We start from the raw sequence: 54178 nt of genomic DNA on the forward strand, positions 1-54178 counted from the left end.
TCCTTCAAGATCCCATTCTGTTTTTGCTTCCTCGAAGTCATTGGAAAGACTGTGTTGCAAAATATTAGAAATAACTAAAGGTCTTGGATCTGATTTAGGTTCACTTTGATTCATGACTATCCCTCATTTCAATTGAGTATATAGTATATTATACTCAAAATTTCCATTGTTTGAAATATTAAGAGGGGTGAAACACTCCTTATTTTTGAATCATGATTACCTTTAATCAAACTGACATTTCAACTAGATTTATGACTGTCTTTATATTCACTAACTGACATTTCTTTTAACTTTAATATATTGTATTTGTCCAATAAACCAAGCAATTCTCTCGGTTCTAAATGATCAATTGAACCAATATCAACCTTATCGATAATTAATCTCTCGTCAATTCCTCTATTAACCCACGTAACTTCTTTCATATTATCACACTCCTTCAAATAGATATTTTATTCAGCTTTTTTATTCACAAAGTAGAGAAATAATTCTTCAATTTCTAGAATGTTCTCTTCAATATTACCTTCATTGTTATTAATAAAAGCTAAAGCCTCTGTATAAGGTTCTCCATCAAACGGGGGAGACACTGCTGTTAAATTGTCAATTGGTACTCCATAAGCTCGTATAGCTTCATCAACCTCCCTTGATAACCTGTGAGCTTTCGCTTGTGCTTTTGCATATTGCCGCAGCTTCTGTTTAATTTCATATGGCATTGCTTTCATATTTAAATTTCACCTACTTTATAAGTTTGCGTTCAATTTTTACTTTCTAGCATATGATCCCATCTATACTCATAAGGAAAACCAATAAAAGAACTTTCAAACTTCTTTACTCCTGCCTCTTTTAGTTTTTCTTTTGTCCACACAGGCTTATTATTTAAGAAATGTCCTAATGTACTGAATCCATCATTATCGCCCATGTAAAACATTTGATTTAAGTACTGAGAGTTTTTTACATCTTTAACTAAGATTGCAGTTTCAATTTGAAATACTCTTCCTACACCACTAGAAATGTCATCTTCTTCTAATGGATAGCCAGTTAAGTTAGCGAAAACCACAACTTCTTCATTTTCATACATCTCAAAATAGTAATCGAAATTATTATCATTGAATTTATTCTCTATGATTAACTGGTCAATGTCATTAATTTTCATCTCACTAAGCTTTTCTATATATTCAACTTCAATCTCTGGCAGTTTCATATGAGTTTACTCTCTCCTTTTCGCATTAGAGCTTTCCTCTATAGTGTCTATTCTAAATTCGTATTCATTCACACGTTTATAATACATAAATCTGTTGTAGTCATCTCCCCAGTAATATCTACCTAAGACTTTTCCATTTTCCCAAACTTCTACATAGTAATCATCTATACTATGATTGTCATCATGTATAGAGGCTATTGCTTTTTCGAGATCAGTTCCTGCATAGATTGTTCTAGTTGGCTCATGCATATCCACTTCAAAAATTCCCAAATACACCTTCGTCATTTTATATCCTTCTCCTTAAAACTCTGATATTATCTGGCTAAAATCGATAGAGCGTTTAACTCATTTCCAATCCATTCATATTGAAATTTACTAAACAGTTGAATAGTTAACTCATAACCCTCTTCGACTTCTACAGCATCACTTATAACACCGATAGTTTTTGTTTCAAAGGTATTAGAAAGGTCTACTCTGTCTAATACAGGTTTATTTAGATAGGAAGATAGTTCACCATCTTTTGGAACTATCGTTTTAAACTTGACAAAGCTCATATTCTCCCCTCCCTCCTTTTCTTTAAAAGTGAAATTTTATTAAATATACTGCACCACCGCTATCTGCCTTGATTCCTTGAGGCACTACTGCTTCACTCTTTACTTTAGTCTTACTAATGCTAAATTCTACAATTGCTGTTTACATTTCTTCATCTCTCTGAAGTGAGCCTCATCTGAATTTATCATACTTACCCTCTTTCCATTTTTCTTTTGAAACCTGTAGTACGATTAACCATCCATTGCGAAATCTACATTTTTCATATACTTGGATATATTCCTCTGACTCAGAAATGAATCTTTCCATCAAAGTGCTCCTCCTCTCACTGTAAAATCATACTTTTAAATAGTTATTTCTTTCTTTTGCTTACTACTTCACTAACCCCTAATACGCCCTCTTTATCGCAAAAGATATTTGTAAAAGAAGCTTCAGTTACAGCTTCAAAAAGGTCGCTATCTATTAGCTTATTGGCGTAGTCAGCATTTTCAGATGAAATAGCCATTCCAATCCTATCATCTGTTTTACTTAATGACAGATATACTTTAAATACATAGTTCAACTTTTCTAAAGGATGCATCTCCCTCAATGTATCTGAGCTAACTGTATTAAAGCCTTTACTTTTGAAATACGGATCTGACAATAGAATCACCCTCCAAATTTAAAAATGGGAAATCAGATTTTATTCTTCATTACCTTCATAAAATTCATATTTTACCAAAAGTTATTCACTAAGAAACCTTTCAAAGTCTTCCATCATAGTATGTAAATATGAATGTCCACCGTCCCATCCAACGCTATTCAATTCCTCTTCAAGAGCACGAAGGTTTTCTAGAAATGCCTCCGCTTCGGCTTTTTGACCATCTAAGAATCCCTTATCATACTGTTTTAACTTTGCCATTGTTCCCCTCCTTCGCTTTAGTGTCGAATTGTGTATTAAAGTTCTTCAAATTCCCTCTCCTTATCAGCAAGAAATTCTTTGTGATGCTGTAAAATAACGTCCCTCACTTCATCTTTTTTCTCTCCAATTAAATACATTTTTTGCGGCTTTGTTGCTGAGGATAAGGTGATTTCATCAGATTTAAATAACTCTTCCCAGTTTTTTATATTTAATCGTTCGGTTCTGATTATCGACTCCAGAACTTTAGCCCTTTGTAACGTTTCCATGTCCATTTTCTCTCACCTTCCTTCACAAAATCACTCTGAAATACACCAGTTCGATTTTTACTTTGCTGTTATACATAATTATACCATTTCAGCCATTCGCTCAGTTAGCCCTTTATTCAAATTAACGCCCTCTAAATTCATCTTTTTTGTATATGTAAATCCTTCTTCTAAGTCTGCTTCTACGCATTCTTTATATTTCAATCCTCTATAGCTTTCATCATTAAACGGTATCTTATATAAATAACCCTCTACAAAATCATAAGCTCGTTCCTCAGTTTTAAATGACTCTACTGGCATGGATGAGAACTCCATATAGACATCATAATATCCATGTGCCTCTACAACCTTAGTATTATTAATATTAGCAATTTGCTCTCCTTTCATTATTATCACCTCTCCGAATAAGTCTTTTCTTCTTTCTTGAATTAGCCACTTTTACGAAGTGGTCAATTTCATTTTGATCATTTGCTTCAATAGCATTATTATATAATTCAATTTGTTTATCTGTTAAATATTCGACCACTTCTTCACTCATATTTATCACCTAATTATTTTATATTTGTTTATTCATCCGCACACTCGAAATGATTTTCTTGCTTCAGCTACTTCCATCATACGCATTAAGACATCTACAAAATCACTATCTGACCTTGAATGATCTTCATAAGCCATAGCAAGTTCTAACTGCTCTTTTGGTGTCAAATAAAACATTAATCCGTTAAACTTTTCATAAGTTTCAATATATTCATTATACGCATCGATTTCAATTTTCATCTCATCAACACTCATCTTCTCTCCCCCTTGCAATTTATTTCCTTAAGTTAATAATAACATGGTTTCCACATCCTAACAATAAAAATCTTAACATAATTTAATTTATTTTATTTACAAAATTCCAGTTCGAATTTTCGTTCGCTGTTATACGGTTTCGCGCTGTCTAATATCATTCAAAATTTCGTCTTTAGATCTTCTTACTCCAATTTCATTTATAACTTGAATTCCCAGAGAAGTAAAAACTTCTTCGAGAATAGGGAAGTCAACTTCATCATACGAAAACTTTCCATCGGTCGATGCATTTTGAATGTTGCTTAATAAACGTTTCAATAAATCATCCTTACTAATTCGACCGTCAACCATCCAAGCACTATAGAAGATATTACCAATAAATTTTCTTAATTTTATTTCTTCCATAAGCTTCAAATCGATCATTTTTTGATAAATATCAACTACCATACTCAGGATATTATATTTATCAATATGATTTACTGGAATGTCATATAATTCAGAAGCAAAATACTTTAAGTCTTGATCATAGTTAATTCGTCCGAAGTGTCCTTTGGTGTATAATATAAGCTGCTTTTCAAAATGATTAAGTTCTGTTTTCATGTTACACCACCCTTTAACTATATTTATTTTTAATTTCTACCATAACTAACATTGCATAGGTGAAATAGGATTTATCACCGAACATTTTATACAGCGTCATATAATCATTATATTTATCAAGAAGATCATCAATGCAGTGATTGTTAGATAGTTCAAGTTTAATTATCATATCAGCATTCACCAGCCTCATAATTTTATTAATTTGCTCCTGAGAAAAAGCTTCTGGTTTATTATAGTTATTCATTTTTAAGCTCCTATCTGCCTTCTTAAAATCAGCATTTTATTAAGTTTCATAGTCTCCACCTAAAATTTCATCTTTGGTGAATATAGGCAAAATCCATAGCAACCAATATGTAGTACTTTTTCTTTTCTGTTTTCCATAATATCCAACCTTTTTAAAATAATATTTTTCAGTCTTTCTTATCATGTTATCAACTCCTTTAAAGTTTTTTAATGCCAATAAATTCATCTGGATAAATATATTCACTTAAATATCTTTCTTTATCCCATACATCCAATCTGTCATAACCCAGCCCTTCATTCTCTACTTCTCTAACTTCCACTATGTCACCGTTAGACCATAGCATCTCTCCCTGTCTAATTGCATTCACATTAATAATTTTTATTTTTTCTCCTTTTTTGAAATTAGTAATTAACATTTTTGTCATCCCCATTATTAAATTTAATTGAAATTACATTTTTATTTAAAGCTGTTCAATAAGTTAACTTTTCTTTCCGCTTCTTCACTGCTCGCATAGCTATAAGGAGAATGACCACTTTCAGTATGATAGATATGATAGGCTCCGGTTTCATCTTCAAACTCATAATACCATTCTCCAATTTTCAATTGCTCTTCTGTTAATTTCATTAGATCTCCTCCTCTAAAATCCCTATTTTATGTAGCTGCTGTTATTCAATCTCACTTACTGATTCAGTCCAAAAACAAGACCCTGTATTGTTGAAATAAATGTCAACCTTTTCATTCTTAAAGAATTGTATTAGTAAATCATAAAAATCTGTCGTTGGGTTAATAATCTGGTCTTCCATATTCAAATATCTATCTTTAACCAACTTAATATCTACACTACTATGATTGGGGATCAGTCTTATACTACTTCCTGACTGTTCCATTAAATTGTTAAATTCATTAATCATTTCTTTTGAAATAACGCTCATCATTATTCCCTCCTGTTTTATCCAATCATTTTGATTATACTATGTCTTGAATATGTTCACATCGATAATTTCAGCAATAGTATGTAGCTGCTGTTATACACTTAATGATCGAACTATTCATTAACCTTTTTAAACCTTCCATTAATGTACATTTCTTCTCTTACATATCTTCTTGCTGATTGATACGAGGGAAACCAAAGGGCGTTTGTTGTTGAATCACTCCAATGGTTAGTGCAGATTGTAAAAAAGTCTTTTCTTACTTCTGTTATCGTGACAGTTTCTCTATCAGTTTCAATTCTCCATTTATTCAATTTTTACACCCTTTCTTAATGAACATAATCACTCTTATGTTCAATTACTATAAAATGATTCTTTTAATTAAATTGCTCAGACTTCTTTTTAACTGTTAAAATAAACTCTCCTGCAACTCCTTGCTCGTAAAAATAATTTTCAAAATCATCTAAGGTGTCAATTAATGTCATAATCATATGTTGTTCAGGCAACATTTCTATTTCAAATTTTACATGTCCTTCATCATTCATTTCAATATAATATACACTTCCCGAAGCTTTATAATGCATCATGGTATATTCTACTTCAGGAAAACGTTGCTCGATAATGTCTTTTGTTCTAAAATCAAAAGTATGAATACAAGCAACCATTGCTTGCTCTAAAATGTCATTAAAAGTGACTTTTTCTTTATCTATTTCCAAGAATCCTATTACATCTGCAACTTGTTCATAAACCCCATCACTTAGATTATAGATGTAGTTTTCCTCAAAATTATTTCTAGCATATTTTTGAATCATTTCTTCACGGCTCATTAGTTTATTCATTAATACCCCTCCTGATTTTAGATGCTATTCACCCGAAAACCAATCGTCTTCATCAACTATTTTAAAAACTCTGTCTACATCTGTTATTTCTAATGCCGTGATTATTGTATTGAGCGTATCTATCTTGATTGTCGTTCTTTTCATGTTCACAAGCTCACTAATCTTGGGCTGCGTAATGCCTGTTAACTGACTTAGTTGAGCTTGTGTCATGTTTTTCTCATAAAGTATTTCTTTGAGGCGCAATTTAACTTTTAAGTTCAATAATTGTCACTCCCCTTCGAAATATCTCTTAGCTGCTTCGAAAAAGAATTTTTCTGGCAGGGCATATAAAGGAAAGTCAAATCCTTGTAAATTATATTGCTCATGAATTTTTCTAGTTAAGCCGTCGTTTAAAATTCCGGTCTTTTTCCATTCCACTAATTCGTCGTAAGCCGCTTTTAGTTGCTTGTCTGTTAATGCTGCAATAAACTCCTCTAAATGTTTCATTATTATAATTCCTCCTTAAATTCCAGCGATTAAAAGACTTCGCTGTTATATGATTAATCATTAAGGTAGTCTGTATCCAATTCAGCATAGCAAGGGTTGACATCTTCTATATTTTTTCCTTCCGGTACTTTCCAGCATATAAAAGCCGGATGTCCGTCGATTGTTTCTGCTTTTGCTACATGTGTGAAACCTCTTGGACTGCTTATTTTGATTGGCTTATCAGTCATTATATATTCATCTTCTGCAATTGTATAAACTTCCATATTAAATCCCTCCCCTTTTGAGTTATATTATACCATTGTTGGAATAGAGGGCAATTGAAGAAAACATATTTTAGTTTTTTCTCAATGACCTACTTTTATATCGAAAAATTTTAGAAAGTCATCCGTTACAAAAATATCATCCTTTGTGATCTCTGCCTGTATGTCCTTGTTATAACCTTCGGCTGCACTGTAAATAGCGTAAATTTTTGCTTTATCGTATGTGCGCCCATTTAGTTTTACAATTCTTAGAATAGCCCCATGACAAATCACCAGTCGGTTGAATTCGTCATTACCTTGTATGGATATATCATTTATTTTACCTCCCTCAAAAATTATTGTTGCCGTAGCCCCTGAATTTTTATGAGTTAATACTATTATTTTCATTTCTAATTCCTCCTTTCTATTATAAACGTAATCTCATGATCGTTTGACAGATCACCTTGTAATACCTCGATTAAGTATTGCGGATTACGAATAAACTTTTTAATGAGTGTAACGCTTGTGTATATCATGATGTTTCTATAAATTTTATCGTGGTCACTTACAACATCGTTAGAGTTGAATGCCCCGCTAAGATCAAAGTAGACATATGCTTCTCTATCTCCTTCTGTGAACGATTCATCACCGTTATTAGATATATCCACCTTTATTTTTGTTTGGTAGAATAATCCGTGTTTTAATTTTTGGATAATCGTCACGCCCTCTAATAAAGCTTTTTCCAGTTGATCGCTTGTCATCTCAACTGTTTTGTAATCAATTGTCTTTTTTAGTGACGGGCGCTGCAATCTATCCCATTCTTTTATTAGAGTCTCTTCCAGTTTCCTTTCTTTTTCGGGAGGAGACTCTTTATTATTTTTTGAGTTTATTTCCATTTCTACATAGTCGAAAATTATATCGACGTGTACATATCCCGCCCAATATGGATCGTAACCTGGATCAATCGACTCTACTGTCCTAGATTTAAAAAACAGGATCGCTTGCTCGTCACTTTTTAGATTATGACATAGAGACGAAGGGATTACTGTGTAGTGCATGTTGGTATTTTTGTCAAGTACTGTGTAATCGGTCAAAATATCTTTCAGATGATAGTCTGATCGAGAAAAATCCTTACCTGTTACCTTTAACATATCTTTGTGTAATTGTTCCATATCATCCTACCTCCATTTATTTTATTTTTATTAATTTCGTTTTTAATCTTTCCAGCAATCCTTCGATCAAGCTGTTATACACTATAACTAGTCGAAGGATTAAGCAAAAATTAAATATCTAACTCTTTAACTTTGATCGGATTACTTGCGACAACTAACCGCTCACTAAGAGCTACGTCTGTTAAGTCGCCATCTTTTTTATAATCAAAATCTTTAATTGTAACAGCCGTATACATATCGCACTCAGTAATCAAGTGTGGAGGCAGTGTGCCGACAACGTGCTTGCCTTTAATATCCTCTGCTGTTACATTCTCAAAAACGGGCGCTAACCACCAGTCTTTTTTAAGAATATCAATCGTGCCTTTATGACGGCTTGCGATCACTGTTTTATCTGGATTGGAATACTTAATAAGATCAAGCTTATCTACAACCTCAATTTGATATTTGCGTACTGGTAAATCAGCATCAAAAATCTCTTGAGATGTGTTAAATATTGTGCCTCTCGGCAGTTGCAGTGCATAAAACTCTGTTACTCCTTGCTCTGCTAAAATAGCAGGTGATAGCGACGATAAAACAACCTCTTCTGTTCCTTGACTGAAATCAGATAATCCCTTAATAGCTTCAAATCCACTTGCTACAACCTTTTTTTCTGATAATAATTGTTTAATAGTTTTCATTTTAAATTCTCCTTTTTTTATATTTTTAATTTTATTTTTCCAGTGATTCTCTTAGCTGCCTGTTAATCAACTAAGAGAATCTGACAAGTATGAATTAGATATTCTCTACTCTGATTGGATTATCCCAATCACAAGCTTCTGACTCGTCTGAAGTATCAAAATTAATTGTTTCCCAGTAGATCATATATTCCTTATCATTTTCATCGACAGCATGAGCTTTATACTCACTACCATCATCTGAAACATATGCATCTTGCAATGTGCGATACTCTTTACCCTCAAATTCTACAATGGTTGAATTTCCGCTATTTAATTCTTCAAACTTTTTCATAATGACTTCCTCCTTTTGTTTTTGTTTCCTTATCTTTAACTTAATTTTATACTAAAAGTAGTATAAAGTCAATAAATTATTATAATTATTTTTATTTTATTTATAGGAAATGTGTTTTAATAATGCCTGTTCCAGCCATGTAAAATAATCCTGCTAAAACAATACCTGTCAATATAATAATAGACCAATCAGTTTTATCTTTATTTTTAATTTGTTTATGTAGCACAATTATCAACCCCATATCATTATTTTAGTTTTATATTGTGAATGAAAAACCTTCCCTCTTACGTTCAGATAAAATAGTCATTAATACCGAATCTTTCTTTATAACCCACTACGTTCAGATAATAAAGTCACCTATTTACTTTTTAAAGATCGGAAAGTAACTATGAGATGCGAACCCGCAACGTCCAACCTCTAAAACATATCCATTGTTATTTTCCGTTACACAGATCTCCTTATAAGATGAGACATATTCCATTTTCTCTTGTACTTGCTTAGATATAAAATACAATCCTTTTGAATTCAAATAATTACAAGCGTCCTCTGCTCTTTCAAAATAAAGTTCTCTCCCCCAGTCTTTTTTAAATACGCCAACATTCATACCGTTAATTATTTCTCTCATTTTTTACCTCCTGTTATTTAATGATTTAATTATCGCTCATTAAATCAGATATATCAATAGTATCCTCTAAATTCATCAACCTGTCAGACATAGCACCCTCTAAATCGTGTTCATTAATCCCAGCTTTGAGTAGTCTTTTTTTTGATTACCTTTTGTTTTTCGAGGGATAATTGAGATATAAAGATTGTTTTGTTATACTCCATCTATTATAACTCCTTATATAATTAACTTTAAAAGATTGAATTTATCCGAATACAGTATTTATTATTTCCCCAGTTTTTACATTTAGGAATTTTTCGTTTTTATAATAATCTAAGTAAAACATTTTAATAAAACTTATACCTGTTTCCAAAAGCCCGAAATCATACACCAGATTATCCACTTCAATTTTAATCTGATGATTATCTAAGTTGTAATTTATAAGCTTAATGTCTGAAGCCTCTACAAGTTTTTTAATAAACATTTTTATTCCTCCTTCCAACTTAAAATATTACTTTTATCCTAATTAGTTTTTAGGTGTATTTCTCCATTGTCACTAACCTTCAAAGTTGTAATTCCAACATACTCTAAAACTTCTACCTCTAACACTTGAAACATTTCTCCATTTGGATTACAAAATTTATCATTTACAATTCTCTCAAAATGTCTAATACTTCCGTTTTTCATTTCAACTTTAAACCTAACCTTATGTCCCTCAAATTCTTTTTGTCTGTTAACAAATTCATCTATGCTCATTTTCATTTCAATTCCTCCAATTTTTTTCATAAAAGGTTTATTTTATTATAGCTTCCTATGCTTCTTGTTCTGTCCGAAAAACTGTAAATTCATTCCTAGTCTACTTTTATCTTTCTTCTTTTTTAAAAAATCTTTTGCAAGCTCAATTTGAGAAGGCTTTAACGCTTTAATAATTGGACTTTATTCATCTTTGATCGTCCGGCAATTCCTTTTTCCTTCGCTAGTTCATAAAGCTCTTTCATTGTCATATTAGATAGTTTTTTGTTATTCATTTTTATTTCCTCCCTGTTTATCTTTAATTTTATTTTATATCATTACTAGTATAATGTCAATATATAATTTAATTAATTTTATTAAAATGCCAGTGATAATTTAAAGATGCTGTTATAGAAATGTTAATTACGAACCAATCTAACAAAATTGATCAATTGCTCCTGTGAATAGTTTTCTCGTTTAAATCTTGGTAAATTAATTTCGTTCAAATCAAATTCTTTCAAGCCTAATTCTTTTAGGCGTCTAAAATAACTTTTCAGGCTAATCCATTTTAAAGCTGTTATACTTGTTTCCCATTCGCTAAAACGAACGAGTGAACCGTCTACAATATTATAATTATATTTAAAAATATTTCCCGTGTTCGTATTAACTTCTACGACTTCATAGGAACATGAGCCATTGTTGTATTTTCTGAATGCCTTGATATTTTTCATATTAAAAACCTCCAGTATTATTTATACTTTGCTGTTATAAGCTTATTTGTTCGGCTTCAATATTTAATTCATTCACCCATCTATTATGTGCTTCTATTCCTGCTCCTACGTTACGGCAGCACTGAGGGCGCAAAGGACATTGCCCGCAATTATTTTTATAGTTCTGTTTGCAAATATCCTTTACTTTTTGTTTTAATTCTTCATACATGCTTAAAACCTCCACCAGTTCGATTTTTAATCTGCTGTTATATAGATCACGCTGGTTGCATTTCCTTCTTTACTTGCAAGGCAACAAACTTTTTTGCGTCTTCTAATTTTTCAGTTGTTTTTGTGGAATGGATTTCATATCCATTTTTAAATACTCTAAAGCATCCCCACAACTTACAAATCCAATAATTACCATGAATATACACACGCCTATCATCTTTAATTCCCATGTATTCAATTTCTTTTCTCTTTGTTTGGAATTCAATATCAATTTCAGTATTTTTAATTTCTTGCTTTAACTTACTATCCTTCTCATTAATAATTCTGTATTCAGTTTTATTAATTTTATTTTCGATCTCTTCTGTTAAATGGACTAAATCGCCCATTAACTTATGCTGTCTATCATCTGCTTTTCTATCTTTATGTCTATTCCTTCCGGCTGCCCCAGTGACAAACCATGAAGGATTGTTTGCCTTGAAGCTTAGATATTTGACATAAGCATCATAATATTTCTTTTTAAAACGTTGTAAGTCACGTTTTAAATAATAGATTGTTGCTTTATTACTTGTTGTAGAAATAACCTCTTTAACTTGATTAGTATAGCGTGAAAACGTTTCTTGAATTTCTTTCGTATGGTCGCGCTTCTGTTTACGGAATACCCATGCACTGTCATGCTCTCTATCTTGTAGCTGTTGATCAATTGTATATGTTTCAATATCATCAATTTCAATGTCAGGAAAGTTTAGGCTTGTTCCGCTTTCGCTGTTATGCGCTTCTGGTTGAGTATTATTACAAAGCGTTTGCACAAACTCCAAACGTTCCTCACTTTGTTTTGCATACCATATCTTTCTAGCTCGTGACCATCTAAAACCATGCGCTTTTAGTTGTGCTCTGATTTCTTCGCTTGGCTTATCCGAAAATGAAACTTCAATGCCGTTTTTCTCTTCATTCAAATAGTATGTTGCAGCATTGGTCTGCTCTTTTACTTCTTCGCTGTTATTGGTGGTTTCTTCATCAATTAAAGGATCAAAATTACCTTCTCTACTATTTTTATTATTTTTATATTGATTATTATCCGGTGTCGGTTCAAAACCTTCTTTGACAGCGATATAACGAGCGTAGTCATAGCCTTGCGGATCAATTAACAATGTTTCGTTTGTTTCAGTGTTAATCACTTCTAATACTACTCTATATGATTCATTTGCCCAACGTGTCTGATCTTCTTCTGACAATTCCCACATATTTTCAATGTCTTCGTTGACTTCAAATGTGCTATTTGTCCCACCCTTGAATTCTGTATTTAATGTTTGCATGTCTAAATTTGATAAAAATAAATCGAATGATTCTTTATCAACTGAAATAGATTCTTCTACAACATATCTGTCATATGTTGCTAATTCCTTGGATATAACTTCTTTCATGCTACACGGTTTGGAAGCAAACCATGCAAACGCAATTCTTTTCCCTTCTTTTGTATATAATTCTTTTTGTCTCGGCTCATCTACGGTTTCTCTTGCTCGTTCCATTTCAATATTGTAACGCTCTTTCATGCTTAACTGATCTTTGATTGATGTAGTATCAAAAAGTATCATAGCAGTTCTATCGCTTTGTCCATATTGTTGAATGGAACGCAGTTCAACATCTTTTACTAGTCTAACATTACCGTATGTCTTAAAACCATTTAAGAGCATTTCTTTAAGCGCCAACCCTGTAACATAGGGAATGTTACTAGCAATAAAAATTCTGTTATCAATTAACTCCTTACGCTTAAAATCGCCATGACTTCCTATTGCAAAAATATCGGTATTATTAAACTCTGCTAGTTCTGCTTTGATTACTCTGTTATCGTTTAGTAATTCGCAGCCTGTGAGATAACTATAATATTCAATCCAATGCGAATGATATTCGTCATAGTAATAAAATTCAACTTTATAAAGGGATAATAAATCAATGTTTTTATATGTAGCAGATTGAAGGAAGGAATCTCTTTTTTGTTTTCGCTCAGCTTCTTTTGCATTAAAAGCCGCCTCATGTTCTTTTTGTAAAAACAGACTAACAGCTTCAATAATTTCAGTTTTATGTTTTCTTGCTCCCTTTCCTTTTACTGAACTGTCGCTACCTTCAAAATAAGAAATAACCGCTTGAATCCCTTCACCACTTACTAAATATTGTCCATACTCTTTTTTCACTGTTAGCATTGTTTATCATCCTTTCGAAAGCTGTTTATTAACTATCTTTATCTTATACTACATTTGATATAATGTCAATAATATAATTTAATTTGTTTTGTTTTTAAAATGTTGATTTTATGACAAGGAGAGTCAGCTATTCAGCTGATTCTCCTACCCTTCCATGTTACATACATTACCGTTTCCATCTTCCCACATTTCATTAATTGGACAACTTCCATTGTCCAAGTCTTTGATAATTTGCTCCATATCTTCGATTGTCGCTGGTGTGATTAATCCCAAAAAGTTTTCTTTCTTGTCGTAAACTTCAAAAGCGTGTAGACTATGGTCAAATTCCACTTCATTTACAATTACTAATGCCGTTTCCCAGGTTTTCATAATATAACCTCCTAATAGTTATTTATTAACTACCTTAATTTTATATCAGAAGTGGTATATTGTCAATACAATAATTTAATTCAATTTATAAAAACAGTTGTTTTTTTAAATTAATATTAGGGTTTCACTCTCTAACGTTAGAGAGTGAAACCAAGAAACAACTTTTCATACTTCCTTCTTTCGTATGTATCTTTGATTTCTTTGTTTACTCCGTTGATTGTTTCCCACATTCTGCTTTCTGTATCAATCCATAAAACATAATCTTCGTTGTTTTTATAAGAACTAACTAATGTGATAACTACATTTAAATTATATACCGGCATTTTGATTCCTCCTAATAGTTATTTATTAACTATCTTAAGTTTATATCAAATGTAGTATAATGTCAATATATTTATTTAATTTATTTTATTTGCTGTTTAAAAAGCGTATTTTATTAAGATGAAGAGAAGGAGAAACCAGCTTATTAGGCTGGTTAATTATCTAAGTAAATTGTTAATCTTTCTTTTAAATATGCCTTGTTTAAATCTAACCGTCTTGATAATTTCTGAATTCCTTCATCATTGAAAGTAAATCCATAGCCGTTAACATTTACGTATTCCTGCCATAATTTTCGACCTTCATGCCATAATTTTCTTTGTTCCATTGTCATATGTAGCAACCTCCAAATATTTTTTATTTGTTTTCTTACTTATTATATTACATGTTCATCTAACGAAATTCAAGTATTAATTTAATTTATTTTGTTTTAAAATCACTGTTTTATCTTATTATTCTTGACAGAATTCTATATCATTTACATCTACAAAACACTCCCCTCCATCAAAGCGAACCAAAACTAAATCTTTTTCCCCTAAATAGTTTACCTCTGTAATATAACCAATAATAGATGGATCACCTTTTCGTATTACTTTATCATGTAATTTAAATTTCATTATTTATCACTCCATTTTTTATTATTTAAATAGTGAAATAATCCCAACATATTCTAAAATCTCAACTTCCAGTACATTGAAATTTTCTCCATTTGGATTACAGAATTTATCATTTACAACTCTTTCAAAATGTTTAATACTTCCATTTTTCATTTCTACCTTAAATCTAATCTTACGTCCTTCAAATTCATCTTGTCGGCTGATAAATTCATCTATACTCATTATCATTGTAAATCACTCCTATTATTAATGATAAAACGATTGTTTTATATTAGTTGAAATTCATTATCTTTTAAGTACACTTTGCCATAATAATTTGCATCTAATTGAACTAAATAATATTCTTGATTATTATGTTTTTCTACTGCTTTGATTCGACCGTGACAACCTTCTAATAAATCACAAAATGAATTTTTTAATACTTTAATATTTTTATTTAACATAATTAACCACTCCATATTTTTAATTTTGTTTATTACATAAAACTAATGATTTATTTAACTATTTCCACTTCGTAACCTCTATTTTCTACATAATCAATTTTCTTATCAATAGTCCATTTACCTGAATAGTAATCTTCATAATCTTTTTTGTAATACTCTTCGAAATCTGGGTCTTGTTTATCATCCAACAAATGAATTTCACATAAGCTATCTAAAGTGTGATCTGTCCATTTATTCAATTGCATATCAAAAATTCTTATCATTTTACATTCCTCCGATTAATATTTTTAATTTCCTTACATTCAATAAAAAGTTATTCAGTTAATACAGCGAAAATGTTAAAATGCTGACTACTTTCATGCTTTATACTTACTAAAATTTTATCTTCTGCTTCCTGTAAGATTTCAACTATGCATTTTTCTTCGTGATCTGTGTCAAAGGCTGAAAAATACAGGTTTCCATTTTCAGTTTTTAGAAAGATAACATTTTCAAAAGCGTATGAATTAAGGTAATTTATAATATCTTCGTTAGTGTAAGTATATGACATTTCTCACATCTCCCATTTCATAAGTTAAATTTTATAATTAAATTATTTTTATTTAAACTATCTAAAATATCGCTTAAATACTGTTTATCAAAACTGCTATATTTTGACTGCTTTACAGTAAGCTGTTCGTTTTGTGTGAGTGTGCTATGTGTTAATGATTCATTTAGGTTGATCCATCCGTTCACGACAATTAGCTGATCAGATTCCATGATACGGTTGCTATAATATGTGCGTTTACGTTTAGGCTTATGGATGATTTTTAAAGTGTTTTCATATTGTGCATATGATTCAATAGCTGATGATTTTAAAGTGGTCTGAATAGCCACAGGGAAGCCGAAATCAGATAGTTTTATAATCGTTACCTTTTCCCCTTCGTGAGCGCTTAAAGCCTCTTGAACGGGTTGCAGCGGCGTTTCATTGATTACAGTATAGCCGTAACGTTTGCAAGCTGTCGCCAAGTGTAGAAGATTGGCGACTCCAATTGCTTCAATGAGTTTATTATTTAATTCAATTTTTTTGCTGGACATTTCGGAATGGAAGAGCTTAATTGCTGCTTCTTGCTGATCGTTGCTAAGTTGTGGGAATGGAATACAGCCTAGAGTGAAAATTGATTCAGCGAAAAGATCAGATAGTAAATCAATTTGCTCGTATTGTGAAAGCTGGCTGAACGTTTGTGTTTTAATCATTTTTATTAGCTCCTTTTAATTTAATTGAATTTATTACGTGCTGAATTTTTTAAGTGCGATAACCTTACCTTCTTTGATTGATACGAAAGCGAAAGGTATCCTCTTTAATAACAAAAACCTAAATATTTTAATTGATTATTTTCTTTTAGTTTATCTAAGTAGGTAATTTTCATTTTTTATACCCCTCTCCATTAACTTATCTTACTTATAATATTATATCGAAAGTAGTATAAAGTCAATAAAAAGATTAAAAATAATTTAATTTATTTTATATATGTATAGCCGTTTCTTACGGCTATTTATTGCTTTTACTCACTGTCTTTGTGAAGTTGAAAAGTGTTAAAGCTGCTGCAATGATTATGAGAATGTCAACTATATAAACAAAGGCTGTTGTTGCGTCATAGGATAAGCGGAACAAAAGATATAGGGCAGCGAAGATAAGGAAGCCATAATCTAAATATTTACGCATAGTTTGCATTTATTATTAGAATGTGATATATAATGAAGTGTAAAGGTTGGTAAGGATAAGGGAATCTTACTGACTTCCCCTACCCTTTTACTGCTAAGAGTTATCATTCATTCGTTTTCCTCTTGTTCGGCGTGTGCGACGCTTACGTTCAGGAATTATGCGAATGGTGATGACTCTTTTTTGTGGTTTTGGCTTTTTGTATCGCTTAGTAAGTATGTGTAGTTTGTCTATGATGTTAAGTACCGATAGTAGCAAGCCTATCCACAATACTAGCTCAACCTTTACAACTTCCGTCATATTCACATTCTTATTCACCTCCTTTTATTTGATAAATTAATTATATCATATGCAGTATATATTTGTATATGTTTATTTTTATTTTGTTTAATTATTTTTATGCGATGTCCCCTTTTATTTTTATAGCCAAATAACCTTTGTTGTTTATATATTGGCTTTTTGCTCCTTTATTAAAAGTGAATATTAGATTGCCTTCGCTGTCTGTTTCTACATTGTGAGACATAGCACCGACTTTGATTATATAGTGATTGTCGGCAATTTTATGAGTATACATATCATTATTAATTGATAAGTCAATTTTATTATATTTGTTTGTATTGGCTAACATTGTGACTGCTTTATTTTTTGCATATTCAAGTGTATCAGCTTCGGAAAGGTTTTCTCTTCCTGAAATACGAAAGCCAGCACGATATAAGGCTTTTACTTCTTTTTTATTGTGCGTTTTAATGTAGGTTTTTTTATTGGATATAGATGAAACGATAGAATGCGTTAGTTCGTGAGTGGTTAAGTCTAAATAGTTTGCCCATGTAATAGAATACATTTTTAAATGTTCATTGTAAATGTAGGTTATGTCATGGGTAAATGCGCTGGGATTTTTAGAGTAGATTAATTTTATTAGTTCCTCTCGTTCCAGTTGTGTGTATCTTCTTAGATGGAGGCTTCTTGCTATTGATTGCAATTCGGTAAGCATTTTCGAGTTTAATTGGGATAAAGTATATTGTAACAATTTATTACCTCCTATTTATAATACGTTTATAATATTATATTCACTTTATATTATATAGTAAGATTAAAAGAAGGTAAAGAATTATTTTAATTTTAATTTTATTGAATTTATTTATGAAGTTTCTTGGACAACCTCCCAGCCTGCTAACTGGGAACGCTCTGCGCTTAATGCGGTTTATAGTCGCACAGACGACTTATTTATTACAATTGCAATCTTTAACGTGTGAAACAAGACTATAGGCTTCTTTGCATTTTTCGCATTCTTTGTAATAGCGGCTTAAATGTTCCATTTCATGTGATGATAAGCCTTGTTTAACCCATTCTGCGCGTAGTTTTTTCATACTCATATCTGACAACTCCTTATCATAAATTTTATTTATTTTATTAATTCAATATTCATACTGACTAACAATTGTTCAATATCTGACATAATATCAGATGAAATATTGACAGTAGTATTATATTCAAACTCGTAATTTTCTACTGCTGAATTAACTAGTTCTTTTATTTCTTTGATGGTGTATGAAGGTTGATTTTCATTAAGTAAAGCTGTTTCGATTAAGTTTAGGGTAAATTCCTTAAATGTGATTGACATTGTATGCAACCTCTTTTCTAAAAATAGTATGTTGTTGTTACTTATAATATTATACTATAAGTAGTATATTGTCAATATATAATTTAATTTATTTTGTTTATTTGAGAAAAAAATTTGAACACATTTCCCATAATAAGTAATAGTCTATATAAGAAGATATGTTCAAATTTTTAATTTAATTATATTTGTTAAAATCATTAGGTAGCTGTTTTGCTTTACTGTCAATAAGTATATTATTTAATTTTCTAGTATTATTTATATAATCTTCCTTCATTCTCATTTTCATTTTATCGCTATTAGTATTGGCTTTTTTATGCCTTGATAAACTGTTTTCATTAATTCTATTCTTTATACCCTTATTAACTGTTTGAAATGAATACTCTTTCTCCTTTGAATCTAATTTGAAGCTATTTAATTCTTTCCACTTATTGGTAATATATTTATTATTTGCAACTATTTCATAAGACTTAAAGTAACGATAGATATTGAATTTATCAAATAAAATTGAATTAACCTCTCTGTAAAATTGATCTTGTATTCCTCTAATAAAAATATCTCTTTCACTATTGCAATTATATTTTAAGGCTACTTCCTTTTCAATTAGTTTGATATTCTCCCTTTCTTCTTCTGTTGCCTTTCTTATATATGTATTTGTTTTTACGTTAGACCCTTTGAAGGTTTGCGTTTCTTCTCCATACTCATTAACGTTTATTAGTTGTTCAGCTTTTATCTGATTATATTCATTATATTTAGCTTCTGTATCTATAAGGCATACTGTCGTTGTTTTAGTCCAATCAATTAAAAATTGTGATTCCAAACTATTTAAGGCAGATTCTATATTTCTTTTGAGTAAGTCGTCAGATGTTGAGTAGAAATCTTTTATTTCATCTAATGATATGTCGAGATGTTTGGATAGTCTTAATTGTTTATATTTAGCTTTTATATAATTTTGATTTATCATCCTTAATTCTTGAAGAAGGTTATTTCTTGTGATAAATAAGTAACCATTATTACTATTGTGAATGATTTTGTCTAAGATTAACCTTTGAATAGTTGATATATATTTAGTTTTATTATTATTGGCTGGAAGCGGTATTTTATATATGTGAGTTATAATGAAAGAATGCCCTTTTTTAGTATATTTAAAATAGCGTTCTAATTCTTTAAGTTGAGCCTTTTTTGAATTTCCTGCTTCAATTGGAATGGATAAGGCTTCACAAAGGTGCTTATAATTTTTAAATGTATCACCTTCTTTTATGTGTGATGTGGAAATGATGGGATTAGGTGGTTCAATTGGATTAGTTGACATTTATATGAAATTCCTCCTTTTAGTTTTAGCTAGTGGAAAGATGTGGGTAGTTAGTTGATAAATAAAATTAAAATAAATAATATGGATCAATATACATTATACTATAATTTCGGATAATTGTAAATATGATTGACTTGTGAAAAATATAATAAATTAAATGAATTAGATGGGAAGTTATTAACATTAGTGTGTGGATAAAGTGGATAAGTCGAAGGAAAGGTAAGTGTGTATATCGTATATATACAATATGAACACTTAAAGAATTGCCGCCCTGTTATTCTGTTCGATATTATAAAACAATTGTTTCAGCGGTGGTCTATGTGGTATTGGCTGGCACGGTTTCATATTGGATATAAGTGGAATACTAGACTAGGATATAATTGGAAATACAATAGATTAAAACTGAATATAATAATTGAATGCTTCAAAGTGGGATATAACACATATTATATCCTTATTTTACGCTGTTTTTTGGCTATATTTTAACAAAGGAGGGGGCTAATAAACATCCAAAAAACTACCATAATTTCCATATTTTGCTAGAACACATCCACTCCTCCACTCACTCAATTTTTAAACTCGACTCCCCTCACACTCCCTACCTCACAATTTCACCTGAATCTACACTCGAACTCACATCGAAATTTCCCCTTCATCTCGCCATTTTTACTCACTCAATTTTCCTCATTTTCACTCAATTTTGTCTCTAATCACCCTACAACCCCTACTACATCAACTCTTTTCGATATTCTCACCTGTCTAATCACCTTATAACCCTTATCCCATCTATGTTTTCACCCCTTAATCCCCACTTTTTCGATCACACTTTTCTGCTCTCCCAATTATTCATTAAATTATATGTATCACCTTCAATTTATTCCTTCATAATCACTTAATTCACCACTTCCACTAAAATACTCTGACACTTTTCGATACAGCGAAAGGACATTGATGTAATATTCTAAAAGTGTTAGCTAATCCTTTCGCTAATTTTTTAAATATGGTACTATAAATCTAGTTACAAAATGTAACATTCGGTTACTTTAGTTTACTTACGCTTTCTAGCGTTCAGAAACACCTTCAGTTTTGATCGCATGTGCCACCATAACATCAAAACTGACCCGTAGCTTATTAGTTTAGTTAAAAACTGGTAAGCTACTTTTTTGTCATTTTCAAAACAAGATTCAAGAGTCCAATCATAAACAAGCCTCCTGTAAACAATAATGTAAGCAATGACATTGTATCTCCCATAGCCTCACCCCTTTCTCTTATTTTCATGGGTAAGCTTACCACATAATTCTACCCTTATTCAATATTTTGTACTCCCTTTTTTTTGAATCACACTATATATAGTAATCTTTTTGATTCAGGCGTAAAAAGTCAACTATGAAAAGATGTAAAAAATGAAGTATTAACGAGTTTCCCATAGAATTTCATCTATTTACCCACTTATTTGAATCGTTCTCTAATTTGTTAAATTAATCAGTACACTTCACACCTTACCATATAAAGGATTCACATATCTCTTAAAATCCTTGACTATATTTTTTCTTGGTGTATATTATTCTGTTTCTCTTTCACAATCAATTCTACCCAGAATTATATGTCTCAACTCCTTTATAATTTTACTCAAGACTCCTTCCGAATAGTTTTACCCTCACCACTCTTTAAATTTCTAAATCATGTTAATTTAACATAATCTACAGAAAGAGGGGGGTTATTTTACACCAAAATAAAAATGGATAGTATAATCACTACCCATTCCATAAATTATTCTCTACATTTACCTACTATACTCCATAATAAAGCGATTATTTTCACCAATCTGACTTAGATATAAGCAATCCTTAGCTCTTGTTACTGCCACATAAAATAATCTCGCCTCTTCGACTAAATCACTTTTGCTATGTGGAAACTTGCTATCCTCTACTCCAATAACAAATGTATGTTTGAATTCCAATCCCTTGCTGCTATGTACTGACATCATTTTCACACATTTTTCTTTTACCTTTTTCTTCTCTTCGCTCATATATACATAATCAATGAACGACTCAAGAGTGTTGCTCTTAATAAACGATTTCAAGGTATTCAATGAATCAATTCTCTCCTTGACTTCCTCTTCACTTGGATACTTATCTTGAATAAAGGCAATAAATTGAAATGACTTAATAATATTATCAATTAATTTTTCCAATGGAACATTCTTTGATTTTTGCAAGATTAGCTTATTCATGATTTCACCAAACTCTCTTGCGCTTCTATTTTGGAAGTCTTTTGGAAAACGGAAATTAATAAATGACTCATATAAAGATTGATTATTTGCTCCGGCATTTACTTTAATGCTATTGAGTAATTGATTACTCATGTATTTTAATGGCTTAGTCTTAATCTTATAAATTGTCTCAAAAGCATTATCATCATGTGGATCTTGAATTAATCTAAGATATGACATAATCCCAACGATCTCTTTACGTTTAAAGAAGCTGCTCTTATTTGAGATATCATAAGGAATATCCCTTCTTTTTAACTCTCCTTCTACATATCCAGAATGAGAATTTACTCTATACAAGATTCCAATCTCTTGAGGCTCCACACCATCTCTTAATAATTGTTCTACTTTATCACAAACATCAAAGGCTTCTTCTTCTCTGCTCCCATAAGTCAAAATGGAAATTTGTCCTTCATCACTTCTAAATGCCTCTGCATCTTTATAGTGTTTATAATCCTTACAATACTCTCGGATAAACTGATTCGCTCTTTCAACAATTGCTTGAGAGGATCGATAATTTGTGAACAAGTTTATTGTCTTAGCATTTTGCCAATCTTTCTCAAAATTCATGCAGTATTCGGGGTTTCCCCCACGAAATTTATAGATCGCTTGATTTGGATCAAATACACAATAAATGTTGCCTGACTTACATAATTCCTTCAAGAGAAGGTTTTGTACTAAATTAGAGTCCTGATGTTCATCGACTAATACAAAGTCATATGTATATTTACCACTTAATTTTTTGAGTAAGTCATAGCACATAATTAAGTAATCATCGAAATCATATTTATTGTGCTTCTTTTTGTATTCCTCATAATTTTTATAGAAAGACCGTAATTTATCTTCTGGGTAATCACTCTCCTTAAATACAAATTCATCTTTCTCACTTCTCATGTAGCATTTTTGATAAGAAATGTAGCTTGCAATATCTTCATAGTTACATTCAGAATCAATAGCTCTATGACAATTCTCAATTTCATATGGCTTAATTAGGTTGGAGCTTAGATTATATCCTTCATTAGAAAGAATCTTCCCACAAATGGAATGGAATGTACCAACATTAACGTCTCTAAACCCCATTTTATTTAATTTTGCTTTTAATTCATCTGCAGTATTACGTGTAAAGCTAATTGATAAGATTTCTTTCTGATCAACCTTATGATTATCAATCAGATTTTTAATCCTATTTATCAATACTGTAGTTTTCCCTGATCCTGCCCCAGCTACAATTCCATATGCGCCTTCGTAAACATTGATTGCTTCAATTTGCTGTTCATTAAAATTCAAATTATTATCTCCTTTATTTAATTTAATTTATTTTTAAGCTGTTGTTTTTTGAAATTGGTCAAGCGTTAGCGCGACCAATTTAGAATGTATATATCTCTTGTATCTATTACTTGTATATATTATCTGTATCTATATATATTAAAACCTCTTTTTAGATCGCAATTTATACCGTATTAATTGATACGCAACCTAGTAACTTTTGATTTTCATCTGGTACTATTTGATTCGTATCTGGTACTTTTTGAACACTATCTGGTATAAATTGCGATACGCTGATTTATAAGGCTTCTTGAGCCATATTTTATGTGTCTGAATCCCCTATTAATTTGGTTATATTCTCCAACTTAACATAAGTATGATTTGCATACTGAACATAATCAATCATGTTTCCATCTTTCTCCCATCCCGCATGTTCCAACTTATGTTTTTTTATTCTAATCAACTTATTCTTTTTAAGTATTTCGTTGTATTTCATGATTGTATTTTTAGAAATCCCAGTTTCTTGTGAAATAGTTGATATGGAAGCATAGCAGCGATCTTTATATAATTCTAATCGGTTTATTCTTGATTCATAATAATAAATCAACCTAACTCCTACACTTCCAATTTGATCGACTATTCTTTTGTCTAAAAGTCTTATATCAACTTGGGTAAAATAATTCTTACTATGTAGAGTTGTCATTTCTTTATTGATATGAACTTGCAAAGCCTTTTTCTTTGGAAAAGACTTTATTTCATTTAGAATTAACTTATTTTCATACATATTATTGAAAATTAGTTTTAAACTGCGATTATCTGAGACAGATAAATAGTTCTTTAAGGCGGTATGATTCACTTCTAACAATTCGGATTTACACCTTCCGTAAAGTTCACATAATTTAGCGAACAGCAGGAAGGCGCTAGATTTCAGAGCAGGATTCCTTACCACTTCTTCTGTAAGGAGCTGCAGTTTAAACACCTTATCTGACACCAGCCCCCTCCTTTCTTTTTATTAATTTTAATTTATTTTATTTTATTTATTTTGAAACATTTCACCTAAAAATGTCCTGCGCTCATGACTTACGTCAGTATTTATGGCATAGCGTAAAGCACTTAATTCACAAATCATCATACACCATTTGCTTGCACGAGTAGGACCAGTATAAACAAATTGTCTACTTAGAAGTTTATACGAAGAATAATCAAATACAAATAGAACATTTTTTATAGTTGATCCTTGTGATCTATGTACGCTAATAGCATAAGCCAATTCAATTTGGTCTAGTTCCTCCTCAGTATACTTAATTACCCTATCAATCCCTTCAAATTGAATGTATACTTCATGCTTTTTATTTCCTTTGATATATGTCTCTTGTATATCAATAATTTTACCAATTGTACCATTGAATACACTTATCTCGCCATCTTCTCCAGCTTCGTAATTGTTTCCACATTGAATTATTTTATCATTAATATAATAAGTATACTCACCTTTCTTCACACCTTTTTGGCTAGTATCGTTAAAGATTCCCTGTAATGTTTTATTTAATTGAGTGACTGAAATATCCCCACCTTTTTTTCTGCCGGTAATAACTTGAAAATCATCAATACTCTTCCCTTTTAGTTTTTTGGCAATATCAATAACAAGAGGAAGTATTCCTCCTTTATTTTTCAATCCATACACATAAAAGTCCTCTAATTCACCAAAAACATGCTTGCCAAATTCATCACTCTGGAGAATTTGATTGCCTTCTCGTATCTCATTTGCTTTTGATAGAATGCCAGATTTTTTGGCTTGCCTTTGAACTTGAGTTAATTCTATACGAGGGATTTTACCACTATCTATTAGATCTCTAAATACTGCTCCAGCTCCAATGGAAGCAAGCTGCCCAATATCGCCTAAAATAAATAATTTATAGCCTTCTTTAATTGCTTTAACTAGGCTATTAAAAAGATAAATATTTACCATTCCACTCTCATCTAAGGCGGTAATGTGGTATGGTAATTTATTCTCTTCATTGTATTTAAACTTAACTCCATCAGTTCCAAGCGTACGGTGTAGTGTCATTCCATTTAATCCGTTTTTCACCAAGATATTTGACGCTTTCCCGCTTAATGCACATGCAACATGATTGTATTGATTATGAATTTTTATAATCCCTTTTAAAACGGTACTCTTTCCCGTTCCTGCTTTACCATCAATTATTAGCACATTGTATTTTAATGACAGTTTAATAGCTTCCATTTGCTCTTCAGAAAAAGAAAAACCTTGTTCGCTTTCTATTTCTTTAATTTTATTATTGATTTCTTCTATATTTAGTTTGCTTTCAACTTTAAGAATTCTCTCTAATCTCAACTTAATTTCTTTTTCAGTATCAAATGTATATCTATTAGCTACCCTATTTTCATCTTGATAAAAATACCTCTTATCTAATGCTTGAATATGTACTTCTATAATAGAACGCTCAATCTCTAGCAATTCCTTCATCTTTTCAACTAGATCAAACTTTGTCATCCATGTATGACCTTCTTGCTCCTCACTCTTCAATATAAAGATGATGGCAGCTTGAATCCGATTGGGATTATCCTTAGCATCTCCTCTATTCATGGCATACCCATCTACTTTTTTAAAACCGAACATCTTAACTTCACACAAGGAATAAATATTATCTTTTACTTTTTGCACTACCAGCTCCGGACTGCCAAAATGATCCACTAGCTTTTTCATTGCCTTAAAATTAATATTTAGGTCTTTTAGTTCCGTAATGGCATCTTGCATATCTAAATTTGCTAATAAATAACTCCTGATTTTTTTATACCTTTTTTCACCAATGCCATGTATGTCTGTATAATCAAATGTATCCTCTTTCATCATGTCTAATATTTTTTCATTTGGGTATTTTTGGATAATCGCATTAGCTTGAGATTCTGGCAATAAAGCTCTTATATATTCTTGCTGAGAACTTGCTGTCGTGGGTTTTTCCTGTTTTACAGAAACAAATCCATACCCTTTTCCGTATTTAGGATGAAATGTTGATTCAATCTCAAGATCGTACTCTTTACCTTCAATTAATTCAAAAGTATTCCCACTGACTACAAAAGTATTGAATTTATCAGTAATAATGTCATTTCTTTTCTCAATGGGTGTGAATCCATAAACACCCCATGAACTCTCTTCATTATAAAACCTTTTATGATCAACCACCGCTTTTATTTTGATCACTTCTTCCAAACTATAATCAACTCCTTTATATATTTTAATTTATTTTATTTATCCTTATCACTATCCTCCTTTTACTTCGAATCATATCACTTAATCTACCAATAGTCAATAAATTATAATTATTTTTTATTTGTATTGGAGGAGCAAATTAACTCCTCCATTTGTTTAACTCTTCTTTGCTTGCTATTAATTCATATCCCCTATTCCCTTCATGCTTTATCAGCCATCTATCTTCAATTAACTGATGCATTAATTCCTTTATTACTTCTGGTCTTGTTCTCATCTCTTCTCTTAATTTTCTCGCTCTTACTTCCCCTGTGCTAGCGATAATGCGTTTAATTTTATCCAATGGACTTTCTTCTACTACTTTCGGATTTAAATACCGATTCGATTTTACATATGAGATAATTTTTTTATATGTTTTTTCTTCCTCATTAGCATTTAAAGAAATTACCGCACTTTGAAATTGCTCAAATGGTTTGATTTGACCTTTTAACTTCATGACTCCATGCCCACTACCCAATAATTCAAATGGAACACCTGTTCCAAAAACTGTTCTGTATCCAGAAGAGGTTGATAATCTGAAACTAATCTTAGATGGAATATTGTCTTTAATTATGGTATCAACAATATTTTTATTTGGCTGCTGAGTAGCTATTATTAAATGGATTCCAGAAGCCCTTGCTTTTTGACTTATTTTTTGAATACTGTCAACTATTTGGGGATTAGCCATCTTTAAATCTGCGAATTCATCAATTATGATTACGATATATGGAAGAGGATCATGGGGATTTTTTTGATTATAACTCTTGATGTCTTTAGCACCTCTCTTTTTAAATAATTCATATCTTTTTTCCATTTCTTGAATAACCTCATTCTCCATCTTTAACGATGCCTCTTTTGGATCTGTAATTACTGAATTAACGTGAGGAAATTCTTTAAACTGTACTAGTTCTACTTGTTTTGGGTCAATAAGATAAAGATTAAGGCGACTAGGTGGAACAAAAAGGAGCATTGTTAAAATAGCTTGATTTAAAAAATTGGATTTTCCTCCTCCTGTCTCACCAGCTATAAGAAGATGGGTTAAAGAAGTCAAACAACGAAATATCGGTTTACCAAATGAATCGAGTCCGACAAAGAAAGGAATTTCCAACTCTATGAGAGAATTTTGTGTCTTTTTATCAGATAATACTTCACTGAGATAAATCGCATTCTTGTTTTGTTTGGCAATTAAAAACCCAATGGTGTCAGGTTTATCACCTTGTTCAATTGACAGTGAAGATACTCCAAGTGACACCTGAACATCTTCCTTTTTTGCAATAATTTTTGAATAAACTAAGTCTTTTGGTATGAAGTACTGACACCTAATAAAACTAAGACCATCCATTTCATGATCTAATTTCATATCTTTTTCACTTTTAATTACACCTATTCTTTTTAATGTTTTTGGTATTTGTAGAGAAATATCTCTATATTCATTATTTATACTTTTATTATTGTTCATTGGCAATAGATCAAATATATTGTTTGCGGCATTAACACCCTCCTTTTCTTTGTGCCTCCCTTCTTCAATTATATCTTTTGTGAGTTCTATTGTATTGTCGTAAGCCAAGAACGAATTTATCTCATTTCTGCTCAAATATTGTTTTTCATAAAATATTGATGAACCACTTTTAATTTCTTCTATGAAAAAACAGTTCATTCCTGACAGTTTTTTGCACGAATATTTTATTAAGTCTTTAATTAATTTTATTTGGCTATTGTTGTTGCTATCGATACCTATCATACATTCAAAACTATATTGATCATCAATTATTTTCTGCTCAATTTCTTTTATAGGACTTCTAATCTTAGATTTTGCTTTAAGGTTTAATATGTTCCAAATTGACCGATAAAAACCACTTTCTATCGCCAACTCATTTCCGGTGATAAAGTGCTCATATTTTTCTATCTCAGTATCTCTCCATGCCCCACTCCTTTTTTTAATCATTAATTTAATTATTATTTTATCATTGGGATCAAAAACATGGAGATTACTAAGCAAAGGAGAAATGAGTGAAAGACCATCTTCTACACCTATCGGAAAGAGCGAGTCTTCTTTCAATTTCAATCGAATCCAGTTGGCAGCATTAATATTAACTCCGTTTACAACTTCACTCAATCCTCTGTTTTTCCAGAAATAAGGAGCATGAAGGTAAGACTTGCTTTCGTGTTTATTAATTTCCCATATAACTGACACATGTGCCATTTCTAAGTAGTGATTATCAAATAGCTTTTCATGATCTTTAATCATGAAATAACCATATGAATATTTTTCTTCGTCGTTCACATTTATAAAATTTGACAATATTTTATTTAGCACAATGTCCTCTCCTTTACCTAAGAAGTTTTTTACCAGCTAGCTTTACCCAACCAGCGGGTGTAGATAAATTAAGAGACTTTAATGTAAACATAGCTCTATATCCTTTTAACATCTCATTTATCCCTTTTTCTGAAGTAGAAGCCAAGTTCTTGATGAATCTTGGAGGATGGCTCATACGCCAGAAACCACCTGCTACGATAATTATGCGAAAAATAGCTTCCCATCCACTGGAAGTCCCCCTAGTAAGAAAAATAAATAATCCTATAAAAGTTATAAATAGAGCATAAGTGAGTTGAACAATACAAATATCTTTAATGTTCTCATACCACATAAAAAAGTATTTTTTTGTATCGGTAAATATCCAAGATGACAGTGCAAGAGGCGTAAGGGCGCTTAAAACAAACAAGTCAAAATATCTTCGACCGTTTTGTAAAGCAACAGGTATTAAAGTTCCAATCAATAAAACGTCAAAACCAATGAAAGCTAATGTATCTAGTCCTGACAGAGTTGAAGCTGGCAAATCAGAAGAAGTAGACATGCCACTATAACCTAATTTAGTGATTAACCTAGATAGTTGACTGACATAATAAAAGACTTTTTCAAGAATAAATGGAGAAAATCCCATTCCTACGATTACAATCGCAAATCGTTTTACGATATCTGAAAAATTATCTGCTTTCTGCTGTCGATTAAACATAAGCTTTACCGAATTTAAGATAAATCCTATTGTCACCAATCCTATTGATACTCCCGAAAAAATCATTATGTTTTCCCTAAAATAATCATTAGTAAAGATAAATGGAGGTATTTGTAGTACGATGCTTGAAATAGCTTCGTAACACCAGCCAAGCAAATCAATACTAGCTACAGCAATTTTTGAATTTAAATCAGCAATCCAATCAAAAAACTGATTCAATTTGCTTCCAATTTCATCCCATAGATCTAATTGATCTTTTATACGCTCTCCGATCATTAGCCCCTTCTCTAATCCCTCATCATTTTTGCTCAAATCCCAAATTATTTGAGCTGGTGACTTGTATTTAGTGTGAGCAAAAGCTTTTTCACAATTAAGTAGTATAAATGACATGGAAAACACAGAAACAGGGATGATTATTTTTTTATATTTATTTATAAGGGAAGTTGAAAGTTCGGCAATCCTCCCAACAATAATTTTGCCACAGTTAGTAAAATGATGATTACGGTGGGCGTTATTAGTATTTGTGTCATCCCTTTGATTGAATTTGATGCTGATTCCATTGCTTTTTTGTGATATTTCTCGTTTGGATGATAGTAATAAAGTCGAGTTATAAGAAGAACCAAAGCCCCGATCCCTATTCCAATTATTACTGAATAGTCTATTAGCATTTTGACTACTTCCATTAATTCTGTCGAGGTGGGTAGACCTGTTATTTCTGCCACTGATTTCTCTTCTGCACTGGCTTTGATTGGTTTTGTAATTGCTGTGGTTGATAGGAGCAGTGGAATGGTGTTTTCCAATATTTTTTGTTTGCTGTTTGGTAGCTTTTTCACCTCCTTTCTTAGTTGATCCACTAAAAAACTTAGTTGATTTGAGTTTCTGTCACTAATTGTTATAACCTTATTTGGCTTCTTGTACTTGACGTAGCTCTTCAAGGACTTCGCTTGCATGTTCACCTGTATAGACATTTCTCTTTCCTCCTCTACTTCTTTTAAAATCAAGTGATTTACTTTCTTTCTTACTTAGTTTGAAATCATGATGTTTTTGCAAGCCTGAAATCAAACCAATACTCGTGCTCACAACTAATCCTGCCTTAATTGCTAACCACCCGATACCTAATATTGTTGTAGTCAATTTTTTCACCTCATTTTTGTTTGCTTACTAAAGTGTATTCATGAGAAAATTTGTACTATTACAAATTAAATCGAAAAAATTTACTCCCTATAAAGAACTCTCCTTATGGGTGGATTGTTGAATGCTGTCCATATCCTCAAAAAATTATCTAAAGACATTTGAGATTTATTATTTAAAATCAAATTTAATGTTGATGGGTCAATCTTTGTTATTTCAGCAAGATCTTTTTGCTTTGCTTCTGAATTTACAAGTAACTCTTTAAAGCGGTTTTTAATTACACCTTGTTCAATTTCATTTTGGTTTACGACATCATAATTGAAGAGAGTGTGGATCTCAGCCAATTGTTTGACAACTGATCCCTTTATGAAGTTTTCAATTAAGACTGGTTCCTCACCAATCTTTAGCAATTCATTTTTATAATTGTAGTAATTCACGACTTTTACAAGTTCCTCGTAAGTTTCGTCTCTAAGTGAGATTTTTATTTCCTTCATGAATAACCCCTCCGTATTTAGGACATTTTAAAGGTAACATGATTTTTGAGGTGATAACGCATGGCAAAAACCAAGGAAGAAAGACTGTCAGACACTATTAAGGATATTAATAATAACGGCAAAAATGCTTAGGAGGAAAATATGGAAGCTTTTATGGGATGGAAAATAGATAAGTTTGACTGGGAAGATGACTTGTTGAACTGCAGCAATAAAATTATAAGGGAAACAGGTCTTTCAAGAGAACGGTTATATACGGCATTACACGTTCTAAGTGAAGAAGGAATAATAAAAGCTAAAATAATAAATTAAACCAAATAACAATATTAGAAATGATGATATTAATAAATTCTGTAAGTTGCTCCTGATTATTGCTTAAAAGATCGAGGATGGAATGGTGTGGATTACTAAAAATCCCTGCTTCATTACCCATATTTTGAATTTGATCAATATATTGAGATGGATCTATATACTGGTCATTAAACTTTACTCCGAAGTGAAGATGGTTTCCGGTGGAATGTCCGGTATTGCCCGAATAACCAATAAGCTGATCTTTTTCAATTGAATCTCCACTTTTCAATTGATTGTTAAATTTGCTTAGATGACCATAGATAAAAGTTAATCCTTGTTCATTCTCAATCATGACGGTTTTTCCGGCATTTTTATCACCATAGTCTACATATTTAATTACTCCTTCGGTAATTGAATAAAGTTCCTCTCCTTCTTTCATAGCAAAATCAATTCCATTATGAGGATTTTTTCTGAAAGCTTCTTGTTCACCGAAATGTGAAGTGATTCTCCAAGTCATACCAATCCTCTCCTATTTAATATTTCATAATAATTTGATTCCTGTCTCTACCGAGGTTAATTGGATAACTTAAAAAGACAAAAATTTAGCTGTTTTTCTGTTACCCACTAGTGGTAACGGATTCGGTAACACATATGGGTAACAGAAATTTGATTTTCGGTAACAAAGAGGGTAACAATAAGTTTATATGTCAGTATAATATTTTATCGTTGGTATCTTGTTAAAATTTCAGTTATTGACCTCTTTTCTTGTGTTTTTTGTTCCTTTTTATTGAATAGTGAAATATCTAAATCGGGTCGATATCTTTTTTCAGGTTGTAATGTACTTTTAATTCGACTTTCATCGGAATGAATTTTTTGTTCAATTTGCTTTAATCGTGTTTCACACCATGAAAGACCGCTGCAAATGGTAATTATTTTGCTTGCGCCTGTGGAATAATATCCCTCAAATAAGTTAATTGGCTCCCCAAAGTCAAAATGCCTAAATAGTCTATTTGAATGTGTATTGCTTATAGTTTTGGAGTCATAATCAAAGATCACTCCTGCTTTAATCACCTTTTTCATCTCTGGCTCAATATAAATAGAACATAGCCATGACTGCTTAGTTTTTTCATATATCCATTGTTCATCTTCAAATTTCGATTCTTCGGTAACATTAATGTCTCCAATAATAGCTAACCCGTCAGTGTCAAAGATCGTCAATAAGTCTCTCTCATCTAAGTTGGATATAGATGATTCTTCTCGTGTGTATTTTAAAAGTTGATGAATTTGGTTTATAAACTTACAATTTATTTCCATATACTTAGTGTGTTTATTTAGATTACTGTTTGCTTTTTGATTATCTATAGGCAGAATGCACGTTTGTAAATTAGATAATTCTGAAAAAACATCTAGGGTATTAAGTTGATTAATTGTTACTTCTGTCAGATCAGGTAAAATTGGACAAGCTACGATAACCTTACCTAATTTATGTTTAAGTAATTCAATAATCATTGGACTAGAGCCAGAACCAGTTCCTCCGCCAGTGGAAAAAGCAATAAAAATTATCTTAATCGAAGGGTGTGAAAACCTCTCTTCTATAAATGAAACCACTCTCTCCCAATTAAAGTTCATAAGTCGAAGTGCCTCATTTCGATCTCTTCCCACTCCCTCGGAACCAATTAAACAAAGTTTATTTTCATTTTGAATTTCTTTGCAGCCATCTAAATCTTTTTGACTGAAATTTATTGCTACTGAAGGATACCCTAATTTAGATGCTAAACTCACTACAGAAGTCCCGCCTTGCCCAACTCCTATGAAACCATACATGTTCATTCAACCCCTTCTAATGAATAATGAACAGATTTAACTCCGAAATTTGTAATATAAATATCATGAGTCATTTGATTTCTTAAGATTCCAATTAGCTTTTTTGTTTCTAAAGACATAATTGTTTTATTGAAAGTTGCCTGACTCCAATCAATTTTTTTCTTCAAATCTTTACGTTTAAGTGCTTTAAATGGAGCATCGGAATCATGATCCATCAAAATTCCCAGTATCATAATTTCATTATTTGATAAATCAGATGCGATTGCTTCAAAATAATTCATCAGCCTACCTCCTTAAAATTTTTAAAAAATTTTAAAGCGAATTGAAAATGTTCAAATATTTCGCTTTGTGATTTAGTTATATGCAATGTATACTTGTCAATATTTCCATTTATTTTTAAAAAACAAAATAAATTAAAACATTGACTAAAATAATAATTTGTAGTAAAATTAGTACAAGTAATAGAATAGGGAGGTGCTAAAAAGAAGTAATGTATTTTAATTAAATAAAGTAAATTTAATTATACAAATGAAAATATTTAAAGGAGGATTAATTATTGGGGTATTCAAATGAAGAACAAGAAACAGTTTTAGTGTTTAATAGAGTTACTGATAAGTGGGATGTATATAGTTGCTGCTCCCCTCATATCACAAAATTAGTCAATACATATGGAATGAAAAAATTCACAGCAGATTATGAGGAAGGACGTGAAGCCCCTCTCTCCCTTCGTGGAACGCTGGAAGCAAACCAAGTTTCATTTAGAAAAGGTGAAAAACGCAAACGAGAATTGTCTCCTGAGCAGTTAGAGGCTCAAAGAGAGCGTGTGAAGAAAATGCGTTTAGCAAGGAAAAACAAATTGAAATAAATTATTAATATATACACCTCTAAAGAATTTAAAGGAGGAATGTCATGAAGAATTTAAAATTAAACTGTGAAAAGGCGGATAATAATGAAGGATCTAAAAAAACATAAATTTAGTGTTAGAGAAGTAATTGAATATATAGAATATAAGATTTTACACAATGAAGAAACTGATGAGGAATATGGTTGGTATGTTGACTATCGGTGGTTTGGGATCATAAATAAAGATAGAGTTTTAAGAAAAATTTTGGATGAGATGCATGAGTATTGGGGGTGAAACATTATTGCTCGATAAACAAGTTTATATTTACAGCCTAGATACAGCAAATTTTTACAATGAATTTGAAACAAAAATACATAATAAATTAAATAAATCCTACATATATAAAAAAACATTAAATAAAATAATTAATTCTAAAGATATCGATAAAGAAAAAAAGGATAAAATACAAACTCGTTTAATATGGAATAATAAAAGAATAAAAAGATTAAAAGACGATTTATATAAAGAGTTTGAAAAAAATAGTGAAACTCGTAAACTTAAAAAAAGATCTCTTGTAGATAGAAATGTCATTTCGTTATTTGATTCAGTATTAACAAGGACTATAGGAGTAAAACAAAGCGAATTAACTACCGATATAATTGTGGTACAGACGTATTTTTTTCAAGTTTTAGAGCAGTTGATACAGGACGGATTTACTTTAGATAATGAAAAATACATATGTTTTACTGCGTCGGCAGGACAAATTAGAACTAAAAAGACAATGTTTATCAAAGAATCAGTATGGAAGAAACATGAAAAATCTTTGACATGTGGACTAACTGTAGATGATATTAATGCTAAAGGCGGCATGAATACTAATAAGTATTTGGCGTATCTAGCTTTATGTAATAGTGCTACAGATGAATGGATTGATTTCAATATCGATCGAGCAATTGTGGTTGACGATCTTGAAACAGATGTATTCGGAGAAGTTGATTATATAGATGACAAAACATTTGATGTAACTAGAAGATCTATGAGTGTCCCTATTCCTCATACAGATGGATGTGGAATGATTTTGCCTAAAGTGTCAAGTAAATCATTTATGGTTAGATTACCTTTTATTAAAGGTCTTCTCTCCCCTTTTGATTTTTATGATTTTGCTAAAGAACATTCCGCTTACATCATCAAAGATATATATGGGAAAGAGTGGGACTTGAGAAAAGATGAAATTGACGTGATCTTTACTCGTTCGCAATTTAAAATGGCTTCTTTCTATTCTTCTTGGCAGGATTATCGTGAAAAATTTATCAAATATAAGTGTCAGGCAGCTAAATGTAACGTTGAAGAAGGTGATATACCTGATGCAAAATTAAATTATCAAATGCTACAAACTCTCTCTGATATGACTAATGAAGAACTATATCGAGTATGTGAGCCTACTTTGACAGAGCTTGAGAATATAGCTACTGACAAATCAACTATGTTTAAAGTATTAGGAATAACTAAATCAAATAAAAATAAAAGTTACATACAGAAGTCTATAGAAGCCTACCCTCCACTATTGAACGATTATTACAGTAAAGAGATTTTAAAAAGTAAAAAGAGATCGATGGTAAATGATGCTAGGTCGGCAAAATTAAAAATCAATGGAAAATATACTTTTATTATTCCTGATCTATATGCTTTTTGCGAAAGAATTTTTTTAAACATTGAAAATCCTCAAGGTTTATTAAATAATGGCGAGGTATATTGTAGTTTATACCCTGAGCATGAGGAATTAGATTGTTTAAGAAGTCCTCATCTGTATAGAGAACATGCAGTTAGGAAAAATGTTATTGATTCAATTAAGAAGAAATGGTTCATTACAAAGGGTTTATATACGAGTGTACATGACTTAATTTCCCGTGAGCTTCAATTTGACTGCGATGGAGATAAAAGTTTGGTGTGCGCTGACGAAACTATAATTAAGGTCGCTAAAAGAAATATGGAAAATGCAGTTCCTCTTTACTACCAAATGGCAACTGCACAAAAAGGTAAAATAACCAGCGAAGAAATTTATAAGGGACTGCAAGCTGCTTATAAAGGAAATATTGGGATCATTTCTAATCAAATTTCTAAGATTTGGAATAGCAAAGCAATTAATATTCAGGCAATTAAATGGCTCACTGCTTATAACAATTATGTTATTGATTATGCGAAAACACTTTACTTGCCAATAATACCTTCTGAAAAAAGAAAGATAATTAACAGTTACACAAGAAACAAAGTGCCCCACTTCTTTACTTATGCAAAAAAGAAAAAGAAAAGTGAAGTTGAACCTTTAAATAGTAGTGTAGTAAATAAGCTTGAAAGGATGATTCCTAATAAAAGAATTCAATTCAAAAAAATAGGAGGAGAATTCGATTATAAGTTCCTATTAAAAAACAAAAAAATACAAGTCGATAATAAGATTATTGAAAAATATATAGAGTTAGACAGATCTAAAAAGTGGAGATTAAAAAAATCAGATGAGAAAACAAAGTCGAAGTCAGTATTGTATGTATATAATAAAATACGAAATGAATTATTAGAGATTAATGAAGATCCATATTATATTACTGATGTACTCACAAGATATTTATATGAAAAGGAAAGCTCTCGAAAAGAAACTTTATGGCAATGTTTTGGAGATATTCTTTATGAAAATTTAACTAAGAATCTCAAAGGGAAAAAATCCTGTGTCTCCTGCGGAACAATAATTAAAGTTGCTAATAATAGAGTCAAGTATTGTAGAAAATGCTCCAATGAAAAACAAAAAGAATGGCAGCGAACTAGCATGAAGAAATCTAGAAAGACAAAAAACATGTGAAGTTTTAGAAACCGCTGAAACCCTTGATACACAAGGGATTGACAGGATAGTGTAAAATATTGATTTTAAACAATCGCTGAAGTCCTTGTATATCAAGGGTTCTAAGAGATTTATTAAAAATAAGATAATAACCTACAAGGGAAGAGTGACCTTCCCGCTATTAAAATAAAATTAATTGATTAAAAGGAGAAGATTTAAATGAATAAAACTGAATTGGTAAATGTGGTAGCAGAGACAACAAAAATGAGTAAGAAAGATGCTGAATTAGCTGTAAATGCGACTTTTCGTGCTATTCAAGACACCCTTGTTGCAGGTGAAAAAGTTCAAATTGTAGGTTTTGGTAGCTTTGAAGTTCGAGATCGGGCTGCACGTAAAGGTCGTAATCCTCAGACTGGAGAAGAAATTGATATTGCAGCATCTAAAAATCCTGCTTTTAAAGCTGGTAAGCAACTTAAAGAAGCAGTTCAAGGTTCTTAATTTATAAAATAAAATGAATTAAATTAAATATTACATATAAAATAGTGGTTTTATTTAGTTAATTAAGGTGGGAAAGGTTCCCCATACGCTTCCTGTCACATTGAGCCAAAAGCTCCTTTTAGTGGCAGGAAGTTAAAAGAGATATAGGATACGCCGCCCTATTAATTAATTTATAAGATCACTCCCCTCCCCTTTTAAAGCTTGATTAATTAATAAAGCTTTTTATTTTAACCTCTAATAATGTCAGATATATAAGGAGTAAATGCATGAAAAAAGTATTCGTTCTCGATACGAATGTTTTACTTTCAGATCCTAATGCAATTTTTTCATTTGATAATAATATAGTAATTATCCCTACTATTGTCCTTCAAGAGTTAGATCGTAAAAAGGTATTAATGGATGAGGTTGGGCGAAATGCACGACACTTTTCAAAAATGGCTGATAAACTCCGTAAGCAAGGAAAATTGCATGAGGGCGTGAAATTAGAAAATGGTGGTACTTTAAAAGTTACTCCTCCACCAGTTGAATCACGAGTGTATGACAATTTCTTAGATAGTGAAGCTGACAATCGAATAATTGCAACTGCTAAAATGTTATCTGAACAAATGAAGAATAAAGTAGTTGTTGTATCAAAAGATGTCAATGTCCGATTAAAAGCTGACGCTGAGGACGTCGGAGCTGAGGATTATGAGAATGATAAGGTTATTTCCTCAACTGACGAACAATATAAAGGATATAAAATTGTTGAAACCGATGCACATTCATTAAACATTTCGAAAAAAAATGGTTTTGCAGATCTAGATACCGATAATTTAATTGAAAATGAGTTTGTTTTATTAAGAAATGGGACTCAAGAAGAAATAGCAATAAATAAAAACGGCGCTTTGAATCGATTATATAATTACGAAAAAAATGATTTTGTATACGGTTTAAAAGCCAAAAACACCGAACAAAAAATGGCTTTAGAGCTACTTTTGGACGATTCCATACCCCTAGTTACATTGTCAGGAGTAGCTGGAACCGGAAAGACCTTGCTTGCTTTAGCTGCAGCGCTCCATAAAGTTCAAGATGAGCAAAAGTATAAAAAGGTTATTGTGGCTAGACCGGTTGTTCCTATGGGGAAAGATATTGGCTATTTGCCTGGAGAAATGGAAGAAAAACTTCGCCCTTGGATGCAACCTATTTATGATAATCTTGAATTTTTGTTCGATTGTAAAAGTGATAAAGAATTAAGAGATATGTTGCAGGGATATGAAAAAATAGTACAAGTAGAAGCACTTACTTATATTCGTGGCAGAAGCATTCCTGAACAATTTATTATCATTGACGAGGCACAAAACCTAACAAAGCATGAAGTGAAGACGATACTGACACGGGTTGGAGAAGGAAGTAAAATTGTTTTAGTTGGTGATCCGTATCAAATTGACCACCCTTATCTAGATCAATTTTCTAATGGTCTTACTTATGTAACAGAGAGAATGAAGCACTTAAAAGAGTCTGGACATGTAACTTTGCAAAAAGGTGAGCGCTCTGATTTGGCGCAGCTCTGCGCAGAATTATTATAATAAAATAAATTATATGATTAAAAGGAGATGGATTTAATGGCTAAAGATACTTTAAATCGTAAATATACAAACGTAGTGTTGGATCTAGAAAATGGAACATTAACTGAAATGCCTAAAAAGAAAGATGATGAAAAAAGAGAATTTGACTTGATGACTGAGCTTGCTAAATTTGCTGGTGATGATAAACGAATTGATATTACCATTGTTGAGACATCTGAGCACTTGCCAGATGGCGAATAAGGATATTGCCTATGGAAAATATCTTAAATAAGCAGCCACAAGAGTCGTTTAACGAATATCACATTCGCCTATATGACAACTTAGATGAATATGGCATTAATTCTCATAAGGCTGCCGAACTATTAAACAAAGAGTTAGGTAGTTCTTATAGTGAATCTAAATGGAGAAAAGATCACGCCTCATATCATAAATGGCGGGATTTTATTATATCTCAGAACTATGACGAAGACATTCTTGCTAAATATGAATCGATTCGCATTGAGTCTGAAAAAGAAAAAATTCGTAATCAAGATCAAAAACGTGAATTTCGTAAAATGATACGACATGAGGCACGTTTTGAAAAGATTAAAGAAGATATTACTAAAGCTGTCTCCTCCCTCACTTTACATAAACCTTTAGAATTTCACTCCCCTGCCCCTTCTTTCTCCCAAAAAGAAGGGCTTCTTCTTCTCAGTGATTGGCATTTTGGCATGGATGTAGAAAACAGATTTAACAAATTCAATAAAGATATTTTCCTAAGACGCATTGAAAAAGTCACTACTAAAGCGATTGAATATGGAAAATTACATAATATTAAAACTATGCATGTTGCTCAACTTGGAGATTTATTTGCTGGTTTGTTGCACGTAAGCACAAGAGTTCAATCCAATGAGGATATTGTTAATCAATTAACATATGTTGCCGAAGTATTAGCGCAAGTATTAACTAGATTTTGCTCCGAGTTCCCCAACGTAAAGCTTTATAACGTTATTGGTAATCATGGTCGGGTAATTGCTAATAAAAATGATGTGGGAATAAAAGAGAATTTTGAATATCTTATCCCTTGGTTTTTAGAAGCTCGCCTTTCGAGCATCTCAAATATTGAGATTATCAAAGATAGCGATGGATTAATTGAAGCAGACATTATGGGTGAAAAAGTTTTGTTTGTACATGGAAACTATGATACTGTGGCTAATAGTGCAAAGGCAATTCCACAAATGTTGGGTTATACACCATCACATCTATTCATGGGTCATATCCATCACAATGTAGAAAAAGAGCATGGTCTTATGACAGTAACAGTAAATGGATCTTTAATTGGTGTAGATGATCACGCTGTTCAAAAGCGTTTGTTTTCGAAGCCATCTCAAAAATTCATTGTGTTTGATGAAGATGAGGGCGCAGAAAATACATATTTAATTAAATTAGATAAAATAGCATAATGCTGGTATGATTCTCAGGAATCCGATGCCTCCTTTATACAATACTTAAGGAGGATTTATATATGATTGAAATTAAGACGAATAATGAAAATAACATTCACGATATAATTGAAAAAGATTTATTTAATGAGCGTATCATTAACATTAATGATGATGTATCTAGCTATATTCTCGATGATTATATTCCATTAATTCAACGGATTAACTTAGAAGACGATAATAATGGAATTAACCCTGAGGATAGAAAACCAATCAAAATTTATGTGAATTCCTATGGCGGATCAGTTTACGATGGGTGGTCGTTAATTTCTCATATTGTTTCAAGTAAAACACCAGTTTGGACATATTGCTATGGTTACTGTATGAGTATGGGTTTATCTATTTTTGCTGCTGGTCATCGTCGATTCATGAGTAAATATGCTACGCTCATGTATCACGAGTTAAGTTCGAGACTTGAAGGTAGCCGTGAAGAAATTAAGCGACAATCAGAAGAGTTTGATAGATTACAAAAAGTATATGATGAGTTTTTAATTGAACGCAGTAAGCTGGATCAAGACACACTTATCAAGCATCAAAAGAACGTTAATGATTGGTACATTGATCATGACACTGCAATTGAATTAGAAATTGCTACTGATTCTATTTAAAAATAAATTAAAAGAAATATTTTAAAGAGTCTGTTCTACTGAACAGGCTTTTTGTAAATGATTCTTTTGAGGTAAAGAAGGTGAAATAATTGAGCAGAAGACCTAAAGAGACAAAGGAATTAAAAATGTGTCTGAAATGTCTGGACAATAAGCGGAAAATAGAGGATTTTTATTTGAGTTACAGTGAGTGGCACGGAGATGCAAGAACTCCAATTTGCAAAAAATGTCTTAAAGAGAAGTTGAATGAAAATGATCCATCATCCGTTAGGAATGTTTTAAGAGCAATTGATAAGCCTTATAGACCGCTTGAGTGGGAGAAGGCTTGCAAAGGGAAAACAGATACATTGGGTACTTATTTAAAAAATTTAGGTTTGAATTATAAAGAAGAAACTTATGACGATAGTATATTTGATAATGAAAACAATTATGAAAGTGAAAATAGATTAGAAGAGAGAAAGATTTACAGTAAAAAATGGCTTGGTTACTATTACCCATCTGAAATTGAATATTTGGAAGAGTATCTTAATGGATTAGATCGAGATTTTAAAGTTGTTACTTTAAGTCATAAAGATTACGCAAAGAAAATTGCTAAAGCAAGCTTACACATGGATAAATGTTTTCAAGAGATGCAAGAAGGCGTTACTAATGCAGATAAGAAGTATAAGGAAGCTAAAGATATATTTGATACATTATCTAAATCAGCAAAATTTTCGGAAAGTCAAAGAGGTATAAATGAAGTTGGTTTAGGATCTTTTTCTCAAATTGTTGATATGGTTGAAAGTAACACTTATGTTTATGAACATAAAAATGATTTAGATAAAGATAGTTACGATAAACTTATAGATGATTTTAAGCACATCTATAAGTCATTGTAGGTGTCATTATGAGTTCATACAATAATTTCAGTCAAAAAAGTAGACAAAAAAAAGATTTTACTTATGCAAATTTTGATCATCCTGATAGTCATGATCCAATAAAAAAAGAACAAATTAATATTGAGTCTTGGAGGAAGTTCATTTCTTATTATAGACATCATATTGATGAGTTTGCGATTGATATTTTAGGTATCAACCTTTATCCTTTTCAAAGGTTAATATTAAGGTCTATGGCACGGTATAAAGAATCCATGTTTATTGCAAGCCGAGGGCTGGGTAGATTATGTAAGTATTATAATTATCATAGTCTCACAATTTAAATAAAGGAGATGAGGTTTAATGAGTAGGTATACCTACAATAAAAACTTCTTTGAAAAAATTGATTGTGAGAAAAAAGCTTATTGGCTAGGCTTCCTGTACGCAGATGGATGTATTAATAGATATTATCGAAATGAAAAACTAAATGCGATGTCTTTAGAAATAGGATTAAGTGATAAAGATAGAGATCATTTACAGAAATTCTTAAGTGATATAGAATCAAATGTACCTATAAAAAGCAAAGTTGTAAAACTTAACGGAGAAAAATATAATTCTAGTAAAGTTGTAGTTTGCAACACTAAAATGTGCAGAGACTTAATTAAACTGGGATGCACTCCTCAAAAAAGTTTAACTTTAACATTTCCGAATGAAAATATCCTTCCTAAACAATACATTAGAGATTTCATTAGAGGGTATTTTGATGGAGATGGCTGTATATTTTTTGGAGAATATGATAGTTTGAAATCTTTAAAAATTATAATTGTTGGTACTTTTAATATGGTAAAAGCTATAGAATATCACTTTAAAGAAAATCAAATAAACATTAATCCTATGATCAAACAAAAAGGCAAGGCATATCAAATGGTTATCTCTGGATTCGATAATATTAATGAAATACATACATATTTTTATGAAAACTCAACTGTTTATTTAAATAGAAAACATGAGAAATTTACCGAGTCATTAAATTATATAAATCAAAATAGGAAAAGTACATCTGGTAAAACAGGTGTATATTTCGACAAAAGAAGTAATCGTTGGGTTGCTTCTTTTTGTTTTGACGGTAAAAGAAAACAATTAGGGAGTTTCATAAATAAAGAAGATGCAATTAAAGCTAGAAAAGAAGCCGAATCATTATAAATTTGATAACTATATTATTTATTTGCCCACTTAAGTAGTAATACTTAGGGAAAATAATGCGGAATTAAGCGTGGAGTCCTCCAGTAATTAGGGTAACACGAACCGAAGGCTAGATGTAAAAGTTTAGTCAGGGGCAGAGCATAGGAGATGAAACTGTATTTATAGAATATAATTCTCCCAAGAGTCCGCATCATCCCACTAAACTTAGGTTTAAGGATGAAAATGTATGCCGACCTTGCACGATGGAAAAGTGTAAGAAGTAGAGGATAAAAAGCCTTTACGATAACAATGTGAAATCATATTTAAGTGCAGTCTTTTTTATTTGTCAAGCAATTTTATATAAAGGTATTAAACTTGGGATTGCTTCTGGAAAGGGGCAGCAAGCGAGAAATGTAATCATACAGAAAATTAAAGGTGAATTACATTCGAACCCCAATGTAGCTAGAGAGATATCTGATATAAAAACAGGTGCGAATGACTGTGTTGTTCATTTTAAAAATGGTTCTGAAATAAGAGCTATTGTACTTGGTCATGATGGAGAGTCTGCTAGATCATGGAGATTCCATCAGTTGTTGGCTGATGAAGCTAGGCTGATAAAAGATTCTATCATGGAAGAAATATTAGTTCCAATGACAAAAACAAAAAGACAGACAATGATTGATTTATCAATGAAATTTGATAAAGATGAGCTTCCTGTTGAGAAAGGTAAATTAATTTATATTAGTTCAGCTTACCTAAAAAATTGCGACCTGTATGATCGTTTTATGAATCATTACACTAAAATGTCTGAAGGAAATAATGATTATTTCGTTTGCACTCTTCCTTACACTGTTGGGGTTAATGCCGGAATTTATTATGAAGATGACATAATGAAAGAAAAAAATAAACCTTCGATGACTTCTGATAAATTTGCTTATGAGTATGAAGCTGTTTTTGTTGGAAATTCAAATGAAAGCTTTTACCCATATGACTTAACTGAGGAATGCAGAGTCTTAGAAAAAAGTGAAGTTAAACAACCAAAAAAATCTACAGTTCAATATGTAATTTCACATGATGTCGCCTTATCAAATGCAAAAGATAGCGACAATGCCTGTACCACTGTAATTAAAATAAAAGAAAAGCCAAGTGGTGCATACAGCAAGGAAGTAGTTTATATCAAAGTACATAAAGGAATGTCGTTACCAAATCAAGCAAAATATCTTAGGGAAATGCTGTTAAGATTCCCTAACACAATTAAGTTAGTTCTAGATGTTCGTGGTAATGGCGAAGCCCTCCCTTCTCTTTTGGACGAAACTTGGGAATATACAAATGAAAAAGGCGAAGTGATCGAATGTCCACCTCTTGCCCCCGATGATGATGAAGAACGAATGAGTCTACAAAATGCTGTTCCAATTATTAGGCGTATCGCTGCCACAAATCAACTTAACAATACTATGCATACATATATGAAGAAAAGTTTCGAAGACGGAAGTCTAAAGTTATTAGCTAATTCGGCAGTAGTTGATTCTGAGTTTAAATCTGAAGCAATGACAGAAGAACAGTATGCCTCTTTTGTAAATACTGATATTCTTATTAATGAGTTAGGCAATACAAAACAAGAGTCTTCTGAACACGGGAATATTCTTTATGGTCGCATTAGTAAATCAACCAAGCGTGACCGTGTTACAAGTTTAGGTTATGGTTTAGTTTATATTAATGAATTAGAGCAAGAAAATAAAATGAGTAAAAATAACGACGAGTATGATTTTTCGTTTTTCTACAATTAAAATAAATTAAATTTAACGGAGGTGAAATATGGACGAAAATAAAACTTTTGAATTTAACTCAAATCTTACCTCTGCCTTTTCCTATGTCACATCTTACAATGTTTTAAATATAGATACTTTAAAAAGATTACTTAAGGATCATATTTCTAATAATAAACAAATTAGAGATGCGTCAAATATTTTGTATAATGCAAATGGTATATACACTAACGTAATTGATTATATGACTGCTCTGCCAACTTTGGATCGTGTTGTTCATGGGAATAATAAAGTTCATGAGAACTATAAAAGAAATAAAGATAAATTTCTTTTATCTTTAAAAAAAATGAAAGATAAAATTATAGCAAGAGATATTATATTTAAATCTGCTCTTGAGGGAACTTGTTTTTATTATTTTGAAGTGAATCTCTCCCCTTCCCTACCTCGACATTTCAGTGATTATGACATTGATCAAATAACTGAAATAAACTCCAATGACTTCAATTGTAGTGTTATCCCCCTGCCTACCGACTATTGTAGAATTGTAGGAAGAAAAAATTCATCATATGTAATAGCGTTTGATTGTTCTTACTTTGATCAATTTACTGGAAATGGTCGTTCTTTAAAGTTAAAAAAATTCCCAAAAGAAATTAGACAAGCATACAGAGCTTATAAAAAGGATTTTAATAAGAAATGGGCAGTTCTAGATAATAATAAGACAATTACCAATAAAATAAGGTCAAAAATTGATGAACCTTGGGGAAGACCAATAGGATTAGCAGCTTTTACAGATATGTTATATGATGAATACTTTACAGAAACAAAAAGAACTATATTAGATGATATAAATAGCACTATAATTTATCAAACTTTCCCTGAAGGCGACAAAAAAGGGACTTCTTCCCTTTCTCAAAAACAACAGAAAGAGCAGCACGAGAACATTAGGAACGCCCTTTTTTCAAAAGGTGTTCGTAAAGGCATTAACTTCTTTTCGATTGCTTCTGGAACAAAATTAGATAAATTAACTACTGATGTAGATTTCCTTGAAATTAAAGGTGAGGAAGAACTGATAACGAGAATATCTTCAAATTTAGGATTTTCTGGCTCCTTATTAAATGGTCAAGGAGGAGATTATTCCAGTAATCAAGCCAACGTTGAGATGGTAAGTGCAGAGATATTTAATTGGATTCATCAAATTCAAGATGAATTTAATAAAGTTATAAATGCAAACATAATTAAAGATAAAAGTAACTATTTAGAAGTTTACTATCTTCCTATTACACATGCAAATAGAGATAAGCAATTTGATTACGCTAAAGATCTTTATTTATCTGCAGGTGGTAGCTTACAATATTTCATTGCTTCTGCTGGAGTCAACCCAGATGCGTATATCAGTCTAATGGAAGAAGAGAAAAAAGAAAACTATGCGGAAAGATTCCCTCCTCATCAAACTAGCCACACTTTAAGTAATAAAGACAGAGGGAGAAGTGAAGAGACTAATCCATTAAATGAAAGTACGATAAAATCTAAAACTAATGGATCTAATAATAATCCACGGATTAATTAAAGGAGGTGATGAATTATTGAAAGGAAGAATTTTGGAGCTAAACCAATCCAAGAAATTCGCAGGTAGAACCTATGTAAAATGGGTTGTTTTAGAAATACATAATGATCCAACTAAATATAATAAAAATGGCATTTCATGGAAAGAAGAATATATCGAAAAAAACCTTGAATCAGCTTTTTCTATGCCTCTAGCTGTTGAGTTTTTGGACTACTATAAAAAAGATGAACCTTTTGGTCATGGAATGTCAGAAATCAAAGATGGTACTCCCCTATTTGAAGATTCAGTGGCAGTAGGAACAACGACAAATGCCTATATAGACACTGTTGAAATTAACGCAGAACAAAAAAGAGTTATGGTCGCTGAAGGTTATTTATATGATCAACGCTATCCTAAATTTGTTCAGTGGTTAAAATCTAAAATGTTTGATGGGGAAATGCCCGAAACAAGTGTTGAAATATGTAAAAAAGAAGAAAATGAAAACATTATTTATGAAAGTGGATGGAAGGAAGAAGGAAGAATTCCAATGGATTTTGACTTTAGTGGAGTTGCGATACTTGGAATCGAACCTTCAGATGATACCGCTATACTACTTGAATTAAATAATAAAATTAATAAGGAGGATATTAAAAATATGCCTGAAAATCAAAACACTCAACTAGTTTCCGAGTTGAATGAAAAATTAGAAACAAAAGTTAATGAGATTTCTGAGCTTAAATCACAGTTAAAGGATTTAACTTCATCAAAAGACAGTGAAATTAATGAAATTAATCAGAAACTAGAAAAAGCTACTTCTGAATTCAATGAAAAGATCCAAGAAAAAACCACTGAATTGAATTCTACAATTGAAGAACTGAAAGAAGTTAATTCTAAGTTAGAAGAAAAAGAAAAGACAATTGAGGTTATGGAGAAAGAAGTCAGTGAACTTCGTTCTTTTAAAGAAGAATCAACTAAAAAAGAACTTCAATCTGAATTAAATTCAAAATTATCTACTTATACTGATTCTGAAAAAGAAATTGCTAAAGAGTTAATTGATAAATGTGAAAAAGAACCTACTAATGAATTAATCACTCAAATTGTTAATGAAATTAATTCTAATATTGCCAAGAAGATTATTGAGCAGAGATCAAAGTCTACTACTCATGAAACAAATAGTGTTGATGATATCTATTCAGATGTAATCGAAGTAAATAATAATGAAACACCAGATATTGAAGATTTATATTAAAAAATAAGTGAAAAATATTTACAAATTTGAGGAGGATTTAAATGTTTAAATTTAATTCTATTGGTGCGATTGAGAAACACGTTCGCAATAACCCTAGAAACATTGCTACATCTACTTTGCAAAATGGAATGAGTGTAATTATGAATGATCAAGCAGGAACCGCTTCTGTCCCAGCAACAGCTACTGAAGCGCAAGGACTGACTTGGATTGTGGGTAATATTATCGACAAACCAGAGGTTCGTAATAATAAAGAGTTTACTATTGAAAATGGAGAACATGTTCGTGGATTCCTTGCTGAAGACGCTAAAGAACTACAAGTTGAAGTTGATTATCGTGTAGTTGCCACTGATTTAGACACAGTTAGTATTGGTGATCATTTAGTAGTAGCTAACGCTGCCGATCATGGTGAAGATGCAGGAAAGTGGATTAAGCCAGATGGAACAGTAATTGCAGACTCCAGCTCATATAATACATATCTTGAAGTTTTAAAAAAGACCACTTATGGAGATAAAGGTCTACTTTGCAAAGTAGTAAAAAATTAAAATAAATAATATTAAAAATTGGAAGGGGATTTATTAATAATGGAACTAACTTTTGAAATTAATAATAAACGTTTAGATTCACAATTCACTCAGCCTAAATTCAATGCAAAATCTCAAATTGTTGAGATTTTTTCTGCTATTACAGAAGGCAAAGATTATTCTCAATATGGGAAAAAGGTTGATACAGTAGTTAATCATGTGAAAGAGTTGGCAAACAAAGCTCATGCAGGAGATTTTACTGCAAAAGCTGAATTGAATTCAATCGTTCGATACACGATTGAGCCACATTTAGAAAAGCAAATTCAACTTTTTAGCTTTATGGGTAGATTCAGAGATATTCCTTATAACGAACAACCAATGGTTCAAACTTATAAGCACGAATCTCTAAATGCTGATTTCCAAGCTAGCTCCGGTGATGTTGGTTTCAGTACAACTAGTTGGGAAGAGTATCCAATTAACACTAAAACTATTTCAGCAGGTTTTGCTGTAGATTATCGTGAAGTTGCAAGTGGTAACTTGGATAAAATTGCTGAAGGAAAACAACAAGTACAAACAGTAATGATGAATAAAGCAATGAATTATGTAGTTTATCAACTATATACTGGAATTAAAAATGCCACTGGAATCAAGTATTTTAGTGAGAATGCTGGTATCACAAAATCTGCTTTAGATGACGCTCTAAAGAAAATAAGACGTTTTGGTCGTCCTTCTATTGCAGGTGATTACTCAGTCGTTTCACAATTAAGTGATTTCGCTGGTCATCAGTCAACTTCTCCTTCAATTACTGGACTATCTGAAGCAGTAATGGAAGAAATTCGCCTCACTGGAATGCTACAAACATACAACGGCTCCCCTGTTCTTGAACTGCCTAATCAATATCAAACCACACAATTAAACAGTGCAGGAGATAATTTTAAAACTTATCTTCCTGAAGGTTTACTATTCTTAATTCCTCAAGGAAATCCAGTTTCCCCACTTCAAGTATTTAGACGTGGTGGATTAACTTCAATGACTGGTACAAGTGTAGAAACTGGCACAGAAGTAACTCGCTACGATATGGAAATTGGGGCTGAAGTTGTACGTGGTCGTGAATATGAAATCGGCTTGATCTCTGATGAGAATTTTGCAGCACCATCATATTAAAAATAAAATAAATAATTAGGAGGGATTAATAATCCCTCCTAAACTTTAGAGTAAAAGGAGAGTGTTTATTATGTCAAACTTAAATATGAACGATAAAGTTTATGTTAAAAACCTGTGTGCATGGGACATCTATTTTAGACGAATCGAACGAGCTGGAGATATTAAAATTCCAAGTAAAGGACGAATTCCAATTGAAAGATCGGAGATTCAATCTCAGATTTATGATGGTAATGTCTTTTTTGTTGGAGTAGATGGACAAGGATCAAAAGCAAAAGTGTACATAGAAGATAAAGATACTCGTGTATTAGTTGGATTTGAAGAGGAAAATAGCACAAAAAAGCAGGAAGTTTTAGATGAGAAGGAAATGAGTCGTATTCTAGAATTGAAAACAGATAAATCTTTTAAGGATAATTTGAATAAGCATGTGACACTTCAAAATGAAAAATTTGCAATTATGGAACATGCGAGAAAAAGTAAGTTTAAAGATTACGAAAAAATTAGAATCTTAGAAGAACACACTGGTTATAAATTCGAAGAACCAAAAATCAAAACTAAATAACAGAGGGGTGATAAGATGGCAACCCCTAAAGTTGAAATATTGAATGTTTTCCATACTAAATTCCAATCAATCACCCCTCTCCCACACGGACTAGAAGATCAATTTCTTCTTAACGCAATAGGTGATTTTGAATTAGACTTATATAAAATTCAATATAATAAAAACCTCGAAGAATTTGAAGAAAATCTGTCTCAACCTGAAATAAATCTACTGGGTTTACTCATGTACAGGTCTTATTTAGGAAGAGAAAGAGATCGAATATTAAAGCTTAATAATATAGTGGGGAAAGATATTAAATTGACTTCAATGTCAGATAGTAAAAGAACAATGAGTGATGCAATGGATAAATTGAATGATGACATAAAAATAGCTATTAATAAACTAAAAGATAATTCTTTTTATGATTAGGGGGATTGAAAATGTCAAATGATTGGTATTTGATGTCTAACCCCACCCCATTGAGCGGATTTGAAAAAAGTGAGTTTGAAAGCTACTATTCCGTCTTTAATGAAATTTTAGAGCAATCGCCTGAAGCTTATTTAGTAAATGTAGATGGAATGTTAAAACATGTAATTATTCAATCAAGGAACAAAGATGATGAATTTAATTTATTATCTAATACTGGTGACGTGAAAATGGGCGATCTAATTTTGTATAAAGACCAGTATTATCTTGCAGTTAGTTACCCATTCAGTAATAAAATATATGAAAAAACACTTATTAAATATTGCAATAATATTCTAAAGGTCAAAGTAGACGAAATTCGAGAGATCACTGGTAAAACATCATTGGGCGAGCCTATTTATAATACAACACCCATCTATTACGAACAACCTTGTCATTTTTCTAATGAAAATGGTACTACTTATAATACTACATTTTACGAGCAAATTAACGTTCCTTTGGGACGCATATCAATTTTAACTCCATACAGAACGAATGCAAATTTAATTACTGAAGGTATGGAATTTCAGATGTATGATTCCCAATATAAAATTTCAAATGTAGATAAAACTCGTGTAAAAAATAACCAAGGTTTTCTTGAATTGTTTGTGGAAAGAATTCAACTAAGTAACAAATAAAATTTAATTAAAATGGGGATTTTATTATGGATAAAAAGGAGAGATATTATTTAAATATCAAACAAACAAAAGCTTACTTTGAAAATCGTAAGAATAAATTGTTTAACTGCTTGTGCATGTATGAAGAAAATAATGACACCGCCTTTAAAAATATTCATAGTCTCTCGTTAGAGTTAGAAGGTAAAGGTGAACGCCTCCCCTTTCTTAAAGATATGATCGAATTTGACATCATTCTTGATACATTAGAATTTCTCTATAATGAATTTCTTACTATGGATAATAATCAAGAAGTTGTGAGGCGTGAAATATTCAAGTGCATGAGCTTATTGGACAAAATGATCATTAAGCTTCCTGACTATATGGAGTGTGGTTAGATGGAGCAAGAATATATAATGAGGGAGTTATTTTCTGAGTTTGCTCAGGATGAAACAATCCTCCGGTTACTTTTCTACCCCTCCAAAACTAGAGATGATGATGTACGTGTTATAGATGAAAATCGTCCTCCTATATTGCAGATGGAAGAGGATAGAAAATGGGGTATTATTTATGATGTCATAAAGGCTAGTAAAATAGTTAGCGATTTAGATGCCAGTCAAAAGTGCCGCCTCCTATACTATATGGGACGTAGACCACCTAAAAGAAATAATTACATGTTTTCAGATCAGCAAGTAGTCATTGATTTGCTTGTTCACGCTAAAATTGACAATGTAGATTTTAGACTTTCAAAATTAGTTGATTACACAAGTAACAATTTATTTCAGAAACCAATGAAATTTGGAAATTTAAATTTTGCTGGCGGCTATGAAATTGGAGCACCTAAAGACTACATAGGATATCAACTGAGATTTGAAGTTATTTCCTCGAATGGTTAGGTGGTATCATGAAAAGCTTAACTGATGTGTGGGCAAAGCCTCATGAGTATAAAGGGATAAAAATATATCCCGTAAAAATTGGTGACTATGATAAGTTATTAAACTCGATTAACTGTCTATTACTTGATAAATATAAACTCCAAGAAAAAGATGTCAAATTCATAAAGATGTCCTACCTTCAATATCTAATAGAGTTGGCTGTAACTAACACAGTTAATTTTCTTCCTCAATTAAAAGAACTATTGCTTCTTACTCTCAAAGACGAGATTACTCTATTCCAAAATGAAAATGAACGAATTCAAATTGCTTTAAGTAACAATCAAGTAATTACTGAAAAGGATTTTCAAGCGATAAAAGAAATCATCCTTGCACAAAACTGTATTTATAATGATACAGAACTTCGAGATCCAGAGTTAGAGAAAAAAATGCAAGAAGCTCGTGAATTTATGGAGAAGAAGAAAGGGAAAATAGCTGATTTAGAACAGCAAATTGTAGCGTATCATTGCGCTTTTCAAATGCCTTATGACTACATACAAGAACTTACTATTTATCAGTTTAGAAAAGGCATCGAAAGAATGGATCATTTGATGACTGCTAAAGCCATAAAGCAAGCACAATTTTCAGGATTTGCTAGTTTTAAAGATCCAGATAAGTTACCTACTTGGCTCTCACACATAGAAGAAGAGACAAATCCTAATAAAGACATCCTAATGTCTGAAAGTGAATTCAATAAGTTTTCAGCCGAAAAAGGCTTGAAATAAAATAAATTAAATATAATATGGAGGTTTTCCAATGTCTAAGGATAAACAATTTTTAGTGTCTGTGGCAGATGTCTATATGTTTGACACTACTACAGATCAGCTTGTCATGAAAGGTAAAACTTTAATTAGTACTGCCCTTGCTCAAGAAATCCAGAATACAGAAATCTTCGGTGGTAAGGGAAGTCAGCTTCAATATGACTTTAATTATCAAAAGATGATTACTGCAACTATTGAGGATAGTCAAGTTCTTGAAGACTACATTGCTTTAAACAACAATGCTCAAATTGCAAATGAACTTCGTGAATACTACATTGAAGAGACTGTGGTTTTGGACGGTAGTGGTTCTGCAACTTTACAAGAAACACCGATCGGGAATGTTTATGTTGAGGCAGCTAATGGTACTACTTTAACAATTATTCCTAATGGTAAAGATATCACCGTTTCAGGATCAGAAGGCTCAGAAGTTAAATTAGTTTACCGTTATGAAACAATTATGGATCACATTACTATTGATGCTTCTAAATTCCCGAAAGCATATAAATTAGTAATGAATTCAGACTTTTATACGAAAGATGGTAAGTCTGCTGAAATGCAAATTACTATTCCACAGTTCAAACTTAACGGCTCATTCAGTTTAGAAATGACACATGACGGAGTGAGTACATCTACACTTGAAGGAAAAGCTTTAGCTGATGGTAACAATAATTATGCCCACATTGACATTAAACGTTTGAATAATGAATCACCAACACTCGCTGCTTTGGCTGCCTCCCCTTCTGAAGTTCAACTTTCCATTGGTGCTGGAGGAGATTCTGAGCAGTTAACTGTATATGGTATTAGAGGTGGATTGTACTCGAATATTATTGTTCCTGCTTCTGAATTGACTTTTAGTTCTGATAACACTTCTGTTGCCTCAGTTACTTCTTCTGGTTTGGTTGGAATTGCAAGTGAAGCTACTGAAGGTGACAAAACAACCATTCGTGTTACTGATGGAACTGTAACTGACGTTGTTGATGTAGAAATTATTGAATAAATAAAGTGAATAATATACATAAACTTGAGTGGCTTCGTTCGAGGTCGCTCAAGTAAATTTAAAAGGATTAAAAGGAGTGATTTGATTGGGAAAGCAATCTAAAAAGATTCAAAAGACTGTTTCAAAAAAAGAGCCTCTTCTCTCTTCTGT

Annotated in this window: 83 protein-coding genes (2 of these 83 cut by a window edge); 25 read left to right on the forward strand and 58 right to left on the reverse strand. The window is 31.5% G+C overall.

Annotated features, from left to right (window positions below; all coding sequences use genetic code 11):
• The 55 genes from ABMB67_RS07935 to ABMB67_RS08205 form a co-directional block, all read right to left on the reverse strand.
• Nucleotides 1-114, reverse strand: the start of a protein-coding gene (locus ABMB67_RS07935; RefSeq protein ID WP_354571671.1) for a hypothetical protein. The gene continues 600 nt to the left of window position 1, outside the view; the window shows 114 of its 714 coding nt (coding positions 1-114); it begins with the start codon at nucleotides 112-114; the stop codon falls past the left edge of the window.
• 125 nt (nucleotides 115-239) lie between these two features.
• Nucleotides 240-422, reverse strand: a complete 183-nt coding sequence (locus tag ABMB67_RS07940; RefSeq protein WP_354571672.1) for a hypothetical protein — start codon at nucleotides 420-422, stop codon at nucleotides 240-242.
• Nucleotides 423-449: 27 nt separating this feature from the next.
• Nucleotides 450-719 (reverse strand): hypothetical protein, encoded by a 270-nt coding sequence (locus tag ABMB67_RS07945; protein ID WP_354571673.1) that lies wholly within the window; start codon nucleotides 717-719, stop codon nucleotides 450-452.
• 32 nt (nucleotides 720-751) lie between these two features.
• Complete coding sequence (locus ABMB67_RS07950; RefSeq protein ID WP_354571674.1) at nucleotides 752-1198, reverse strand: hypothetical protein; 447 nt, start codon at nucleotides 1196-1198, stop codon at nucleotides 752-754.
• Between the two features lie 6 nt (nucleotides 1199-1204).
• Nucleotides 1205-1483: a hypothetical protein gene (locus ABMB67_RS07955; RefSeq protein ID WP_354571675.1), complete on the reverse strand. Its 279-nt coding sequence runs from the start codon at nucleotides 1481-1483 to the stop codon at nucleotides 1205-1207.
• A gap of 29 nt (nucleotides 1484-1512) precedes the next feature.
• On the reverse strand, nucleotides 1513-1752 hold the full coding sequence (locus tag ABMB67_RS07960; protein WP_354571676.1) for a hypothetical protein: 240 nt from the start codon (nucleotides 1750-1752) through the stop codon (nucleotides 1513-1515).
• Nucleotides 1753-1921: 169 nt separating this feature from the next.
• Entirely contained in the window at nucleotides 1922-2056 is a 135-nt protein-coding gene (locus ABMB67_RS07965) for a hypothetical protein (RefSeq protein ID WP_354571678.1), read from the reverse strand.
• 43 nt (nucleotides 2057-2099) lie between these two features.
• Nucleotides 2100-2390 (reverse strand): hypothetical protein, encoded by a 291-nt coding sequence (locus ABMB67_RS07970; protein ID WP_354571680.1) that lies wholly within the window; start codon nucleotides 2388-2390, stop codon nucleotides 2100-2102.
• An 81-nt stretch (nucleotides 2391-2471) separates the two neighbouring features.
• Nucleotides 2472-2648, reverse strand: a complete 177-nt coding sequence (locus ABMB67_RS07975; protein WP_354571682.1) for a hypothetical protein — start codon at nucleotides 2646-2648, stop codon at nucleotides 2472-2474.
• A 35-nt stretch (nucleotides 2649-2683) separates the two neighbouring features.
• Nucleotides 2684-2920 (reverse strand): hypothetical protein, encoded by a 237-nt coding sequence (locus ABMB67_RS07980; RefSeq protein ID WP_354571683.1) that lies wholly within the window; start codon nucleotides 2918-2920, stop codon nucleotides 2684-2686.
• Between the two features lie 72 nt (nucleotides 2921-2992).
• Nucleotides 2993-3298 (reverse strand): hypothetical protein, encoded by a 306-nt coding sequence (locus ABMB67_RS07985; protein ID WP_354571685.1) that lies wholly within the window; start codon nucleotides 3296-3298, stop codon nucleotides 2993-2995.
• Nucleotides 3276-3449, reverse strand: a complete 174-nt coding sequence (locus tag ABMB67_RS07990; RefSeq protein WP_354571686.1) for a hypothetical protein — start codon at nucleotides 3447-3449, stop codon at nucleotides 3276-3278. Before ABMB67_RS07990 ends, ABMB67_RS07985 begins: the two co-directional genes overlap by 23 nt.
• Nucleotides 3450-3481: 32 nt before the next feature.
• A complete protein-coding gene (locus ABMB67_RS07995) occupies nucleotides 3482-3703 on the reverse strand; it encodes a hypothetical protein (protein WP_354571687.1) in 222 nt (73 codons plus the stop codon).
• Between the two features lie 129 nt (nucleotides 3704-3832).
• On the reverse strand, nucleotides 3833-4300 hold the full coding sequence (locus tag ABMB67_RS08000) for a hypothetical protein (RefSeq protein ID WP_354571688.1): 468 nt from the start codon (nucleotides 4298-4300) through the stop codon (nucleotides 3833-3835).
• A gap of 13 nt (nucleotides 4301-4313) precedes the next feature.
• Nucleotides 4314-4544: a YodN-related protein gene (locus tag ABMB67_RS08005; protein WP_354571690.1), complete on the reverse strand. Its 231-nt coding sequence runs from the start codon at nucleotides 4542-4544 to the stop codon at nucleotides 4314-4316.
• A 39-nt stretch (nucleotides 4545-4583) separates the two neighbouring features.
• Nucleotides 4584-4727, reverse strand: a complete 144-nt coding sequence (locus ABMB67_RS08010) for a hypothetical protein (RefSeq protein ID WP_354571691.1) — start codon at nucleotides 4725-4727, stop codon at nucleotides 4584-4586.
• A 13-nt stretch (nucleotides 4728-4740) separates the two neighbouring features.
• The gene (locus ABMB67_RS08015; protein WP_354571692.1) at nucleotides 4741-4959 is read right to left on the reverse strand and encodes a hypothetical protein; all 219 of its coding nucleotides are present in this window, start codon (nucleotides 4957-4959) and stop codon (nucleotides 4741-4743) included.
• Nucleotides 4960-5000: 41 nt separating this feature from the next.
• Nucleotides 5001-5168, reverse strand: coding sequence for a hypothetical protein (locus ABMB67_RS08020; protein WP_354571694.1), 168 nt, complete (start codon nucleotides 5166-5168; stop codon nucleotides 5001-5003).
• Nucleotides 5169-5209: 41 nt separating this feature from the next.
• Nucleotides 5210-5476: a hypothetical protein gene (locus ABMB67_RS08025; RefSeq protein ID WP_354571695.1), complete on the reverse strand. Its 267-nt coding sequence runs from the start codon at nucleotides 5474-5476 to the stop codon at nucleotides 5210-5212.
• A 374-nt stretch (nucleotides 5477-5850) separates the two neighbouring features.
• A complete protein-coding gene (locus ABMB67_RS08030) occupies nucleotides 5851-6312 on the reverse strand; it encodes a hypothetical protein (protein WP_354571696.1) in 462 nt (153 codons plus the stop codon).
• A 24-nt stretch (nucleotides 6313-6336) separates the two neighbouring features.
• Nucleotides 6337-6573, reverse strand: a complete 237-nt coding sequence (locus ABMB67_RS08035; protein WP_354571697.1) for a helix-turn-helix domain-containing protein — start codon at nucleotides 6571-6573, stop codon at nucleotides 6337-6339.
• 6 nt (nucleotides 6574-6579) lie between these two features.
• On the reverse strand, nucleotides 6580-6798 hold the full coding sequence (locus ABMB67_RS08040; protein WP_354571698.1) for a hypothetical protein: 219 nt from the start codon (nucleotides 6796-6798) through the stop codon (nucleotides 6580-6582).
• Between the two features lie 53 nt (nucleotides 6799-6851).
• A complete protein-coding gene (locus ABMB67_RS08045) occupies nucleotides 6852-7061 on the reverse strand; it encodes a hypothetical protein (protein WP_354571699.1) in 210 nt (69 codons plus the stop codon).
• Between the two features lie 81 nt (nucleotides 7062-7142).
• Nucleotides 7143-7445: a hypothetical protein gene (locus ABMB67_RS08050; RefSeq protein WP_354571700.1), complete on the reverse strand. Its 303-nt coding sequence runs from the start codon at nucleotides 7443-7445 to the stop codon at nucleotides 7143-7145.
• Between the two features lie 2 nt (nucleotides 7446-7447).
• A complete protein-coding gene (locus tag ABMB67_RS08055) occupies nucleotides 7448-8209 on the reverse strand; it encodes a hypothetical protein (RefSeq protein WP_354571701.1) in 762 nt (253 codons plus the stop codon).
• Between the two features lie 110 nt (nucleotides 8210-8319).
• The gene (locus tag ABMB67_RS08060) at nucleotides 8320-8886 is read right to left on the reverse strand and encodes a hypothetical protein (RefSeq protein ID WP_354571702.1); all 567 of its coding nucleotides are present in this window, start codon (nucleotides 8884-8886) and stop codon (nucleotides 8320-8322) included.
• A 94-nt stretch (nucleotides 8887-8980) separates the two neighbouring features.
• The gene (locus tag ABMB67_RS08065) at nucleotides 8981-9217 is read right to left on the reverse strand and encodes a hypothetical protein (RefSeq protein ID WP_354571703.1); all 237 of its coding nucleotides are present in this window, start codon (nucleotides 9215-9217) and stop codon (nucleotides 8981-8983) included.
• A 361-nt stretch (nucleotides 9218-9578) separates the two neighbouring features.
• A complete protein-coding gene (locus tag ABMB67_RS08070; protein WP_354571704.1) occupies nucleotides 9579-9842 on the reverse strand; it encodes a hypothetical protein in 264 nt (87 codons plus the stop codon).
• A 244-nt stretch (nucleotides 9843-10086) separates the two neighbouring features.
• Nucleotides 10087-10305: a hypothetical protein gene (locus tag ABMB67_RS08075; RefSeq protein ID WP_354571705.1), complete on the reverse strand. Its 219-nt coding sequence runs from the start codon at nucleotides 10303-10305 to the stop codon at nucleotides 10087-10089.
• 38 nt (nucleotides 10306-10343) lie between these two features.
• Nucleotides 10344-10583: a hypothetical protein gene (locus ABMB67_RS08080; protein ID WP_354571706.1), complete on the reverse strand. Its 240-nt coding sequence runs from the start codon at nucleotides 10581-10583 to the stop codon at nucleotides 10344-10346.
• Between the two features lie 152 nt (nucleotides 10584-10735).
• A complete protein-coding gene (locus tag ABMB67_RS08085; RefSeq protein ID WP_354571707.1) occupies nucleotides 10736-10849 on the reverse strand; it encodes a Rho termination factor N-terminal domain-containing protein in 114 nt (37 codons plus the stop codon).
• A gap of 123 nt (nucleotides 10850-10972) precedes the next feature.
• Nucleotides 10973-11284: a hypothetical protein gene (locus ABMB67_RS08090; RefSeq protein ID WP_354571708.1), complete on the reverse strand. Its 312-nt coding sequence runs from the start codon at nucleotides 11282-11284 to the stop codon at nucleotides 10973-10975.
• A 34-nt stretch (nucleotides 11285-11318) separates the two neighbouring features.
• The gene (locus tag ABMB67_RS08095; RefSeq protein WP_354571709.1) at nucleotides 11319-11492 is read right to left on the reverse strand and encodes a hypothetical protein; all 174 of its coding nucleotides are present in this window, start codon (nucleotides 11490-11492) and stop codon (nucleotides 11319-11321) included.
• A 46-nt stretch (nucleotides 11493-11538) separates the two neighbouring features.
• Nucleotides 11539-13689, reverse strand: a complete 2151-nt coding sequence (locus ABMB67_RS08100) for a hypothetical protein (RefSeq protein ID WP_354571710.1) — start codon at nucleotides 13687-13689, stop codon at nucleotides 11539-11541.
• Nucleotides 13690-13833: 144 nt separating this feature from the next.
• On the reverse strand, nucleotides 13834-14058 hold the full coding sequence (locus ABMB67_RS08105) for a hypothetical protein (RefSeq protein WP_354571711.1): 225 nt from the start codon (nucleotides 14056-14058) through the stop codon (nucleotides 13834-13836).
• Nucleotides 14059-14195: 137 nt separating this feature from the next.
• Nucleotides 14196-14381, reverse strand: a complete 186-nt coding sequence (locus tag ABMB67_RS08110) for a hypothetical protein (RefSeq protein ID WP_354571712.1) — start codon at nucleotides 14379-14381, stop codon at nucleotides 14196-14198.
• A gap of 152 nt (nucleotides 14382-14533) precedes the next feature.
• Entirely contained in the window at nucleotides 14534-14710 is a 177-nt protein-coding gene (locus ABMB67_RS08115; protein WP_354571713.1) for a hypothetical protein, read from the reverse strand.
• 118 nt (nucleotides 14711-14828) lie between these two features.
• On the reverse strand, nucleotides 14829-14993 hold the full coding sequence (locus ABMB67_RS08120) for a hypothetical protein (protein WP_354571714.1): 165 nt from the start codon (nucleotides 14991-14993) through the stop codon (nucleotides 14829-14831).
• 21 nt (nucleotides 14994-15014) lie between these two features.
• A complete protein-coding gene (locus ABMB67_RS08125; protein WP_354571715.1) occupies nucleotides 15015-15221 on the reverse strand; it encodes a hypothetical protein in 207 nt (68 codons plus the stop codon).
• 38 nt (nucleotides 15222-15259) lie between these two features.
• The gene (locus ABMB67_RS08130; RefSeq protein ID WP_354571716.1) at nucleotides 15260-15436 is read right to left on the reverse strand and encodes a hypothetical protein; all 177 of its coding nucleotides are present in this window, start codon (nucleotides 15434-15436) and stop codon (nucleotides 15260-15262) included.
• A 50-nt stretch (nucleotides 15437-15486) separates the two neighbouring features.
• Nucleotides 15487-15699, reverse strand: a complete 213-nt coding sequence (locus ABMB67_RS08135; protein ID WP_354571717.1) for a hypothetical protein — start codon at nucleotides 15697-15699, stop codon at nucleotides 15487-15489.
• A 50-nt stretch (nucleotides 15700-15749) separates the two neighbouring features.
• Nucleotides 15750-15983, reverse strand: coding sequence for a hypothetical protein (locus tag ABMB67_RS08140; RefSeq protein ID WP_354571718.1), 234 nt, complete (start codon nucleotides 15981-15983; stop codon nucleotides 15750-15752).
• 17 nt (nucleotides 15984-16000) lie between these two features.
• Complete coding sequence (locus tag ABMB67_RS08145) at nucleotides 16001-16669, reverse strand: hypothetical protein (protein WP_354571719.1); 669 nt, start codon at nucleotides 16667-16669, stop codon at nucleotides 16001-16003.
• Nucleotides 16670-17532: 863 nt separating this feature from the next.
• On the reverse strand, nucleotides 17533-18162 hold the full coding sequence (locus ABMB67_RS08150; protein WP_354571720.1) for a hypothetical protein: 630 nt from the start codon (nucleotides 18160-18162) through the stop codon (nucleotides 17533-17535).
• Between the two features lie 193 nt (nucleotides 18163-18355).
• The gene (locus ABMB67_RS08155) at nucleotides 18356-18508 is read right to left on the reverse strand and encodes a hypothetical protein (RefSeq protein WP_354571721.1); all 153 of its coding nucleotides are present in this window, start codon (nucleotides 18506-18508) and stop codon (nucleotides 18356-18358) included.
• A gap of 29 nt (nucleotides 18509-18537) precedes the next feature.
• The gene (locus ABMB67_RS08160) at nucleotides 18538-18756 is read right to left on the reverse strand and encodes a hypothetical protein (RefSeq protein ID WP_354571722.1); all 219 of its coding nucleotides are present in this window, start codon (nucleotides 18754-18756) and stop codon (nucleotides 18538-18540) included.
• Nucleotides 18757-18931: 175 nt separating this feature from the next.
• Entirely contained in the window at nucleotides 18932-20065 is a 1134-nt protein-coding gene (locus ABMB67_RS08165; RefSeq protein WP_354571723.1) for a hypothetical protein, read from the reverse strand.
• Between the two features lie 1783 nt (nucleotides 20066-21848).
• Complete coding sequence (locus tag ABMB67_RS08170; protein WP_354571724.1) at nucleotides 21849-23621, reverse strand: ATP-dependent helicase; 1773 nt, start codon at nucleotides 23619-23621, stop codon at nucleotides 21849-21851.
• 301 nt (nucleotides 23622-23922) lie between these two features.
• Nucleotides 23923-24591, reverse strand: a complete 669-nt coding sequence (locus tag ABMB67_RS08175) for a hypothetical protein (protein ID WP_354571725.1) — start codon at nucleotides 24589-24591, stop codon at nucleotides 23923-23925.
• Nucleotides 24592-24633: 42 nt separating this feature from the next.
• Entirely contained in the window at nucleotides 24634-26823 is a 2190-nt protein-coding gene (locus tag ABMB67_RS08180) for an AAA family ATPase (protein ID WP_354571820.1), read from the reverse strand.
• 148 nt (nucleotides 26824-26971) lie between these two features.
• The gene (locus ABMB67_RS08185) at nucleotides 26972-29185 is read right to left on the reverse strand and encodes an FtsK/SpoIIIE domain-containing protein (protein WP_354571726.1); all 2214 of its coding nucleotides are present in this window, start codon (nucleotides 29183-29185) and stop codon (nucleotides 26972-26974) included.
• A 13-nt stretch (nucleotides 29186-29198) separates the two neighbouring features.
• Nucleotides 29199-30158, reverse strand: coding sequence for a hypothetical protein (locus tag ABMB67_RS08190; RefSeq protein ID WP_354571727.1), 960 nt, complete (start codon nucleotides 30156-30158; stop codon nucleotides 29199-29201).
• A 155-nt stretch (nucleotides 30159-30313) separates the two neighbouring features.
• On the reverse strand, nucleotides 30314-30850 hold the full coding sequence (locus ABMB67_RS08195; protein WP_354571728.1) for a hypothetical protein: 537 nt from the start codon (nucleotides 30848-30850) through the stop codon (nucleotides 30314-30316).
• The gene (locus tag ABMB67_RS08200) at nucleotides 30783-31016 is read right to left on the reverse strand and encodes a hypothetical protein (protein WP_354571729.1); all 234 of its coding nucleotides are present in this window, start codon (nucleotides 31014-31016) and stop codon (nucleotides 30783-30785) included. The genes ABMB67_RS08195 and ABMB67_RS08200 overlap by 68 nt, the downstream gene beginning before the upstream one ends.
• Before the next feature lie 80 nt (nucleotides 31017-31096).
• Nucleotides 31097-31507, reverse strand: a complete 411-nt coding sequence (locus tag ABMB67_RS08205; RefSeq protein ID WP_354571730.1) for a helix-turn-helix domain-containing protein — start codon at nucleotides 31505-31507, stop codon at nucleotides 31097-31099.
• 141 nt (nucleotides 31508-31648) lie between these two features.
• Between ABMB67_RS08205 and ABMB67_RS08210 the strand changes: the two genes are divergently transcribed.
• Nucleotides 31649-31816, forward strand: a complete 168-nt coding sequence (locus ABMB67_RS08210; RefSeq protein WP_354571731.1) for a hypothetical protein — start codon at nucleotides 31649-31651, stop codon at nucleotides 31814-31816.
• Here the strand turns inward: ABMB67_RS08210 and ABMB67_RS08215 are convergent.
• The 3 genes from ABMB67_RS08215 to ABMB67_RS08225 all read right to left on the reverse strand — a co-directional run bounded on the left by ABMB67_RS08215 (nucleotide 31800) and on the right by ABMB67_RS08225 (nucleotide 33900).
• Nucleotides 31800-32312, reverse strand: coding sequence for a M23 family metallopeptidase (locus ABMB67_RS08215; RefSeq protein WP_354571732.1), 513 nt, complete (start codon nucleotides 32310-32312; stop codon nucleotides 31800-31802). The genes ABMB67_RS08210 and ABMB67_RS08215 overlap by 17 nt on opposite strands.
• A gap of 203 nt (nucleotides 32313-32515) precedes the next feature.
• Nucleotides 32516-33625: an FtsZ/tubulin family protein gene (locus ABMB67_RS08220; protein ID WP_354571733.1), complete on the reverse strand. Its 1110-nt coding sequence runs from the start codon at nucleotides 33623-33625 to the stop codon at nucleotides 32516-32518.
• Nucleotides 33622-33900 (reverse strand): hypothetical protein, encoded by a 279-nt coding sequence (locus ABMB67_RS08225; protein ID WP_354571734.1) that lies wholly within the window; start codon nucleotides 33898-33900, stop codon nucleotides 33622-33624. The genes ABMB67_RS08220 and ABMB67_RS08225 overlap by 4 nt, the downstream gene beginning before the upstream one ends.
• A gap of 275 nt (nucleotides 33901-34175) precedes the next feature.
• Here ABMB67_RS08225 and ABMB67_RS08230 point away from each other — a divergent pair, with 275 nt between their 5' ends.
• The 24 genes from ABMB67_RS08230 to ABMB67_RS08345 all read left to right on the forward strand — a co-directional run.
• Nucleotides 34176-34484: a hypothetical protein gene (locus ABMB67_RS08230; protein WP_354571735.1), complete on the forward strand. Its 309-nt coding sequence runs from the start codon at nucleotides 34176-34178 to the stop codon at nucleotides 34482-34484.
• 84 nt (nucleotides 34485-34568) lie between these two features.
• Entirely contained in the window at nucleotides 34569-34757 is a 189-nt protein-coding gene (locus ABMB67_RS08235; protein WP_354571736.1) for a hypothetical protein, read from the forward strand.
• A complete protein-coding gene (locus tag ABMB67_RS08240) occupies nucleotides 34741-37314 on the forward strand; it encodes an RNA dependent RNA polymerase (RefSeq protein WP_354571737.1) in 2574 nt (857 codons plus the stop codon). The genes ABMB67_RS08235 and ABMB67_RS08240 overlap by 17 nt, the downstream gene beginning before the upstream one ends.
• A gap of 198 nt (nucleotides 37315-37512) precedes the next feature.
• Nucleotides 37513-37791 carry an HU family DNA-binding protein gene (locus tag ABMB67_RS08245; RefSeq protein WP_354571738.1) on the forward strand — a complete coding sequence of 93 codons (279 nt, stop codon included), beginning with the start codon at nucleotides 37513-37515 and terminating at the stop codon, nucleotides 37789-37791.
• A gap of 266 nt (nucleotides 37792-38057) precedes the next feature.
• Entirely contained in the window at nucleotides 38058-39356 is a 1299-nt protein-coding gene (locus tag ABMB67_RS08250; RefSeq protein WP_354571739.1) for a PhoH family protein, read from the forward strand.
• A gap of 36 nt (nucleotides 39357-39392) precedes the next feature.
• Nucleotides 39393-39596: a YonK family protein gene (locus ABMB67_RS08255; RefSeq protein ID WP_354571740.1), complete on the forward strand. Its 204-nt coding sequence runs from the start codon at nucleotides 39393-39395 to the stop codon at nucleotides 39594-39596.
• Nucleotides 39597-39607: 11 nt separating this feature from the next.
• Nucleotides 39608-40798 carry a hypothetical protein gene (locus ABMB67_RS08260; protein WP_354571741.1) on the forward strand — a complete coding sequence of 397 codons (1191 nt, stop codon included), beginning with the start codon at nucleotides 39608-39610 and terminating at the stop codon, nucleotides 40796-40798.
• A 62-nt stretch (nucleotides 40799-40860) separates the two neighbouring features.
• Nucleotides 40861-41445 (forward strand): ATP-dependent Clp protease proteolytic subunit, encoded by a 585-nt coding sequence (locus ABMB67_RS08265; protein ID WP_354571742.1) that lies wholly within the window; start codon nucleotides 40861-40863, stop codon nucleotides 41443-41445.
• Between the two features lie 89 nt (nucleotides 41446-41534).
• Nucleotides 41535-42320: a YonG family phage-derived protein gene (locus tag ABMB67_RS08270; protein WP_354571743.1), complete on the forward strand. Its 786-nt coding sequence runs from the start codon at nucleotides 41535-41537 to the stop codon at nucleotides 42318-42320.
• 8 nt (nucleotides 42321-42328) lie between these two features.
• Nucleotides 42329-42640, forward strand: a complete 312-nt coding sequence (locus tag ABMB67_RS08275) for a hypothetical protein (RefSeq protein ID WP_354571744.1) — start codon at nucleotides 42329-42331, stop codon at nucleotides 42638-42640.
• A 19-nt stretch (nucleotides 42641-42659) separates the two neighbouring features.
• On the forward strand, nucleotides 42660-43499 hold the full coding sequence (locus ABMB67_RS08280) for a hypothetical protein (protein WP_354571745.1): 840 nt from the start codon (nucleotides 42660-42662) through the stop codon (nucleotides 43497-43499).
• A 290-nt stretch (nucleotides 43500-43789) separates the two neighbouring features.
• Nucleotides 43790-45265, forward strand: a complete 1476-nt coding sequence (locus tag ABMB67_RS08285) for a hypothetical protein (protein WP_354571746.1) — start codon at nucleotides 43790-43792, stop codon at nucleotides 45263-45265.
• A 28-nt stretch (nucleotides 45266-45293) separates the two neighbouring features.
• Complete coding sequence (locus ABMB67_RS08290) at nucleotides 45294-46811, forward strand: hypothetical protein (protein WP_354571747.1); 1518 nt, start codon at nucleotides 45294-45296, stop codon at nucleotides 46809-46811.
• A 16-nt stretch (nucleotides 46812-46827) separates the two neighbouring features.
• A complete protein-coding gene (locus ABMB67_RS08295; protein WP_354571748.1) occupies nucleotides 46828-48036 on the forward strand; it encodes a hypothetical protein in 1209 nt (402 codons plus the stop codon).
• Nucleotides 48037-48077: 41 nt separating this feature from the next.
• Complete coding sequence (locus ABMB67_RS08300; RefSeq protein ID WP_354571749.1) at nucleotides 48078-48578, forward strand: hypothetical protein; 501 nt, start codon at nucleotides 48078-48080, stop codon at nucleotides 48576-48578.
• A 39-nt stretch (nucleotides 48579-48617) separates the two neighbouring features.
• Nucleotides 48618-49721, forward strand: a complete 1104-nt coding sequence (locus ABMB67_RS08305; protein ID WP_354571750.1) for a YonB family capsid-like protein — start codon at nucleotides 48618-48620, stop codon at nucleotides 49719-49721.
• A 70-nt stretch (nucleotides 49722-49791) separates the two neighbouring features.
• Nucleotides 49792-50280, forward strand: coding sequence for a hypothetical protein (locus tag ABMB67_RS08310; protein WP_354571751.1), 489 nt, complete (start codon nucleotides 49792-49794; stop codon nucleotides 50278-50280).
• Nucleotides 50281-50295: 15 nt separating this feature from the next.
• A complete protein-coding gene (locus tag ABMB67_RS08315; RefSeq protein WP_354571752.1) occupies nucleotides 50296-50688 on the forward strand; it encodes a hypothetical protein in 393 nt (130 codons plus the stop codon).
• Nucleotides 50689-50699: 11 nt separating this feature from the next.
• Nucleotides 50700-51362, forward strand: a complete 663-nt coding sequence (locus ABMB67_RS08320; protein ID WP_354571753.1) for a hypothetical protein — start codon at nucleotides 50700-50702, stop codon at nucleotides 51360-51362.
• A gap of 26 nt (nucleotides 51363-51388) precedes the next feature.
• On the forward strand, nucleotides 51389-51736 hold the full coding sequence (locus ABMB67_RS08325; RefSeq protein ID WP_354571754.1) for a hypothetical protein: 348 nt from the start codon (nucleotides 51389-51391) through the stop codon (nucleotides 51734-51736).
• Complete coding sequence (locus ABMB67_RS08330) at nucleotides 51737-52234, forward strand: YomW family phage-derived protein (protein ID WP_354571755.1); 498 nt, start codon at nucleotides 51737-51739, stop codon at nucleotides 52232-52234.
• 8 nt (nucleotides 52235-52242) lie between these two features.
• Entirely contained in the window at nucleotides 52243-52995 is a 753-nt protein-coding gene (locus ABMB67_RS08335) for a hypothetical protein (RefSeq protein WP_354571756.1), read from the forward strand.
• A 31-nt stretch (nucleotides 52996-53026) separates the two neighbouring features.
• A complete protein-coding gene (locus ABMB67_RS08340) occupies nucleotides 53027-54028 on the forward strand; it encodes a YomU family phage tail tube protein (RefSeq protein ID WP_354571757.1) in 1002 nt (333 codons plus the stop codon).
• 85 nt (nucleotides 54029-54113) lie between these two features.
• Nucleotides 54114-54178: the 5' end (the start) of a YomO family phage-derived protein gene (locus ABMB67_RS08345; protein ID WP_354571758.1), read on the forward strand. 535 nt of this gene lie beyond the right edge of the window; only the first 65 of its 600 coding nucleotides appear in the window; the start codon lies at nucleotides 54114-54116; its stop codon lies off the right edge, out of view.

It is taken from the genome of Halalkalibacter oceani (assembly GCF_040544555.1).
Lineage (GTDB): Bacteria > Bacillota > Bacilli > Bacillales > Bacillaceae_D > Halalkalibacter > Halalkalibacter oceani.

What these genes read in the sequence shown, in the direction of transcription:
- ABMB67_RS08290 (WP_354571747.1), top strand. Translation starts at nt 45,294, where the DNA reads ATGGACGAAAATAAAACTTTTGAATTTAACTCAAATCTTACCTCTGCC.
- ABMB67_RS08030 (WP_354571696.1), bottom strand. Translation starts at nt 6,312, where the DNA reads ATGAATAAACTAATGAGCCGTGAAGAAATGATTCAAAAATATGCTAGA.
- ABMB67_RS08240 (WP_354571737.1), top strand. Translation starts at nt 34,741, where the DNA reads ATGAGTATTGGGGGTGAAACATTATTGCTCGATAAACAAGTTTATATT.
- ABMB67_RS08045 (WP_354571699.1), bottom strand. Translation starts at nt 7,061, where the DNA reads ATGGAAGTTTATACAATTGCAGAAGATGAATATATAATGACTGATAAG.
- ABMB67_RS08310 (WP_354571751.1), top strand. Translation starts at nt 49,792, where the DNA reads ATGTCAAACTTAAATATGAACGATAAAGTTTATGTTAAAAACCTGTGT.
- ABMB67_RS08315 (WP_354571752.1), top strand. Translation starts at nt 50,296, where the DNA reads ATGGCAACCCCTAAAGTTGAAATATTGAATGTTTTCCATACTAAATTC.
- ABMB67_RS08155 (WP_354571721.1), bottom strand. Translation starts at nt 18,508, where the DNA reads ATGAGTATGAAAAAACTACGCGCAGAATGGGTTAAACAAGGCTTATCA.
- ABMB67_RS07940 (WP_354571672.1), bottom strand. Translation starts at nt 422, where the DNA reads ATGAAAGAAGTTACGTGGGTTAATAGAGGAATTGACGAGAGATTAATT.
- ABMB67_RS08300 (WP_354571749.1), top strand. Translation starts at nt 48,078, where the DNA reads ATGTTTAAATTTAATTCTATTGGTGCGATTGAGAAACACGTTCGCAAT.
- ABMB67_RS08105 (WP_354571711.1), bottom strand. Translation starts at nt 14,058, where the DNA reads ATGAAAACCTGGGAAACGGCATTAGTAATTGTAAATGAAGTGGAATTT.
- ABMB67_RS08070 (WP_354571704.1), bottom strand. Translation starts at nt 9,842, where the DNA reads ATGAGAGAAATAATTAACGGTATGAATGTTGGCGTATTTAAAAAAGAC.
- ABMB67_RS08205 (WP_354571730.1), bottom strand. Translation starts at nt 31,507, where the DNA reads ATGAAGGAAATAAAAATCTCACTTAGAGACGAAACTTACGAGGAACTT.
- ABMB67_RS08320 (WP_354571753.1), top strand. Translation starts at nt 50,700, where the DNA reads ATGTCAAATGATTGGTATTTGATGTCTAACCCCACCCCATTGAGCGGA.
- ABMB67_RS08255 (WP_354571740.1), top strand. Translation starts at nt 39,393, where the DNA reads ATGGCTAAAGATACTTTAAATCGTAAATATACAAACGTAGTGTTGGAT.
- ABMB67_RS08275 (WP_354571744.1), top strand. Translation starts at nt 42,329, where the DNA reads ATGAGTTCATACAATAATTTCAGTCAAAAAAGTAGACAAAAAAAAGAT.
- ABMB67_RS08340 (WP_354571757.1), top strand. Translation starts at nt 53,027, where the DNA reads ATGTCTAAGGATAAACAATTTTTAGTGTCTGTGGCAGATGTCTATATG.
- ABMB67_RS08335 (WP_354571756.1), top strand. Translation starts at nt 52,243, where the DNA reads ATGAAAAGCTTAACTGATGTGTGGGCAAAGCCTCATGAGTATAAAGGG.
- ABMB67_RS07955 (WP_354571675.1), bottom strand. Translation starts at nt 1,483, where the DNA reads ATGACGAAGGTGTATTTGGGAATTTTTGAAGTGGATATGCATGAGCCA.
- ABMB67_RS08260 (WP_354571741.1), top strand. Translation starts at nt 39,608, where the DNA reads ATGGAAAATATCTTAAATAAGCAGCCACAAGAGTCGTTTAACGAATAT.
- ABMB67_RS08145 (WP_354571719.1), bottom strand. Translation starts at nt 16,669, where the DNA reads ATGATTAAAACACAAACGTTCAGCCAGCTTTCACAATACGAGCAAATT.
- ABMB67_RS08165 (WP_354571723.1), bottom strand. Translation starts at nt 20,065, where the DNA reads ATGTCAACTAATCCAATTGAACCACCTAATCCCATCATTTCCACATCA.
- ABMB67_RS07975 (WP_354571682.1), bottom strand. Translation starts at nt 2,648, where the DNA reads ATGGCAAAGTTAAAACAGTATGATAAGGGATTCTTAGATGGTCAAAAA.
- ABMB67_RS08000 (WP_354571688.1), bottom strand. Translation starts at nt 4,300, where the DNA reads ATGAAAACAGAACTTAATCATTTTGAAAAGCAGCTTATATTATACACC.
- ABMB67_RS08140 (WP_354571718.1), bottom strand. Translation starts at nt 15,983, where the DNA reads ATGTCATATACTTACACTAACGAAGATATTATAAATTACCTTAATTCA.
- ABMB67_RS08085 (WP_354571707.1), bottom strand. Translation starts at nt 10,849, where the DNA reads ATGAATAACAAAAAACTATCTAATATGACAATGAAAGAGCTTTATGAA.
- ABMB67_RS08225 (WP_354571734.1), bottom strand. Translation starts at nt 33,900, where the DNA reads ATGAATTATTTTGAAGCAATCGCATCTGATTTATCAAATAATGAAATT.
- ABMB67_RS08075 (WP_354571705.1), bottom strand. Translation starts at nt 10,305, where the DNA reads ATGTTTATTAAAAAACTTGTAGAGGCTTCAGACATTAAGCTTATAAAT.
- ABMB67_RS08095 (WP_354571709.1), bottom strand. Translation starts at nt 11,492, where the DNA reads ATGTATGAAGAATTAAAACAAAAAGTAAAGGATATTTGCAAACAGAAC.
- ABMB67_RS08055 (WP_354571701.1), bottom strand. Translation starts at nt 8,209, where the DNA reads ATGGAACAATTACACAAAGATATGTTAAAGGTAACAGGTAAGGATTTT.
- ABMB67_RS08195 (WP_354571728.1), bottom strand. Translation starts at nt 30,850, where the DNA reads ATGTCTATACAGGTGAACATGCAAGCGAAGTCCTTGAAGAGCTACGTC.
- ABMB67_RS08005 (WP_354571690.1), bottom strand. Translation starts at nt 4,544, where the DNA reads ATGAATAACTATAATAAACCAGAAGCTTTTTCTCAGGAGCAAATTAAT.
- ABMB67_RS08060 (WP_354571702.1), bottom strand. Translation starts at nt 8,886, where the DNA reads ATGAAAACTATTAAACAATTATTATCAGAAAAAAAGGTTGTAGCAAGT.
- ABMB67_RS08235 (WP_354571736.1), top strand. Translation starts at nt 34,569, where the DNA reads ATGAAGGATCTAAAAAAACATAAATTTAGTGTTAGAGAAGTAATTGAA.
- ABMB67_RS07995 (WP_354571687.1), bottom strand. Translation starts at nt 3,703, where the DNA reads ATGAGTGTTGATGAGATGAAAATTGAAATCGATGCGTATAATGAATAT.
- ABMB67_RS08250 (WP_354571739.1), top strand. Translation starts at nt 38,058, where the DNA reads ATGAAAAAAGTATTCGTTCTCGATACGAATGTTTTACTTTCAGATCCT.
- ABMB67_RS08160 (WP_354571722.1), bottom strand. Translation starts at nt 18,756, where the DNA reads ATGTCAATCACATTTAAGGAATTTACCCTAAACTTAATCGAAACAGCT.
- ABMB67_RS07950 (WP_354571674.1), bottom strand. Translation starts at nt 1,198, where the DNA reads ATGAAACTGCCAGAGATTGAAGTTGAATATATAGAAAAGCTTAGTGAG.
- ABMB67_RS08080 (WP_354571706.1), bottom strand. Translation starts at nt 10,583, where the DNA reads ATGAAAATGAGCATAGATGAATTTGTTAACAGACAAAAAGAATTTGAG.
- ABMB67_RS08115 (WP_354571713.1), bottom strand. Translation starts at nt 14,710, where the DNA reads ATGACAATGGAACAAAGAAAATTATGGCATGAAGGTCGAAAATTATGG.
- ABMB67_RS08090 (WP_354571708.1), bottom strand. Translation starts at nt 11,284, where the DNA reads ATGAAAAATATCAAGGCATTCAGAAAATACAACAATGGCTCATGTTCC.
- ABMB67_RS08015 (WP_354571692.1), bottom strand. Translation starts at nt 4,959, where the DNA reads ATGTTAATTACTAATTTCAAAAAAGGAGAAAAAATAAAAATTATTAAT.
- ABMB67_RS07990 (WP_354571686.1), bottom strand. Translation starts at nt 3,449, where the DNA reads ATGAGTGAAGAAGTGGTCGAATATTTAACAGATAAACAAATTGAATTA.
- ABMB67_RS08065 (WP_354571703.1), bottom strand. Translation starts at nt 9,217, where the DNA reads ATGAAAAAGTTTGAAGAATTAAATAGCGGAAATTCAACCATTGTAGAA.
- ABMB67_RS08305 (WP_354571750.1), top strand. Translation starts at nt 48,618, where the DNA reads ATGGAACTAACTTTTGAAATTAATAATAAACGTTTAGATTCACAATTC.
- ABMB67_RS08120 (WP_354571714.1), bottom strand. Translation starts at nt 14,993, where the DNA reads ATGAAATTTAAATTACATGATAAAGTAATACGAAAAGGTGATCCATCT.
- ABMB67_RS08220 (WP_354571733.1), bottom strand. Translation starts at nt 33,625, where the DNA reads ATGAACATGTATGGTTTCATAGGAGTTGGGCAAGGCGGGACTTCTGTA.
- ABMB67_RS07965 (WP_354571678.1), bottom strand. Translation starts at nt 2,056, where the DNA reads ATGGAAAGATTCATTTCTGAGTCAGAGGAATATATCCAAGTATATGAA.
- ABMB67_RS08050 (WP_354571700.1), bottom strand. Translation starts at nt 7,445, where the DNA reads ATGAAAATAATAGTATTAACTCATAAAAATTCAGGGGCTACGGCAACA.
- ABMB67_RS07945 (WP_354571673.1), bottom strand. Translation starts at nt 719, where the DNA reads ATGAAAGCAATGCCATATGAAATTAAACAGAAGCTGCGGCAATATGCA.
- ABMB67_RS08040 (WP_354571698.1), bottom strand. Translation starts at nt 6,798, where the DNA reads ATGAAACATTTAGAGGAGTTTATTGCAGCATTAACAGACAAGCAACTA.
- ABMB67_RS08210 (WP_354571731.1), top strand. Translation starts at nt 31,649, where the DNA reads ATGGAAGCTTTTATGGGATGGAAAATAGATAAGTTTGACTGGGAAGAT.
- ABMB67_RS08125 (WP_354571715.1), bottom strand. Translation starts at nt 15,221, where the DNA reads ATGATAATGAGTATAGATGAATTTATCAGCCGACAAGATGAATTTGAA.
- ABMB67_RS08100 (WP_354571710.1), bottom strand. Translation starts at nt 13,689, where the DNA reads ATGCTAACAGTGAAAAAAGAGTATGGACAATATTTAGTAAGTGGTGAA.
- ABMB67_RS08020 (WP_354571694.1), bottom strand. Translation starts at nt 5,168, where the DNA reads ATGAAATTAACAGAAGAGCAATTGAAAATTGGAGAATGGTATTATGAG.
- ABMB67_RS08280 (WP_354571745.1), top strand. Translation starts at nt 42,660, where the DNA reads ATGAGTAGGTATACCTACAATAAAAACTTCTTTGAAAAAATTGATTGT.
- ABMB67_RS08130 (WP_354571716.1), bottom strand. Translation starts at nt 15,436, where the DNA reads ATGTTAAATAAAAATATTAAAGTATTAAAAAATTCATTTTGTGATTTA.
- ABMB67_RS08265 (WP_354571742.1), top strand. Translation starts at nt 40,861, where the DNA reads ATGATTGAAATTAAGACGAATAATGAAAATAACATTCACGATATAATT.
- ABMB67_RS07985 (WP_354571685.1), bottom strand. Translation starts at nt 3,298, where the DNA reads ATGAAAGGAGAGCAAATTGCTAATATTAATAATACTAAGGTTGTAGAG.
- ABMB67_RS08215 (WP_354571732.1), bottom strand. Translation starts at nt 32,312, where the DNA reads ATGACTTGGAGAATCACTTCACATTTCGGTGAACAAGAAGCTTTCAGA.
- ABMB67_RS08135 (WP_354571717.1), bottom strand. Translation starts at nt 15,699, where the DNA reads ATGATAAGAATTTTTGATATGCAATTGAATAAATGGACAGATCACACT.
- ABMB67_RS08330 (WP_354571755.1), top strand. Translation starts at nt 51,737, where the DNA reads ATGGAGCAAGAATATATAATGAGGGAGTTATTTTCTGAGTTTGCTCAG.
- ABMB67_RS08110 (WP_354571712.1), bottom strand. Translation starts at nt 14,381, where the DNA reads ATGCCGGTATATAATTTAAATGTAGTTATCACATTAGTTAGTTCTTAT.
- ABMB67_RS08245 (WP_354571738.1), top strand. Translation starts at nt 37,513, where the DNA reads ATGAATAAAACTGAATTGGTAAATGTGGTAGCAGAGACAACAAAAATG.
- ABMB67_RS08325 (WP_354571754.1), top strand. Translation starts at nt 51,389, where the DNA reads ATGGATAAAAAGGAGAGATATTATTTAAATATCAAACAAACAAAAGCT.
- ABMB67_RS07980 (WP_354571683.1), bottom strand. Translation starts at nt 2,920, where the DNA reads ATGGACATGGAAACGTTACAAAGGGCTAAAGTTCTGGAGTCGATAATC.
- ABMB67_RS08025 (WP_354571695.1), bottom strand. Translation starts at nt 5,476, where the DNA reads ATGAGCGTTATTTCAAAAGAAATGATTAATGAATTTAACAATTTAATG.
- ABMB67_RS08190 (WP_354571727.1), bottom strand. Translation starts at nt 30,158, where the DNA reads ATGATCGGAGAGCGTATAAAAGATCAATTAGATCTATGGGATGAAATT.
- ABMB67_RS07960 (WP_354571676.1), bottom strand. Translation starts at nt 1,752, where the DNA reads ATGAGCTTTGTCAAGTTTAAAACGATAGTTCCAAAAGATGGTGAACTA.
- ABMB67_RS08010 (WP_354571691.1), bottom strand. Translation starts at nt 4,727, where the DNA reads ATGATAAGAAAGACTGAAAAATATTATTTTAAAAAGGTTGGATATTAT.